The organism is Spirosoma oryzicola (genome assembly GCF_021233055.1).
In the GTDB taxonomy this organism is placed as follows: Bacteria; Bacteroidota; Bacteroidia; order Cytophagales; family Spirosomataceae; genus Spirosoma; species Spirosoma oryzicola.
On sequence record NZ_CP089538.1, the window covers coordinates 57,672 to 115,342 of the forward strand.

A 57,671-nucleotide genomic window follows, 5' to 3' on the forward strand; every position below is an offset into this window, starting at 1 on the left:
TCGAAGAGGTATTCGATCCGACCGGCGCAGGCGACACGTTTGCGGGTGGCTTCATCGGCTATCTGAGCAAAACTGACGACATCTCGTTCGACAACATGAAGCGGGGCATCATTTACGGTTCTGCTATGGCATCATTCTGCGTAGAGAAATTTGGTGCCGAACGGATTATGAACCTAACGCAGGAAGAAATTGAGGAGCGGGTCAATGAGTTCGTCAAATTGTCGGCTTTTGGACTAAATTAACTCGCTTAGGAGCCGGTAGTTATGTCAGAACAATAGTCAATTCTGTTCTGATGAAACTATCGGCTCTTTCTTTTAGGGAAAACAAAAAAAACTGATCATATTTGTTACTAATAACGACTTAAAGGAAATACCTGCCCGTCAAAATAGCGTACGTATAGGGTGTTATTGTGCTAAATACTAGTAAAACTATAAAAGTGGCTGAGTAATACATCGATCAACTATGGCTATCATTTACTTCGCGTATCTATTCTTTTTAAGCTATTTAGCACTTAGTGTATTATATCTGGCTGTGTTTGCCATAGCTGGTCGTCTTGGCCGGGCCGATGACAACTACTTACCTGGCCGGGCGCAGGTTCTCAAAAAAATAGGTGTCCTGATTCCCGCCTACAAGGAGGACGCTGTTATCGTAGATTCCGTTAAAGCTAACCTCGCTCAGGACTATCCTGCCAGCCGTTTCGATCTGATTGTTATCGCCGATTCGTTCCAGCCGCATACGCTGGCGACACTCGCTACACTACCAATTAAAGTAATCGAGGTATCGTTTGAGGTATCCACGGTCGCCAAGGCCATCAACGCGGCTCTTGCGCAGATACCCGATCACGAATACGATATCCTAGTCGTATCGGATGCTGACAACCACATGGCGGCTGATTTTCTGAGTCGCATCAATGCTGCGTTTGGGCAGGGATGGAAAGCCGTTCAGGGGCACCGGGTCGCGAAAAACACCGATACCAGTGTAGCTGTACTGGATGCCATTAGTGAAGAGATCAACAACCATATTTTCCGGAAAGGTAGCCGCGCATTAGGTCTGGCATCGTCAATTATTGGATCAGGAATGGCTTTTGACCCTGTTCTGATGAAAAGCTGCATGGCCAACCTGCACACGATGGGAGGGTATGACAAAGAACTGGAAATGAACATCGTACTGAGCGGTCATAAAATCGGTTATCTGGAAGATGCCTTCGTTTACGACGAAAAAGTAGCGCAGCAGGCCGTCTTCGAAAATCAGCGTACCCGGTGGATTGCGGCTCAGTGGCAATTCCTTAAATTTTATTTCAGACGTGGCATAACCGAGCTGTTGAACGGGCGCATGTCCAGTGCCTTCAAAGTTATTCAGGCGTTGGTCTTACCCAGAGTGATACTTCTTGGCGTACTGGCTTTGTGCTCCTTGATTGGCTTACTAATACCTGATCCTACCCTGCGTAGCCTTCCAATTGCTTCGCTGCTGGGTCTAATTGCTAGCCTTATCCTTTCTGTCCCCAATTATCTATGGAAGCGCGTCACCATGCGGGAGGTTATGCTTATTCCGGTGCTGATGTTGCGCTTTGCCCGTGCTATCTTCAATATGCGAAAAGCCTTTAAAAGCTTTATGCACACTCCTCACACGAGCGCCCCTGACAAATCAACTGATACTGTAAGAATACCCTGACCGTAGATTTATAGCCAAAATTGTTCCTTCGTTTTACTAATTCGTTGGCTGGGTAAATATGCTCTTTAGTTTAATAACTTATATTGTACGTTACTGATTATCAATGATTTGTTTTCTAATTTGCTCTATTTTGAAACAGCCTGTTTTTCAATAATCGAATACATAAAATTAGTATTCACACTATAAAGATAAAATAGCCACAGCTTTAAGTGTGACACAGTGAGCAGTTAATAGTCAAAAGTTTACGAGAATCTACTATAGAAGTAGATAAAGTACCAATTCTCAAACTTAACGATAGACAGAAGAATATTTTATAAACAACTGCTGTCATCCTTATTGGGCCAGAGAGTTAAGTAGTTGCTTTCTACAAACGTTCTTTATAATGAAATTTTCTTTATCCAGGCTATTCATCACCGTATCCTACTCTGTTAGCCTGACTTTATTAATTGCGCTTACATCGGCCGTTTGTTTAGGCCAAAAAGCGAGTGGTAGAAGGTTGATGATGTTTGGACAGTCAACCGGATTGGCTAACGACACTGTTTATCTGGATATTGATCAGGATATCGCCGTTCAACTGCTTCCTTTCGATGAGATGGTGAAAATAGCCATTGCCAACTCTCCGTTGATCAAGTACCAGAACGAAGTTGCGAACTCACTGAATTCGTCGTACCAATCGTCTAAAGTGCAAATACTCCAGAATCTGGGTGGGTATGCCAACTACTCCGGAGGGAATCAATCCATCATCTCATCGGGTACGGCGATAATAAACCGGGACCCTATTGGACAAATTGCGAATGGTTACCGGGTAGGGGTTGATCTGCGGATGTCACTTTATGACCTGTTTGGGCGTAAACACCAGCTCCGGCAGGCGTATTCGAATTACCGGGCGGCTGTTATTCAGAAAGAAACCATTGAGCAGCAGATAAAGCGGGAGCTGATCACACTGTATCAGGATATGAGTACGACGCAGCAGATTCTTAAGCTAAGACTCGTTGATGAGCAGGCTTCGCTGGCAGCCTACCGGATTGCCGAAATAGAAATTCAAAAAGGAAAAATAACGGCTGAACTGCTGGCAAGTGCCACGAGTCGCTACATAGAGACGAAGACCATATCGGAGCAGGTCAAAGGCGAATTTTTGAAGAACGTTCACATTTTCGAAACATTGATGGGGGTCCCCATTCAACGGTTGAAGCGTAATTAATAGAATTGTATGACAGTCGAGGTATTTTTACGGCTTCTAAAACAGCATGTACTCTGGTTTATCCTTATTCCCTGTGTAACGGCGGGAACGGCTTATTTCGTTACGCGGAATGAACCGAAGGTGTATAAATCGCAGGCAACGCTCTACACGGGCCTTGTTTCTCGGTATTCATTGCTGTCGGATAAACAGTCGGGCTTTGTTGATCGGTCGTCCAGCGCGATTGATAACATCCTGACTACGCTCAATTCGAAAGAAACGCTGTTACAGATCGGTGTGAACCTGCTCACCGACCATTTACGGCTTCAGCAACCTGACACGCTAGTGCTTTCTGAGCCTGGCTTTCTGGAACTTCGCCAGTCTATTCCGCCGAGCTGGCAGAACATGTTGCTGATGAACAGCGATTCTGTCAGCATGCATCGCTATATCGACAGCCTGGCCAGAACACCATCGGACAACCCGATCAAGTCGTTACTGATCAAATCGGATTCTCATTATTCCATCCAGCAGATCGGCGAGAAGCTGAAAGCGTCGGCCCGTAGAAATACGAACGACGTATTGACGATGGAGTACGAGGCCAACGATCCAGCGGTAGCCCAGCAAACGCTTGTGTACGCTATCAAAGCGCTCAACCTACGATACGCCAATCTGAAGACCTCGGAAACTAATTCCGTCGTCAATTATTACGAGGATAAGTTACAGAAAGCCAAAGAAACCCTTGATCGGGCGGAAGCTAACCTACGCGCGTTCAACACCGGACATAAGGTATTGAACTATGAAGAAGAGGCTAGTAACGTCGCTACTTCGCGGGAGGAGCTTATCAAAGAGTACAACGACGAGTTAATGCGCAAAGACGCGGCTAAAGCGGCTCTCGATGCGCTCAACCGTCGAATGGGTCAGCAGGGAACGATGAATGCTGCCAATGCCGATCTAAACGAAAAACAGAAAAAACTGACCAACGCTGAAAATAAGCTATCGAATGCCCGTGCTTACGGTCAGCCTAAGCATATAATTACACGATTGCAGGAAGAAGTTGCCAAAGCATCCGACGAACTGAAAGCCAGTGCTCAGAAGTACGACGCGGCCACCAACGCATCGGACGCCATTCCGGCGCAGACGATGGCGAGCGACCGATTGGCAAAATCATTGGAGTACGAAGAGTCAGTTGCTCGTTTGCAGGTTTACAAAAAACGGATGAACGAGTATCAGGCAAAGACCAATGAGTACACGCCTTTAGGCTCGCAGCTTCGCCAGTTACAGCGTGATCTGAGCGTTGCCGAAAAAGAGTACCTCGATCTGTTGCAGCAGGTAGAGCAATCCCAAACCCGCCGTCAGGACATTGCCATCGGCGGAACGCTGGAAATCATGGATGCTCCTGATTACCCGCTGGCTCCGCAGGTGTCCAAACGCATGCAGCTGATTGCCATTGGAGCGGGGGTTGGTATTTTTATCGCTTTGCTCCTGACAGCTCTGCGTTTCTGGCTCGACAACCGGATTCATTCACCCGAGCAGGCCGAGTCGCTGGTCGGTATGCCTGTAACGGCTTTGTTTCCCCACGTCAAGAAACCAAACGTTTTTTCCAAAGCGACGCTGGCTACCCGCAACATGCTGGAACAGCTTTTCAACGCGGTGAACATCGAAATTGCGCAGGCTACGGACAAACCATTCCCACCCATCATTACCCTTTTCAGTATCGGGTCGAAGCAGGGAAAAACCTGGGTAGCCAATGGGCTGAATCAATTGTACTCGGAAGCCGATCAGCAGGTAGCTTACTGCTACCCGCGCGTCACCGGAAAAGAGCAGAAGGAGCGCGTAAACGGCATTACGTTTTTCCCGTATACGATTCGCCCCGATTTTATGAACGTTACGGGCATCGACTACCTGGTTGACTACAGCCACGGCTTCGATGCTACTCAGTTTGATCGGATCGTCCTTGAATTGCCGCCATTAATCAATAATCAGATACCCGTTTACCTGCTTAAGAATAGCGTCTTATCGTTACTGGTTGTTGATGCGAATAGTGCCTGGGCACGCGCAGAGAAACAGTTGCTAAGCCTGTACGTTCGGGTGACAAACCAACCTATTCTGATGGTGCTAAACCGGGTAGAGGATAATTACCTTGACGTTCCCAACCGAGCTGATATCAGACAGCCTACTTCCGGTGCAGAACGGTCATTACTGTCTCAGCGTAATATTTCGTAGTGCTCCGACACGGTGTAAAAGCGTAGAAAAGAAAATACGCTGCTATTAGTGACGTATTTAAGGATTAGATAGCTATAGCTGCTGACTAGCATGGAAAACAAGAGTCGTTTCGCCCCGCAGTTTGTTCATCAACTCGTTGAAAATACGGCTGATACGTATCCCGATGCTGTTGCCTTAATTTTGGGCGATACAAGCGTAATGTATCAGCAGTTAAACGACCAGGCGGATGCTGTATGTGAGGCTATTCTAACGATAGATCCTGGTGCTGAGCTAATCGGCGTGAGTAGTACCCGAAGCCTGGAAATGGTAATCGGGGTACTCGCTGTGCTAAAAGCCGGAAAAGCTTATCTACCTCTTGATCCAGCTTATCCGGAACAGCGTTTGCAGCAAATCTGCTCGGATTCGGGGGTGAGAACCTGTATAACCTTACCACAGGATGCGCCACTCTTCGAACGCTTAGGACTTCGGGTTGTCTCGGATGCGGATAAGAGCACTACGGCTCTGTCGGCTAATCAGGCCAATAGTACGGCTTACGTTCTGTATACTTCAGGATCAACGGGCAAGCCTAAAGGCGTTTGTATGGGTCATGGGCCGCTCCTGAATCTGTTGGCTTGGCAGGCTGACAATTCAGAGGCTACCGTTGGTACACGGACGCTGCAATTAGCCCCCCTGAGTTTTGATGTTTCCTTTCAGGAAATCTTCGCTACGCTAAGTACTGCCGGAACGCTCATGTTGATCGATGAAGCGTTGCGACTGGATTTAAACGCACTGCTGGCATTTATTGACGAGCAATCGATAAACCGGTTGTTTCTGCCGTTTGTGGCGCTTCAATACCTGGCCGAAGTTGCCGTTACTACGCAGCGTTTTCCGAAATCATTGCGTGAAGTGATGACGGCAGGTGAACAGTTGAAGGTTACTCCCCAATTGATCGCTTTCTTTTCGGCACTGCCCGGTTGTGTGTTATTCAACCAGTACGGCCCAACTGAGTGCCACGTCGTAAGCCAGCTAAAACTAGCGGGTAATCCCAGCGAGTGGCCTTCGTTGCCGTCAATTGGTAAAGCTATCGATAACGTCGGTCTGTTCATTGCTGATGAACAACTGACACTACTACCCGACGGTGAGGCTGGCGAACTCCTGATTGCTGGCGACTGCTTGGCCGAAGGTTATCTGCATCAGGCGGAGTTGACGCAAGAAAAATTTGTCGAGCTGGCTATTCCGGAGCAGGGGACAATGCGTATCTACCGCACGGGAGATCTGGCCCGCTACCAACCCGACGGAACGATTGAATTTCTGGGCCGTCGGGACGATCAGGTGAAGATTCGTGGCCATCGCGTCGAGTTAGGTGAGCTGGAAGTTAGTATCAACCAGATTCATGGTGTCAAACAAGCAGTCGTTGTGGCTCGTGAAGCCGTAGGTGGTCAAAAGCAATTGATCGCTTATCTTGTTGCCAGCGCTGAGTCTGTTGATAAGTCGGTTATCCGAAAAGAGCTCGAGCAGCGGTTACCGGAGTACATGATGCCGTCGGCTTTTGTCTGGATGGCGGATTTTCCGAAAACCAGCAGCGGGAAAGTTGACAAGAAGCAACTGCCGATCCCTGAGCGCAAACGCCCTGAACTGGCGGTAGTGTACCGTAAGCCGAAAGCAGGGGTCGAACAGCAAATTGCCAGCATATGGGCCGACTTACTCCAACTGGATAAAGTCGGTCTGGACGATAATTTCTTTGAGCTAGGTGGCAATTCATTGTTGGCTCAGAAACTGGTTGCCGCTTTAAAGCAGGCACAACACACGTTGCCTATAACAAAGCTCTACCAGTACCCGACCGTTGCCGGAGTCACGCACTACCTGCAACCTCGATTTACGGGATCAGTTACCCGTTTAGGGGAAGAAAAAGCGGATCGGCCAGCTAATCAGGCTGATGTAGCTGTGATCGGTATGGCAGGTCGTTTTCCGGGTGCAACGACCATCAATGAGTTTTGGGAAATCTTGAAGCAAGGTCGCGAAACAACGCGATTCTTCACAGATGATGAACTGGATGCTACGATACCGGACAAGCTTAAGAACGATCCGTTGTATGTAAAAGCAAGGGGAGTTATTGACAACGCCGATCAGTTCGATCCACAGTTTTTTGGGTTGCCGCCTACGGTTGCTCAGCTAATGGACCCGCAACAGCGCATTTTTCTGGAGATTGCCTGGGAAGCGCTGGAACAAACCGGCTATTTGCCGCAACGTTACGGGGGGCGTGTTGGGGTATTTGCCGGATGCGGAAACAATACGTATTACCTGAACAACGTGCTGACCAACAAAGAACTGGTCGATCAAATCGGCGCGTTTCAGGTTATGACGCTGAATGAGAAAGATTACATAGCTTCTCGTACGGCTTACCAGTTGAATCTCAAAGGTCCAGCCGTTAGCGTGTATTCGGCTTGCTCTACGTCGCTACTCGCTATAACACAGGCCGTTCAAAGCATTCGTAGCGGGCAGTGCGACGTGGCGCTGGCAGGTGGCGCTACCGTGACCGCGCCAATCTACAGCGGCCATCTTTATCAGGAAGGGGCAATGCTTAGCAAGGATGGGCATTGCCGGTCATTTGATGCGCAGGGGCAGGGAACTGTTTTTAGTGATGGCGCGGGCGTCGTGTTGTTGAAGAACCTGGAAGCAGCACAGCGGGATGGCGACACCGTTTACGCCGTTATCAAAGGAGTTGGCGTCAACAACGACGGCGCTGGTAAAGGCAGTTTTACGGCTCCGAACGCGGAAGGTCAGGCTGGTGCCATTGCAATGGCTTTGACCGATGCCGCTGTTGATCCGGCTACCATTAGCTACGTAGAGGCACACGGAACCGCGACGCCCCTTGGTGATCCGATAGAAATTGATGGCTTGACGATTGCGTTTGGTGAGCAGCCAGAAACGCAGTATTGCGCGATTGGCTCACTCAAGAGCAACATGGGTCACTTGACACAGGCGGCTGGTGTTGCAGGATTGATCAAAGCCGCGCTGGCGCTGCACCATAAGCAAATTCCGGCTTCGCTTAATTTCTCCACGCCTAATCCGGCTATTAACTTTACGGATAGTCCTTTTTTCGTCAACACGAAACTAACGGACTGGACTTTAACGGGTGTTCGTCAGCACAAGCCGCGACGGGCTGGCGTAAGCTCGTTTGGGGTGGGTGGAACCAACGTACACATCGTTCTGGAAGAATTCACGCAGGCTGTACCAGCACCCGCTAGTACAGAGCGACCTGTAGAATTGATTACCTGGTCTGCTAAATCGCCGGTGAGTCGTGACGCTTACGGTAATCGTTTGGCCGGGGAAATTCATCAAAATTCTGAATTAGCATTAGCGGACGTAGCGTTTACGTTACAAACAACGCGACCCGACTTCAATCATCGGCGATTTGCGGTAGCCTCAACCAATACCGAATTAGTCGAAAAACTTTCTTCCACTACGGCCATCTCTTCAACGGCCAAAACGCTCAAAGAGACACCGGGCGAGGTGGTCTTTATGTTTCCAGGGCAGGGAGCGCAGTTTCTCAACATGGGTCGTATGCTGTACGAACATGAGCCTGTATTTCGCCGGGCGGTTGACGAATGTGCTGAGTTGTTGATTACACTTATTGAAGGCGATATTCGGCAGGTAATCTACCCGCAAACTGCGGATTTGGACGCCGAACATCGTCTGAGAAATACGCGCTATACGCAACCCGCCCTGTTCGTTACCGAATATGCGCTGGCTCGACTATGGATGAGTTGGGGTATTGAACCGACTGTATTTTGTGGGCATAGCATTGGCGAGTTTGTGGCCGCTCATCTGGCTGGCGTCTTTTCGCTGTCCGATGCACTGACACTGATTGCTACCCGTGGAAAAATGGTCAGCGAACAACCGCGTGGTAGTATGCTGTCTGTGCGCATGGATGTTGCAACGCTACAGGCCATGATGCCCGCGAGCCTTTCTGTGGCGGCTGTGAATAGTCCGAAACTATGCGTAGTAGCGGGCCCCGATGAACATATAGCCGATTTCGTTCGTCTGCTCGATGATCAGGAAATTATCAATCAACCGCTTGAAACAAGTCACGCGTTCCATTCGTCAATGATGGATCCGGTTGTTGACGAGTTCGAGAAGGTTGTAAAAACCGTTTCGCTGAATCGCCCTCAGAAGCCGCTCGTATCAACCGTCACGGGTACCTGGCTAACCGATGCGCAGGCTACCGACTCGGCTTATTGGGCGAACCACTTACGGGCGACAGTACGCTTCATGGACGCTGTGGCTACCCTGGTTGATCTGGAGAACCCGCTTTTGCTGGAGGTTGGTCCCGGCCACGTTACAGCTACTCTGGCGAGACAGCAAACCGGCAAAAAGTCGATTCCCGTATTGGCGGGTCTGGTCAATCAACCCGATACACTGGTCGCGTATCAGGCTGTTCTGACCACGCTTGGGCAGCTTTATCTAAACGGTTTGCAACCGGACTGGAATGCATTTTACGCAGGACAGCAGCGGAGAAAAGTAAACTTGCCCACCTACATTTTTGATCGAAAACGGTGCTGGGTTGACCCAGCGGTTGAGTTGATGTTGCCTGTAACGCAGCAACACACCCTTTCCGACGCATATCTACCTTATTCACACATGAATCAAATGGCTAAGAGAAAAGACACGTTGATTAGTAAGATCAACGAACTACTAGAAGACGCATCCGGTATTGATATGACCGGGGTGACGCCTGACATGAGTTTTCTTGAAATAGGTCTTGACTCATTACTACTCACGCAGGTTGCGATAACACTGAAGAAAGAGTTTGACCTACCCGTAACCTTTCGGCAGCTGACGAATGAGTATAGCACACCGGAACTGCTGGCTGCCTATCTCGATCAGGCGTTACCGGCTGAAGAAACGCCAACTCCCGTACCACAACCCGTAGCGGCTCCTGCTCAGCCGAGCTATACCCATACCACTCCCGTAACGGCTTCCGTTCAGATACCTCTTTCGGCCAACGATTCGGCACTGGGTCTCATCGCTCAACAGCTTCAGTTGCTGGCGAAACAAGTCGCGCTCATGCAGGGCGATTCACCAGTTCCTGCCATGTCACCGGCTCCGGTACCACAGCCAGTCGTAGCGACCAGTGCGCCAGCAAAAACCGCATCTCTACCCAAAGCTGCTCCGGCAAAACCAGTCCACGTTACTGCGGCTGAACTAACTCCCGAAGAGCAGATTGAGCATAAAAAACCGTTCGGCGCAACGGCTAAAATTGAACGTCAGATTGCTGAATTGACCGATGAACAGCATTTTTTTCTAGATCGACTGACCCGCCGGTACAATCAGAAGACGAAGCAGAGTAAAGCCTTCGCGCAGGAGCACCGTTCGCACATGGCAGACCCACGGGTCGTATCGGGCTTCCGGCCATTGACGAAGGAAATTGTGTATCCGTTGGTCGTGAATCGGTCCAAGGGAAGTCATTTGTGGGACATTGATGGCAATGAGTACATTGACGCCCTCAATGGGTTTGGCTCCAACATGTTTGGCTATCAGCCGGAGATGATCAAGCAAGCCCTGCACGACCAGATCGAAAACGGGTATGAGGTAGGCCCTCAGCACGAACTTGCCGGCGAGGTGAGCCAACTGATTTGCGACCTGACGGGTGCGGATCGGGCTGCTTTGTGCAACACAGGTTCGGAAGCGGTACTAGGGACGATGCGCATTGCGCGCACGGTTACGGGTCGGTCCTTGATCGTTGCGTTTTCGGGATCGTACCACGGTATCGTTGATGAGGTGCTGGTGCGCGGTAGCAAAAAGCTGAAGTCGTTTCCGGCAGCGCCGGGTATTATGCCCGAATCCGTTCAGAATATGCTGATCCTGGATTACGGTACGGAAGAAAGCTTGCAGATTATTCGGGAACGCGCTCACGAATTAGCCGCTGTATTGGTGGAGCCTGTGCAGAGCCGTCGGCCTGAGTTTGTACCCATTGACTTTCTCAAGCAAGTACGTAAAATCACGGCGGCATCGGGAACCGCGCTGATCTTTGATGAAGTAATTACAGGTTTTAGAACGCACCCTGGCGGAGCGCAGGCGCTGTTTGGTATCAAAGCTGACCTGGCTTCGTATGGTAAAGTTGTAGGGGCTGGTTTGCCAATCGGCGTTATCGCGGGTAAGCGAACGTTTATGGATGCGCTTGATGGTGGTTTCTGGCAGTACGGGGACAATTCAGCGCCTGAAGCGGGCGTCACTTATTTCGCGGGAACATTTGTGCGTCACCCACTCGCTTTGGCAGCCGCTAACGCATCGTTGCAATACATGAAAAAGAAGGGGCCATCCTTGCAGGAAGGGCTTACGTTAAAAACAAAGCGGTTAGCCGATGCTTTAAACGGTATTATTGACCGGCAAAGAATTCCACTGGTCGTCGTTCAGTTTGGATCACTGTGGAAAATAAAGTTTAAAGAAGAGGTAGCTTACGGTGAACTGCTTTTCACGCTTATGCGCGAAAAAGGAATCCATATCTGGGACGGATTCCCTTGTTTTCTGACAGAAGCTCATACGGATAAAGAGATAGATACAATCGTTGATCGGTTTTCGAAAAGCGTAAACGAATTGATTGAGGCCGGTTTTCTGGACGCTAAATTGACGCTTACCAGTCGGGTGCAGATGGCCAGTGTAGAAGTTGCTGGCGAAGGCGCTTTTCCTCCCGTTCAGGGAGCACGGTTGGGGCGGGATAAGACCGGAAACCCGGCCTGGTTTGTGCCTAATCCCGAACAACCTGGTAAATATTTACAAGTCAAATTAACCGAGATTTAAATGGTGAGAAGTGATACACAGACCGATATAACGTTTGTTGAAGTTGACTTTGATCCATTTGCCGGTCCTGAGCTGCTACGGTTAGCACCGATTACTGAATCGCAGGAGGAAATCTGGGCCTCCTGTCAGTTGGGCGGTGACGACGCTAATAGAGCCTACAATGAGTCGGTCTCACTTAAGCTACAGGGTTCGTTAGATAAGTCAGCTTTAGAGCGCGCTTTGCTGGCCGTTGTCCAGCAGCACGAAGCGTTACGTTCTGCTTTTAGCGCTGATGGCAGACAGATTTGCGTCTTTCAGGTGTCGCCCATCAAAGCGGACTACATTGATTGTTCAAAGCAGAAGGAGGAAGAGAAAAAGGCAATTGTTTCGTCCTACTTACTACAGGATGCTTTACACGTTTTCGATCTGCTGAATGGCCCTCTGATTAAGGCGGGACTGATTAAATTATCGGATTCAGAACATCAGCTTGTCTTGACAGCGCATCATCTTGTTTGTGATGGCTGGTCGATGGGCATCATTCTACAGGACCTGAGCGCGTTGTATTCCGCTTACGCTCAGAATGTAGCGCCTAAGCTGCCAGAACCTGCATCGTACAGCCGGTACGCAGTTGAGCAGGAGGCATTTGAAAAGAGTAGTCGGTATCGTCAGATCGAGACGTTCTGGATAGACCAGTACAGCCAGACGGTTCCCGTAGTAGACCTACCCACTGATTTTCCAAGACCAGCTTTACGGACGTACAAAAGCAGTCGCCGTGATTATCCGCTGGACGATGGCCTAGTGCTTGCTGTCAAACAAATGGGTATAAAAGCGGGCAGCAGCTTTGTTACTACGTTGGTGGCGGCCTTTGAAGCACTGCTGCACCGCCTGACCGGTCAGCAGGATATTACACTGGGGCTGCCGGCAGCAGGGCAATCGGCTACGGGTAATCTGCGTCTGGTTGGTCACTGCGTAAATCTACTGCCGCTGCGAAGTACCATCCAGGCTGGTCAACGTTTCGATGATTTTCTGCGTCAGCGGAAAGAGGAGGTACTCAACGCTTACGAGCATCAGCAGTTAACGTTCGGTAGCTTACTGAAAAAACTACCGATCAGTCGCGACGCATCACGGGTGCCCTTAGTGCCGGTTATTTTCAACGTAGATATCGGTCTGGACAGCGGGGTTGATTTTTACGGTCTTGAACATCAACTAATTAGCAATGCGCGCGAATTTGAAACGGTTGATTTGTCGGTCAACGTAAGTGGCTCGTCTGCAACGTCATTGACTATAGAATGCTCATACAACACGCAGTTATTCCAGAAAAGTACAATCGACTGGATGATGGCGGAGTTTGTGAGCCTGCTGAAAGCGGTAGTAGCGGACCCATCGATTTGCATTGAACAAATTCCACTAACCAATCAAAGCGACCTGCTGCGGAAACTGGCTAATTGGAACAATACTACCGCTGAGTACCCACGAAACACACCCTTACACGAGCTACTAGCGAAGACTGCGGCTGCCTTTCCTCAAAAAACAGCACTTATCGCAAACGGACATTCGCTGGATTATCAGACGCTGCATCAAAAAGCAGATCAGGCGGCTCGGGCAATGCAGGCGGGCGGACTAAACGTTGGTGATGTCGTGGGCGTAGTGCTGGACCGCTCCCCGGAACTGGTTATTGCTTTGCTAGCCATTCTCAAGGCGGGAGCCGCTTACGTACCTATCGACCCGACCTATCCGCAGGATCGTATTGCTTTTATGCTGAGCGATTCGTCGGCGGGGCTGTTGATTACCTCAAAGAAATACGCTGGACGACTTGAGCATCAGGCTAAAGAAGTACTGATCGACTCGTTGTTGGCTACTTCTGCCGCACCCTCTCACCCCGAAGTTTATACAACTGTTTCGGGTAAGGATCTGGCTTATATTTTATACACGTCTGGTTCGACAGGCCGTCCCAAAGGGGTATTAATTGAACACGAGAATCTGGTTAACCTGCTATACAGTATGATCACGCTGCCTGGTATCACCAGCGATGATGTGCTCCTGGGGGTTACTACAGTATCATTCGATATAGCTGGTCTGGAATTATACCTGCCTTTGTTGGTGGGAGCTACGCTTGTGCTGGCTGACTCTGAGACGGCTAAAGATGGGCGAGCGCTGTTGGACAAACTTGACGAGCCTGTGCGAACGAACGCAGGCCGACCTGATCAGCCAATAACGATCATGCAGGCGACGCCAGTAACCTGGAAGATGATGCTGGCTGCAGGCTGGGAAAAGAAATTACCCTTAAAGGTTTTGTGCTGCGGTGAACCGTTGTCGAAAGATCTGGCCCAAAAGCTTACGGCACGGTGCGATACGCTCTGGAATATGTACGGGCCGACAGAAACGACGATCTATTCGACCGGTAAACAGATTCTGGCTACCGACGAGATTATCACCATTGGCTGGCCGATTAACAACACGCAGGTTTATATTCTCGACGAGCAGCTAAAGCCGCAGCCGGAAGGAATCGTTGGTGAAATATACATCGCCGGTGATGGGGTAGCGCGCGGTTACCTCAACCGGCCTGAATTGACGGAAGAAAAATTCGTTCCGAATCCGTTTGCTGGCTCTAAGCCGGTAAAAATGTACCGCACTGGCGACCTCGGAAAATTCATGGCTAATGGTGAAATACATTGCCTGGGGCGCAGTGATCAACAGATCAAGATTAGAGGCTATCGGGTAGAGCCAGGCGAAGTAGAGCAGGCGTTGCAAGCATTAGATGGCGTTAAAGAAGCGTTAGTCGTTGCCCGTGAAGACCGCCCTGGCGATCAACGGCTGGCTGCTTATTTGGTACTGAAATCGCCAAGTACCGATGAAGCCTTCACGAACCAGGTATTGCTGTGGCGAACGAAGTTGCAGGAGGTTTTGCCTGATTATATGGTACCGTCGGATTTTGTTTATTTGACGGAGTTTCCCGTTACACCAAACGGAAAAATTGACCGAAAGGCACTTCCCAAGCCAAACAGTGCTTTACGGTCGGCGGGCAAAGGCATTACGGAGCCTGTAACAGACACCGAGAAGCTAATCACTGCCATATGGGCTGATACGCTTGGTCGGGAGAAGGTCGGTATTCATGACAATTTCTTTGAGTTGGGTGGTCACTCAATGATCGCGGTACAGGTGATGACACGGCTTGAAAAAGAAACAGGTCGGCGTTTGCCCTTGTCGACACTGATGACGTACCCGACCATCCATAAGCTTGCCCAGCTATTTCAGGAAAACAAGTCCGCTACCAAATGGAAATCCCTGGTCCCTATTAAACCGCAGGGCAGCAAAGTTCCGATCTACATTATTCACGGCATCGGACTAAACCTATTGAATTTCAGTAGCTTCCTGGCTAACATGGACCCCGAACAACCCATCTACGGCTTGCAGGCACGAGGGTTAGACGGTATCGACGAACCACTGGACACGATGGAATCGATTGCCGAATTTTATAATTCGGAAGTCCTGGAGCAGAATCCTACCGGCCCATACGCCATTGCTGGTTACTCGTTTGGAGGCTACGTGGCGCTTGAAATGGCCCGCCAGCTAAAAGCGATGGGTAAAGAAGTGAAGCTGTTGGCGATGCTTGATACAAACGCTCAGGAGTGGGAGGCAAACTACTCGTTGATAAACCGGTGGACCCGTAAGATACGGCGGCAGTTTCCCAAGGTAGTGTGGTTTACCAAATCATTGCTGGTACAGCCCATTCCTACTATTCGCTACCAGCAGCAGTATATTGAGCGGCAGATCAACTCGTTGCTAAAAGTTGTTGGCTTGCGGGAGGAGCCAGAGCCCGAAAAAGGATTCGATCTGCTAAGCCTCATTGTCGAGAAGCACGAGATTGCGTATCAGAACTACAAAATGAAGCCTTACGACGGAGTTGTTGACCTTTTCAAAGCGAAGACCCGGCTTTATTTTGTTGACGATAACAAATTCCTGGGCTGGAAGAAATACGCCTTAAAAGGCGTTCGCGTGCACGAAGTACCAGGTGATCATCAAATGATGCTGTTGCCGCCCAACGACAAGGTATTCGCCCAGGTATTGCAAAAGGCGCTGGATAATGATTAGGTCGGATAAGTAAGTCGGTAGTAAGACTGCCTTCGTGGCTAATGAAGCGAGCGAAGTAATAAAATTCGCTTCTTAAATGTAATTCGAGCCGATTGGCTATAGTATCAGCACCTTGAAACTGATACTATAGCCAACCGGCTCGAGTCTATGAGGAAAACTACACGCTGATTTTTTCCTGTAAATTAATGAGTTGTCCTAGCACCTTGGTATAGACCAACGCTGGGACAGCCATGCCAGGACGATATGTTTTCAGGGATTGGTAATTATCGTTCGCGAAGTCGTTCCAGTTTGAAGCATTCAGATGAACCCGTCCCAGCGAAATACACGGTTCGTGAATTTGCGTGGTATGCCACCATTTTGTGGGGAACAAAATAGTCTCTCCTTCTTCAACGGTCACTCGTATGGGTTTAGCTTGCCGAAAAAGAGGAAATTTATCGTGGTCTGGATTGAAAACGTTGACCTGAGAAATTTTAGGATTGTCTTCTCTTGGGTACATAAAAGCGGTTTGCTCGGGAGGGAAAAGGATGAATTCCTTTGAGCCGTGCAACTGAGTAATTTGCGTATGCAGAAATAATGCATCTACATGCAAAAAAGGAAAATGGCCGCCATTTCCGCCAAAAAAGAGTTCATAAACCTCCGTACCCCGCAGCATAAATTTGGGTAGTAAAGGATTTTTTATCCGGTCCGATTTAGCGTAAATTACTTCGGGCTTTAAATCGTCGAGCAGTTCGGGAGCGCGTTGCTCAATATTGAAATTAAAGGGATAAGGCGCTGGCTTCTCCGGGGTCGATTGCAGCATCAAATCAATATACTCGGGTAAAGTATAGGTCTTGCCCTTAATTTCTTTGGTTATATGTCCGTAATTATCCTTAAAAAATTGCGGGTTAAATTTATTCCTTGCTTTCCAGTCTTTAGTGGCATTTGTTAAGACAACCGGAATCGCAGGCTCAATGTATTCTTTTATAAGCTCTGCTCTTGAAATATTACTGCGCTTATCAACTTCCGTAATAAGACTTTTTGTAGACTGATTGACTTTTAGTTGAACATTCATACTGTTTCCAGAAAGAAATTAGTGTTGCATTATAAATATACTTTCAGTACTATGAGACCAAATTACAGAATTTACACGTACTATTTCACATAAAAAATGACTAGATTATTACGTGAAATAAATTGTCGCCAGTGAGTGTGAAAAAGATGAGACAGCTGCTCTATTTTTAACAGTGCTTGTTTATTTATGAAAGTAGTGTATTGGTTAATTTTGTCTGTCTGTAACTAATTAGCTTCTTAAAGAATAAACTAACTAGTTAGCGATTGACGGTACGTTTTTATTTCATCAAAAGAGATTTTATACGATAGCGTTAAGGCTGCGTACGTCAATCCACCAATAATTATTTCTACGATTGTATTGGTAAGATCTTGGGTATTTACAAAGAGCTTAAAAATATAAATGACCAATACCATAATCAGACAGAAGATGGTCGGTTTTGCAATACTTCGGAGGAAGCTCCCAAAAAAATCGCCGATCAGGTGTTGAACTAGTAAGAAGTTAGCGATCAGATTAAACAAGGTGGCTAATAAAAAGGCAACAGCAATACCCATAACGCCCCAATAAGTACCCAGCCAGTATACCAAAGGTATTTTTACGACCAGGGTTGCGAGATTAAGATAGAAGAGTAAGTTTGGTTTTCCTTTCGTGAAAGCTAGTGTAAACAAAGGATGGCTCAGGCACGAGAGAATAGCAACAAAGACGAAAACCTGAATCAAATCAACTGTTTTATCCCAACCAGGACCATAAATCAGCGGTACCACGCTATCTGCTGTAATGAATAGTCCAGCAAGTAACGGCATGTTGCAATAGCTAATAAAATCAAGAATTTTCAAGTACGATTTTTTTAAACCAGACGTGTCATCCTTCATTTTAGCCAATATCGGGTAAGCAACTTGTAGGATTATCGGATTCAATTTACCAGTAGGATATACCGCTAGTTGGTAAGCAATTGTGTAGTATCCCAACATTTTGACACCCAACATGCCGCCAATAAAAATATTGTCAGAATTGGCCTGAGTGAAACCGAGTAATCCATCCGCCAGATTATAAATCCCGAATTTTAAGTGTTCCTGTATGTTATTGAAGTCTAATGATAACGTTGGAATAAAATACTTAATACCAAACGCTATTTGCAGTACAACCTTGACAAGCTGCATAGCAAGAGAGCCAAGAATGAGCGATAATTCCTCATAGTCACTGTAGGCTAGTATTACCGTTACTGCTGATCCAATAACAGTGCCGACGATATCGATTATAGCGACCGATTTGAATTTTAATTCTTTCTCTAAGATGAATAGATAAAGTTGTCCGAAATAAACAATTATAAAGTAGCATGAAGAAAATTGAAGAACCCGTTCTAGTTTTGGTTCATGATAAAAGGAAACAATAAAAGGAGAGGTAAATTGAATAACGATAAATATAGAAATACCAACGAATAAGTTCAAGAAATACAAAGTTGATAATACTTTCTGATCGCTTTCCTGCTTGTAGATAATTGAATTGGAAAAACCAAGATTAGAAAATATCTGAAAGAAACTAATGATCAACGTACTGATGCTGACAATCCCAAAAGCAGAAGGATCTAATAAACGGGCTAGTAATGCTACCTGTAAAAATTGAAAGACGGTCGATATGGTCGTGGCGATTGTAATCCACTTTCCACCGTTCATTGCCTTGCTCGTGTTACTCATGCGGTATTCTACTGACTAGTCTGGGTAGGGTACGGTATAATTGATCCTACCGGTTTCTGATAATTTTTTTTACTGTTCGTGCTTTGCCCTGTCGTATGTCAAGCAGATATACACCGTAGGGCAATGAAGCCAGATCTACTTTCTCGGTGAATGTACGGCCTGACTTGGGAAAATTTACTCGCGTACGTTGTCGGCCGGCGCTGTCGAAGACCGTTATATCTACGTCAGCTGTTGAGCCATTCTCAATAACTAAGTTGACAAAGGAAGTAGTGGGGTTTGGATAAACCTGTACATTTCCTAAATCTCCTGATTCCTTCGCATCCGAAGAGGTCACAACAAATACGGGCGTTTCGCTCACCTGCACCGTAACAGTACCTGTCGTACTAAGTAATGAGGTTTGACTCATCACATCACTTCCTATTTTAGGCGTGTAGAGTTGTGCTGTATCACCCTTGTTCACCGATAACTGGTAGATGCCGGTTCGACCTCGTTCGTCGGGAATGACCAGCATGTACGCTGAACGGCCATCCAGTTCATAGCGATCGACCAGAGGGTCAGTACTGATTGTTTCTTTATAGCGGTAATCGCCTAAAAGTCGGTGAGTCTGGTAGAGGTAGTCAGCGGCAGGCTTGCGCGTTTTATCGCTGTTTACCAGACCCATCGAGCTAAACTGAGTTGGGTTCTGAATATTGTCGTCGTAAAGCTGGTAGAAGAATAACCGGTCAATACCTACCCGTGTGTAAAGTAGCGCTGTGCGCAAAGTCCAGTCAGCATGCGTTTCCAGAACGCTTTTGTTGCCAATCGCAATTGCCTTGAATGGGCTGCCCTGATTGACATCATAACCGGCTTCGGTGATCCAGACGGGCATATCATGGGCTAGCTGATGCGATAAAGCGACAAAGGCTGCCGCCTGCTCACCAACGCCGGATAATTCGGGAGCCGCACCCCGGCTTCCACCACCGTTTTGCGATGATTTGGCATCGTTAGCATACAAGTGCTGATTGATGACATCCCAGCAAAGATTGATTCGACCGTCGGGTAGGTAGCCTCTGAACTCGCGACACCAGTCAACCATACCCCGGACATAGTCAGTGCTTGAGGCCGCCAGACCGCCAATGACCACAGTCATGGATGGATCGGCATTTTTTACGCCTACGCCCGAACCGAGTGTGTTTTTATGACCATCGTAAAAAGCGGATAAGTTAGCAGCGTATTCACGAGCCGATTGGTACGCTTTTCTACCCTTCCAGGTTTTGTCCCGTTCGTTTTCGCACTCGACGTAACGAATCAAGCCTAACCCTATTTTTACCTCATTGATGCCCGCCCAGGTTTTTACATTGCTTACCTTTACCAGCGAGGGGTCTACCTTTTTATTACTACCGTACCGAGCGGCAAATTGAAAACCTAACCGGGCCTGATCGATGTATGAATTGGGTGATAGCAAATCACTGCCATACGGGGCTGGTACGTTTTCGTAGTCGCGTTCTCCTTCGGGATACGTTGTTTCCAACCACTTTGGAATTGTCTTTAAGCAGGCTAACACCTCAATGCCTTCCGCCTGGCAGCGTTCGTAGATCGCGTCATAATTCCAGCTACCGCTACCGGATGGATTAAATGTGTAATTGCCTTTCTGCGATTCCAGCTTTTCCCAGTCGAGGTAATGGCGAACCGACGAAAAAGCGTTCATTGCCTCAACACGGCTATCTTCAACTTTCCAGGGAGAACTACCTTCTTCAAAATTCCACTCGAATACATTGACACCCAAGGATTGCCGAAAGGGTGTGGCGCGGACCGTAGGAGCGGTGATCTGACGTTGACTTGGTTGATAGACGCCATAGAGCTCCATTTCTGTTGGGTAAGAGCCTGACGTATTGATAACCAAATAGCGTGCGCCGGTAATTGGTGTTTTTAGGTTAAATTCGTCCAGTTGATCGGGGTTTGGACCTACCCAGGACTGGTACCGATCGCCAACAAAACGAGCGATAGGAATTCGCTCCCACTTATCCGTTATTATCGATAAGGTCATGGGCGCATCCGTGTTGGTACCCGCGCCGTCGTAGAAGCGAATGCTTTCGATGCTCATTGTTTCACCGTCAAGCAGCGGGTAATAAGCATCGTAATTAGACAATATTTTACTCCAGCCCGTGTTGACACTTTCGTCCGTAATTCCATCAAAAAGTCCTTCCAGACCGCTGCTTACGTTATTTACCTGATACCAGCGCTTAGGGTCCATCGGTATTTTGCTGGCCGAGTTCATGGTCATTGACGTTGCTGAGTGAGGAATTTTAGGTTCTCCCGACCGGGCAAAAATCAATAACGCAATACACGCAGCTGGTACTGTCAAAATACTTTTTCTCATTGGTACAGATAGGTTGATGCGGTAGGTCAGCCAATCAGTCATCTTAGTGTATAGCAAAGTGTGGTCTGATCAATAGAATCTATCGGAAAAGTCTGCTGATTATAGCAGTCGCGCGTGCGAAGCTCTTCAGATAGGTATAGAATATACTTAGGCGTCGAACTGACGAAGCAGCTGGAGTTCGGTTTATGAAAAAAGCTAACTATGTTGTGCCATCACAAGTGTTTATTCATGTATTACTTTTCACGGACTCGTATGACATCCATTTTTAGCGACGATTGGCGCATCAGTAGTGATGAAAAGGTGAAGTGACGTTTTTGTGGGCGATCCAACAGTCCGTTTCAGCTTGTTCTAGAATTAAGACTTTTGTTTTTGGCATGGGTCACCCTTTTAATGAAGAATTCATATAGAGTTAATTCATTGATTTAAAATGATTTGCGTTTAGATCTAATAGGGTAATTAAGTTATTAGTTGTGGAGTCTTTAGCTATGTATGAAAGCGACGACCGTTTGGTGTAACACTTTACAAACTGTTGATTGGTCTGGATGGGCAGTTTGTTCATTTTGCGACGAGGTTGCTGTATTCCGGCTGTTTCTGCCCGCTGATCTGCAAGTCAACCCTTACCTGCTCACTCTCTTACAACCCGACGAGTGGGAGCGTGCAGAACGGTTCCGTCGAATAAGCGATCGAAATCGATTCGTGTACGGGCGTGCGCTAACGAAGATTGTTATCGGAAAATTGGTGGACCGGAAACCGGCTACTATTCGGCTCGTAACCGGCATAAACAAAAAACCACTGATAGCGAGCTTCAGTGCGGTTCACTTTAATGTATCGCACGCTGGTGACTGGATTATGCTGGCTGTGAGCAAAGCCGAAGTTGGCGTTGATCTAGAAAAAGAAGAAGACAACTTTACGTTTCAAGATATCCTGTCAACCAGTTTTAGCGCAGAAGAACAAGCCTTTATCGGAGGTAGTAACAATCCGAAAAAGGAATTTTATCGTTTATGGACACGAAAAGAAGCGCTCGTGAAAGCTACCGCGAAGGGCATCGACGATGATTTCTATCGAATCCCTTCGTTGGATGGCGAGCACCAATCGAGCGTTGATCTACCTGGAAAGGACGGCTTCTGGACGGTCACCAGTTTTCGGGTCGACGATGATCATCAGGCTGCGGTTGCCTATCAACCAAGTGCCGGAAGTCCCAAATTTTATACGGTTGATAGTAACCTGTTTCTTCAGAATTAGTCCAATAAGTGGAGTCGCTAAAATTTGAGACCAGCGGTCACCAAGCAACAAGGTACAAGGGCTTTTCGCAAGGGTAGAGACAGCCAGATTGACCCAAACTAGTTTACTTTAACGATTAATGGGCATGGTAATTGCCAGAATTTCAGGCGGATTAGGAAATCAGTTATTTCAGTATGCGTTGGGCAGACGTCTCGCTCTTCAGAATAAAACATCGCTTTATTTTGACTTGAGCTATTACAAATACGAATACGAGACCGATACGCCCAGAAAGTTTAAGCTTTATCCCTTTGGCATTGACTATCGCCTGCTTGATACCTCACCGTATCTGTACATATCGAAGGCAACAAAGCTATTCCCAGACCGTACATTAAAGCCTTTCGTTGAATTTCATCTGGAAGAACAATTTCACGTTGATCCTGAACTAGTAAAGGCTAAATCAAAAGTTATTATACTGGATGGTTGCTGGCAGTCAGAGACTTACTTTGCTACCGCTGCTGATACAATCCGAAAGGAGCTGACATTCAAACGGCAAACCGGCTCTACATTCGGTAGGTATAAGGCAGCGATTGAACGGGAGGCTATTCCCATATCCCTTCATATTCGGCGTGGGGATTACATAACGCATCCTGAGTTTAGCCAGTCGTTCGGTTTTCTTGGCCTCGACTATTACCAAAGAGCTATTCCGCTTCTAATAGATCGGTTTCCCCAATGCAAGTTTTTTATTTTTAGTGACGATCCGGATTGGGTCCGGCAAAATCTTGCGATCAATGCCCCACACGAATTTGTTACAAATACGGGGCCGGAAGCTGACCTGGATGATTTGCAATTGATGGGGTTATGTCACCATCACATCATTGCCAACAGTTCGTTCAGCTGGTGGGGCGCCTGGTTAAATCCCAGAAAAGATAAAGTAGTTATTGCCCCGAAGCAGTGGTTTAAAAACAAGCCGACCTGGGATATAAAAGACCTTATACCGGCAAACTGGAGCCGTATTTAAGCGGAGACACAACTGCCTTTTTTAAGTAAAACTAGCGGGTAGCTGTCACAGAATCGGGTATGAAAGCAGCCGGGATCTGGTGGATCACCGCTTCAAATTCTTCTGCTCGCTTTTTCCACGAATTGTTTCTAGCCATTGCAATACGATGTTCAACTTTGTTGGCGCTAGTATCGGCTAGGGCTTTACGAAGCGCCTGCGAAAATTCGGTCTTGGTTGCTGCCAGTTCGACTACGCCGTCAAAGTCGTTGAGCAGCGAAAAAGGTGTTGATACCACAGGAAGGCCAGCCGCCAGGTACTCGTTAATTTTTAGCGGATAGATGGTATAAGTATGGTCGTTACAGACGAATGGAATCATTGCCGCGCTCATCCCTGCCAGCAAAGGGGGTAGGTCAGCAGGTTGCCGGGGCGGGGTAAAAACAACGTTTGGGTAATTGGATAAACGCTGGGTAATGGCTGGTTCATGCACTTCGCCGACAAATTGAAATGTTACGTCAGGCATCGTTTGAACGCAGAATTCCACCAGGTCAAGATCAATACGGTCGTCGGCTGTACCAAGATAGCCAACTACTTGTTTGGTTGTTGGCTGCGAATCAACCAGTTGTCGGGCTTGGTTGAACAGGTCAAAGTTGACACCATTTTTAACGCAGAATGTGTTAGGCTGCACTGAGGACTTCGACTGACGCAGTGTCTCAGAAGTCGTAACAACCGCATCGACTTGCCGGAGATACGCTGGTTCATAGCGGCTACCGTGCCGGTTCATCCACTTTATAATGGTTATCTCGTCAAAGCAGTAATAGACGGTGGCACATTCGTTCAATCGCTTAAGCATGGGTAACCCAAAGACCGGGTTTAGTCCATTGATGACCAAAGGCCGAGTCATGTTTAACTGACGCATTACGCGCTGAAGCCCCGCAACCAGCCGGTTAATATTCCATTCCACAAGCAGGTCGTGCGGTTTCGCTGACAGCCAGTTGATAGGTAACATCAGGGGCGGTGTCCAAACGTAAACTTCGCTGCCGTTCTCGCTTACCTTTTTCGTCAGTGGATTTGATAGCCGCATCAGCTCCCGAACAGGAACGTCTCGCTGTCCGGTTACGCCCATCACCCAATCTTTTACGGTATATTGATAATCGACGTATAGTATCCGGTGTCGGACTGCCATTTCTGTCATCAACTGCACAACCGCCTTTTGAAAGTCTCCTTCCCAGGGCGTCTGACCGACACAGATGATGCTATCAAAATTATTCATGCTTTGGTGATGAAGAACGGCCCGCTGTTTAGTCTTCCGAAGTCTTTGTGTCGTGTGGTGCTTGAGGAGTGAGGTAAGAAAACGCTCTGTCTAACTCTTTTCTCACCCGATTACCCAGCGCCTTCCAGATCGTACCATCTTTCATGAGCGTTCTGGGACCTGTCCAGACACGCGCCGAACTTGTTTTCATTTGAACAACCTTACCGTAAGGCATCATATCAAAGCAAAGCCGTCCGTCTTCACCCCAGGTTCGATTGTGCATCATGTAACCCGCTCTCAAACCGGCTTCCCGAAGGTAACCCATGCTGATGCCGTAAGCATTGAGGTAAGGTCTTTTAAAATGGCGAAACTCGGCAACGATGTCTTTTAACGTTTCGTGCAGGGTAAGTTGCCATCTGGGGAGTTCGGGATTGGCAATGAACGAGTAACGCCCGTAGACGCAGACAACGCCGGGCTGCTGAAGTTTTTTCATCATCTCATCAAGCCAATTGACGGGATACAAACAATCCGCGTCGGCAAGCAGCATGTATTTGCCAACGGCCATTTCCTGAGCCAGCTGCCGGGCCGGACCACATCCTTGAATTGGCTGAAAGAACTTCCTGACGTGCAGTTTATCGATTGTATCCTGAGTACGGTCCTTTGAATTGTTATTCACGACAACAATCTCAAACGGAATCGTTGTTTTCAGGCACGATAGCGAACTGATGCTACGAAGGATATTAACTTCCTCATTGTAAGCAATCACCATGATAGAAACCAGTGGTTTCGTACTGATTTGCTTATCTAACCGAGCGTTGATTTCATCAAAAATAGATTGAGGAACTTGATCGATGCTGGCGTAAGGATACTCGTGGCGCTGTAGCCATTTCGGGTTTGAAAACAAGTTCATTGCTAAATGAGAAGGTGTAAATAGTGAAACGATCGTTGATAGAGGGTATAGCGTTCTTGCTATGTAGACTTGCTTCTGATAGATAAAGCAAGTCCGGAAGAGAATTGCACGAATACTATTGTGAACGGTATCAGACCATGACTTTTTCGAGCGATTTCTCTGTCACGTTATCCCAGCGATGACAGGTTGTAAACAGGATACAAGCTATGTACAACATGGTAGAGGTAGGGAATTGGCTCAGTGTTGGGTTCGAATAACACATTAGCGTTATCCCAATAAAATTGGCCAAAAGAATAGTCATCAGCTTGAACAACCAAGGGTCTTTGATCTGCCAGACTTTGTAAGTGCCGTAGCCAATCATAGTAGCCAGCATAAGCAAATAAAGCGTTAGGCCCACAATACCGGTTTCAATCCAGATTTCAACGTACCAGCTATCGGGAGGAATTTGAGCCGCGAAGTGATTGGGTGAAAAGCGGGCTCCCGTATCGGCCGACGTACCAATTCCTGCGCCAAAGGGCAGGTGCTTGAGGTAGGCCCTGAGTTTCTGCTGATTTTCCAGACGTACCAGGAACGAAGCATCTTCGCTCGGATGTAAGGCCGTACGAATACGGTAAATGTGGTAGTTCGAATCGCCGATGTGCGTAAATAAAAGAATCGCCAGGAGGGGAGTAGCAACGAGAGCTCCCCGAACAATCATGCCCATATTACGGCGGAGTACTAAATAGGAAGGGAAACCAGCAACAAGCACGAAAAAGGCACTTCGCGTACCGGAAATGGCAAAAGCCCAGAAAAAAACCAAGGCAAGACCCAGATAAATGAGCTTATGCACCAGCCTTTTTTCATCCGCAAATTTTATAGCCGAAAAAAGCGTTGCACTCGCCATCTCAGCGCCAAACTGTGAGGCATCGGAATAAAACGAGAACGTTCGTAGTTGCCCCCAAAGAAGGTGGGTTTTCGCATTTCCTTCCGCCAGCCACCGTTGTTCGGCTTCTGCCAGGCCAATATATTGTTGTTTAAATCCCCAGAGTGCAGCCAGAAAAGACCAGATAAGCCACGTCTTGATTATCAAACGGATGTCTTCTTTTTTAATCGGCATGACCAGCATGATGGTGGCCATGTAGAACCAGTTCAGCGAGAATGCGCGTGCGTGATAAAACCAGGCCGGCCGGTAAGGCGCTTCAGGATTTAAAAGTTCTAGAATTGTGTACAGCAGCCAGAATACCAGGGCAAAGTAAACCGGGTACCGAAGCTGCTTCCAGTCCATACGTTTAGCATTCAGTAGCACGCTTAGTAGCGTTAACATCAGCGTGCTATCCATCGCTAAACCGAGGGGAGAATCGCTTTGAATGAAGCGGGTAAAACCCAACATAAAGCTTAGATTCAGATACACAAATAAGCCAACCTTCGGCTCTAGTAGTATACTGATAAGCAATAACAAACCTACGGGCAAACCCACCGTCATCAGCGCGCCCAATGGCCCGAAATTTCCAATGAGCCAACCCGCGGTCATTGCGATCAGAATCCCTAAAAGCGTAAAAAGCCAGCGGGTGTCGCGTAGTTGGTGGGTAAGAAGGAATGTTCGTTCAAACATGGTGTTGTCTCACTGTTAGGCTATTTCTGGAGCTGGCCAACGAAAGGCAGCGTTAAATCAATAATCAGACGTTTTACACATTCTCTTTCTGCCAAAGGCTGAAAAACGTTTTACAGAGAATGTACATATCCGTTTTAAAGGAAAATGTATTTGCGTATTCAATGTCCAGCTGGGTACGTTCCCAATCGGACATGGGCCCCTGACCTTTTGCCCGCTTTTTAACTTGCCACAGTCCGGTCAGTCCAGCGGGGCCGGCAAACCGTTGAGCAAATTCGTCGGAGGTCAGCTTTTCGGCTTCGTAGAGAGGCAGAGGCCGATTACCAACCAGCGACATATCGCCTAGCAGAATATTGAAAAGCTGTGGCAGTTCATCAATGCTACTGTTGCGAAGCAGGGAACCAAGTCGGGTAATTCGCGGATCATTTCGGAATTTCATGAACTTGGCGGCTTCTTCGTTTTCCCGCAGAAACACTTTCTCACAAACTATTTGATCCTGATCGAAAAGTGGCTGCTGGCAAGCTATACCCCCTTGTCGGCAAGCGTCGCAGCGGTATTCACTTCTAAGGTCAGCACCATCATCGGAGTGGTTCTGAGTAGCCGATTTTGCGTAAATATTCTGAGAGGCCAGATCCCGAATCTGTTGGTCAGCCTGCGTGCTCATTGTGCGAAACTTGAGCATGTTGAACACGTAAAAATTGGTCCCTGCCCGCTTCGATTTATAGACGATTGGTCCTTTAGAATCAAGTTTAATCAAGATTGCCACCAGTACAAGTAAGGGCGACAGGAGAAGCAGAATAGAGAAAGACACGGTAATGTCGATTGCCCGTTTCCACCAAGGCAGAACAAAGCGACTACTGGTTACCAAACGGCCATTGCTGGGAGCCGATAGTATTTGCTTGTTTAGTTCTAAGTAATAGCGTATCTGCGACTGCAATGCATAAGCGTCTTTATCAATCGACAGTATATCGGTAACACCAGCGTTGATGGCTGTTTTGAGCAGGGCAGGTTTGATGGAGTAGCTGGTCATCAAAACCGGAACGGACCGATAAGAAGTTCTACTTCTTACCATCGTTGCTACTGCCTGCCCATTATCTGTATCCGATATAATCAGATCGATTGACGGCTCATTCCGTAACCATTCCTGGGCATCCTGAGCGCTTTTGAACCGTACGACTGAACAGATTTCCTCGAGTAGTGATACAATTTGGCTAGCAAGCTGGTCATCTTCCTCAATTAGAAGGAGGTAAGGCAAGGGAGCTATATCCACAAAGTTCAGTTTGAGCAGGCTATCTATCATCGCGCTTTCGGGCTTTGGCATGTATTTTGTTGCCAACCTAAATGCTAACTCCAAGGTGAATGATGAGTTAGCTTCTGTTTACTTTCACCAGTAGTTGTTGACCATTGTTTGGCTTTTAGCGGAAATAGGTATTCTCAGACAACACATGCTCTTTGCTACTTATTACTCTTGACGATTCGTGAATTCATACGTAACCATTTGACTTTCATTGCTACGTGTGATAACGTTATCGCAGCAAGATCAAGAGATCAGTCTACAAGCGTTACTCAGCTGCAAGATGTATGCTTCTACGTCTTGGTGACTTTGTAAAGCTGGCACACGTTTTGCTGAGTAACTAGGTAAGCTACACCATAGAGGTTAAGCACTATGCGTTGCGAGGGAGCCCCTAAAAAGTAAAGAAAGAATTCGTGATTTAGGAAGCCAGAAGGGTTTGTCTTCGGACTGAAGACGCGCGGAGGCTGGCTCACGAATCTCATCCCGCGACGAACGGCGTAAAATAGCGTGGATTTTGGCTTTTACTTCCAAGGGATTAAAAGGCTTGGAAATATAACTGTCAACGCCCTGCTCTAAACATTCTATACGAGTGTTGCTGTCAGGAGCATTTGAAAGAACGATTATTGGCGTCTGGAAGATCAGCTTACTCATACGAATAAGTTTGGTCAACTCAAGACCACTAAAAATCGGTAAGTTAAGCTCAGTAAGTACACAGTCAAACCGCTGACCTTGGATTAATAGCCGAGCTGCATCCTGACCTGTGTTCGCTACAGTAATAGAAAAGTCTGTCTTCAAAGTCTGGACAAGAATATCAGCTACGTATGGATTTTCATCCACGATTAGCAAATGATATTTTGGATTCATTGTATTGGCCGTTAAGTTCCAAATGGGGTTAGATCTAAGTTTTAGACTACTTACATCACCTCAGGTTACCTACACATGAAAAAAAACCATAGTTAGCTTCGTTTGCTATTTACTGGTTTGCAGTCGCTGAATAACTCTTCTCTTCGTAATTTTATAGTTAACTGCTTGGTTTTTAGAATACTTTCTGGTTTTCCTCTTTAGTTTATACGCCTACCAATTATACAGAATCGAAGTTGTTTGCGAGTCACTTATAACCAGTAAAATTTTAACACAAAGCCATCTATCGACTCTCATCTATTTTTTATACAATTTTAATTTCGCTTACTACGCTATAAATAAAGCAGAGTTGTAACAAATAAAATACTGTTACAGATGCAGTGAATACATCAACGCTTCACCTTCTTCGGTCTGTGTGAATCGTGTCTAAGGCCGGTCTGGCAAAGTTCAGCTACACATCGTTCAACGATAGGGAGTGGTTCCCATAAAAAAAGGGACCTTTAAGGTCCCTCTCCAATTTAAAAGCCTTCTTTTTCGGCTTCTTTGTCTTTTTTCTTTTCTTCTTTCTTTTCCTCCTTCACTACCTTCTGGCCCGGCTGTGGTTTAGGCTTGGGAGCAGGTTTCGCTTTGGTCTTGTACTGATCCAGATATCGCTCGACGAAAGCCGTTTTCTCATCGGCGGTGGCAGGAACGATTTCAACCGTTGCTTTGGCGCTGTTTTTGGTACCTGCCATGAGCCGATCATTGATTTCTTGATCTGACGTAATGATGGCAAGCTGGCCGATTGCGGTAGGGGTGCTTCCTGGTTTGTAATCGTAAAAAACCCAAACGTCAGGCGAGGATTCCAGATAAATACTAGCCTCATCACCGTTGGCCGTTTTTCGGATTTCTACGAAACCGTCCATCTGGGCGTTGATATCTGTTGCCGACATGTTCGAGACGCCTAACTGACCCGTGCTATAGAATGCGCTGAACTTATCAGACCACCGCAGGTTTGCATTGGCAAGTACAAGCATCCCGGCTAGTTTGGGCGATGCCTGATTAAGTGGCACATGCTGGTTCTGGGCTTTCGTTCGGTACGCATCGACCGCCTGCTGGCCAATCAGCGGAAGTAACTTATCCGAAAGCCGGTTCAGATCGTCGTCAGCCGCTTCGTCGTTCTTTTCTTCCTGATTACTTTTAACCAACTTGTCGGCAATACTGCTGTTCAGCGGATCGGGTACTGGAAACGAAAAGGCTAACAGGGTGTTTAGCCGATATTGACTGCTATCGATGTTGATTCGTGCCGATCCTGATGCCAGCAGGTATTCGTTCGGACCGGCATTCAGCAGATTCATTTTGCCTTTAAACGTCATCACGCCACGGCTATCATTGAATGTAAAGGCGTTTTCAACATCATCTGAACTCGCTGCGCTGCTATCCGAGCGACTTGCGCTGTCGGCAGAAGCAATTGCTAAAGCTGGTTGTCCAGCTGGTGAGTCATTGCCTTTGGACGAAATTCGGTAAACCTTGTCTTTTTCGTCATAACTCATAATCCCTGTTGCCGAAAAAAGGTCCTCATCTTTCGGATCTTCTTTTGGTGACAGGAAGGTTGGGTAAAGACCGGCGTTACCAACTCGGAAGTGAATACCTGCTACCAGTTGTTGATTGCCTTCGTTTTTCAGGTTTTTATCGACTTTGATTTCAAGGCGCTCTCCAATTTTCTCCTTGAATGGAATCCAGCCACTGATCAGATCCTGACGCTTCTTGAGAGCGGGTTTTATAAAACCGTCCAAGGATAAGTCGCGTTCGGGAGCTTGCATGGCAATTGTCCCTTTGTAAAGCATTTTGGGCGCTAATTGCAGATTGTCGTCTTCGTCGACTTCGGCGCGGGCTACCGTAAAGTAGGTGGTTGCGGCCTTTTGCGAGGAGTTGCGTTTGCTTCGAGTGGGTTTCTTGGTATCGGCGGTCAGCGTTGGCGCTTCTTTCAACTCGAAGCTACCCATCTTGATGCTGGCGGTGTCGCCTTTTGCCGTTGCAAACTGGTACGTCGCATCACCAGCAAAACGGGTGCGGGACAACACCTGAATATTGCCGTTCTTGAGTCGGTGAAACAAACTAACCGTATCCAGTTCTAAGCGGGCATTCTTTAGCGCCAGCATTTCACCGTTACGCCGGATGGCCACGGAGCCTTTATCGGGATAGATTCGAGCGTCTGCCGATGTAATGTACGGTACACCGTTGATGTTGAGCATCATTTTCTCAACGTCATATACAGCCGCCGATCCGTTGAATGTTAAGCCTTCCTGCTCTTCTCCGGTAGCCGTGAAGGTAGACGTTTTTACGTCGCCTTTCATAGCAATTGTCTTCGCGTTTATATTCCACTGGGCGCGGTTGATATTGGTTTTGTAAGCGGCAAACGGAAACTCAACGCTCGACCCTGCCAGGGTATCATCAAGGGTCGTGCTCTTGTTAATGGCCAAACTTACAATTCCTTTCGTCTGGTTGAAATCAACGTTGATGTCGTTACCCAGGAGAATAGGCCGGTTGGCATCTTTATCCGACAGGATTTTGAACTGAGCCTTGTCGGCCACAAAACCTTCTTTGTTGAATTTGATACTCTTTGAAATGGCTTCGGAGTCTTTCCGGCGGAGCGTTCCGTTACCGAATAAGCCCGATGACCGTACCGCCAGACCACCTTCCAGGTTCGTCGTTGCTCCGTAGAAGTTAAAGTTATTCTTCTGCGTGGTGATCACCATACTATCGGCTTTGGGCCACCACTTCATGCTGAAATTATTCAATTGCACTTGCGGGAAATACCCCTTGCCGACAAGGCCTTCCTTAATCTCGCCTTTGTCGCCGGACGCGATCAGTGAATCGGTCATGAACAGCATTCCTTTCGTGTTCAGGCTGGCAGTAAGGTGGTTCAGGATACCTTCTGCCCGTAGCCCCGTTTTGTCCATGACCAGCTCGCCCGTAAACTTCACGTTCGATGGAGCCGTTCCTTTTTTGGTACTGTAAACAGGATAGCCAGTAGCCGGAGCTTTATGCACAAAGCCCAACGTATTGTCAGGCATGGTTTTCAACTCGGCTTTGAAGGGCGGAAAAATACCGTCAGAATGGAACGTACCTATAAACGAAATGTCTCCTTTGCCTAAGCTGTCGTTGTCAATGGCCGGTATTTTGAAATAAACTTTCTGGTTGTAGGTAATATCTCCGCGAACGGGCTGGTTAAAATAAACGGTCATCCCCTCCGGCATCACCAGCCGTTGGGTGGTCTTTTTCCCTGCAATACGGCCCGATTTGTTGTCGGCACTCCCGAAATATACCATCCCCGGATTCTCGTACTTGATGTCGCCCCCTACTTCGCCTTCCTTTCCCTGAGCCGCCAGCTTCTGCGACGAGAAGGTGATCGAATCGATTTTGTTGAGGTTCATAGCGAACTTGTCGTAATCGAACTTTAGATCCCGGCCCGCGTAGCGAAGGGTTCCCGCCTTGAATTGTCCATTCAGCGTAAAAGCCCGGCCTTTGCCAATCCGCAATGTTTTATCAGAAGGAATACCGAATATTTTAAGCGAGTCGGATAAGGTAAACCGCTCAACGCCCCGAATGGTCAAAAGCTTGTCGTCCAGGTTGATGGTTGCGTTTTTGGTACTGTCGTTTGACGCAAAAATTGATTGAACCTGGAAGTTGTCGTAATCGCGCTTGCCGGTATAAGCCAGCACGTACAGGTACCCTTTACGGCTCAGGCGCATCAGGCTTGTTCTCGGATCGCGATCAAGGTAACCTTCGAGCACCATACGGTTCAGCGATCCGCGTAGCGCAACCGGACTAACCTTGGCAAATCGAACAATGTCATCGTCGAGAAACGTTTGCTGCTTCTTGGTCGAAATATAATTGGCTACGATCTGCAACGGATGAAAGCCGTAATCGACTGTCAGGTCCGAATAACGCTGTGGCTGAAAATAATCGAACGACTCAAAGCGAACGGGTACTTCCCGTTTAGCACCGACCTGATAAAAATCAACTTTTCGGCGGGGTAAGTCCCAGCGTACCACTTCCGGCAAAATGTAAAACTTGTGGTACGAATCGGCGTAGGGAACGCGGGCGTAGTCGGTGCGCTGTTCACGATCAAGCCAGGCAATACGCTGATTTTTATCGTACCGGAATTTTACGGATGGATGCGTAATTGAATCGGTATCGACATAGCCAACGAAGGATGCCGAATTAGCCGAAATCAACGGTTTTGCACTGCCCGTTGTGCCACCGAATCCAGCTGTAGTGGTATCACTCGTGCTAAAGTCGAACCGTCGGCTAGTTGCCGTAAACGCTGGCTTGCCATTGTACTTGACGGTCAGCTGAGCGGGTTGGCTACTCGCCGATGCACCGACTAACTGCGTACCCGACAGCGCCAGCCCTCCGCGGTAATCTATATCGGTGCCTAAGTCCGGTAGTTTGGCGTCGTTTTGCCACGACATAAAACGCGGATAGGTAACCGGACCACCTTTCTTTTTGCTGACGTATTCAAAAACGCCTTTAACGGGCTTCGCCGAACCAGTCGGGTAGGTAAGAGTCACATCATCGGCGGCTAGCTTCGGACTCGTCGCCGACATGGAATAGTCGCTGAGTGTCACAAATATGTCCGGTCGTCCGGCGGTCTCCCACGTAAACTTACCGCCCTGACCGACCCAAACGCCGTCTTTGAGCATAAAATCGCCACTGGTGTTGGCCAACGTAGCCGAATCACCATTGGCAACAATCGCCAGCGACGCATCTTTCAGCGAAATAACCGCACCCGAAACGGGTGGGATAGGCCGACGCTGAGGAATAAACTGAACACCTATCGTTTTGGGCTGCGTAGAGTCCGACGAAGCGGGCGTGTCCCAGCCGTCGAAGCGCGAACGCTCCGCAGCGGCTTTGGCGGCTGCCAGCGAGTCGGCAGGCGTCGCTACACCCGTTGTGCTAACCGGTTGAGCTGCGTCTACGTAACGAATCTGGTAAGAACCGCCCTGTGCGTAAAGCTTGTTATAGTTACTGGCATAGAGTTCATGCCGGTCAATGAATCGTCGAACGGTTTCCATACTTCGGGCGAAGACCTTCGGATCGTTCGCTTCGAACAGCTTTTCGGCTACCGTCAAGATACCGTCAACGTTGGCTGACGAACCGCCCGACTGCTGGCTGTTGCTGGCCTGGTATAAGGCTTCGTAGAGTGGAGCAAAATGGGCGGCTGCCTGAAGCCGTTTCTGGTTCATTTTGCGACTCAATGCCATAACGCGCTCCTGCTGCTGAGCCGATAAGCGGTTTTCGGACCATAACGATTGTAGATTTGTCCCGGCCCGAACAGCTCCCGCTCCGCCCGTTGCCATCAGTTTCTGCACTTCTGCCATAAATTGATCTGGCTTATCCGAAAACCGGACAGCCTGACCAAAAGAAGGAGATACCGACAGGAAAAGCACAAGCAGAAGTATAGTCTGTAACGGGGCAACCCATGCGCAGGGTGATTTCCTGTCATAGTTTCTGCTAGGATACAGCTTGTATCGGGCGGTAAAGTAGATGCCGTTCATTCGTGATTTGTTGCGAAAAATGTCTGCGTAGCGTCTGGTGGCTACGCCCTGTTCTATGCTACTTTTTAAATCGGATCGAGGTCCATTCCCGAACCGACTTTGTTTTTTCGGCCCAAAGGCCAGCGTCAATTGCTTTTTGCTGAATATCGGGCGCGTCGTGTTCATAAAAACCGCTGACCAACAGATAGCCGCCTTCGTTCAGTAAGTGCGTGTAGAGTGGGATTTCTGCTAGTAATACGTTTCGGTTGATATTGGCCAGTATCACATCATACCGTCCCTGCTCATCCTTAATGTCGTCAATCGTTCCCTGAAATACCGAAATCTGGGGGCAGTCGTTGATGGCTGCGTTCTCAACCGCATTTTCGACCGCCCATTCTTCAATATCAAATGCCTGAACGGATCTAGCGCCCATCTTGGCGGCCAGAATGGCCAGGATGCCGGTGCCGCTGCCAACGTCAAGTACGGTCTTACCCGCAAAATCAAGGTCAAGCTGTTGCTCCAGCATCATCGCCGTCGTTTCGTGATGACCCGTGCCAAACGACATTTTAGGATTAATCACAATGTCGTAACGAAACCGGGCGTCCGGTTCATGGAAGGACGCCCGGACCCGGACACTGTCAGCCACTTCAATCGGCTCATACTCTCGTTCCCACTCGGCGTTCCAGTTTCGTTTTTCTAACGAATTGACTTCGTAGGCTATTGCGGTTTGATTCGTGTATTTAGCAACAAGTTCTTCCAGGGCTTTTTCGTCAAAATCCGTCTCAATAATATACGCATTTAGTCCTTCATCGGTCTCGACGAATGATTCAAAGCCAAGTTCGGCCAATTCAGCCGTGAGAATATCCGTGTAATCGGGGGTAACGTGCAGTTGAAGTTCAATGTAATTCATACCTCTAAGGTAATGAAAAAGGCAAGTCGTGTAAGCTGCTTCGCGCAGATGAATCCTAATTGGTGACGTTCTCAGCTAGCCGTATCAAAAGCATCCTGATTTTTGATTAGCTTCAGGAACACAAATATTCATCATCCATGACTCCGGAAACTGCCTTTTCGTACGCCAACCTGCTTGTGTTACCGCAGTGGCTTTTCATGATTGTGGCTCCGCGCTGGCGGGTTACCCAAATGCTGGTGCAGCTGTTACCGATCCCCATGATACTGGGTGGACTATACATGTATTACCTGCTGGTCGCTCCGGCAGCGTCGGGCGGGCCGGGTATCGATTTTGGGGCGTTTGGTTCGCTGGCCGGGATACAGGCGCTTTTTAAGGGGCCAAAAGAGATCGTGCTGGGTGGGTGGATTCATTACCTGGCCTTTGATCTGGTAGCGGGTAGCTACGTGCTCCGCGACGGACAAAGCCGGGAAATTGCGCATGGTTGGTTGATTCCCTGTTTGTTGTTGTGTTTTATGCTGGGGCCAAGCGGACTACTGCTCTACGGGCTGCTCCGGCTGTTTTTGTCAAACAAACCGGAAACAAAATTTTAATAATATTCTAAACATTTTTAATTGATTTTAGTTGCGCAAAACTCTATCTTCACCGTAGGATTACTATTCGAGCGAAAACACTCGCCTTTACCGTAACTCGTATCAATGAAGATAGGCCACATTCTTTTGTTTGTGAGTTTGCTAGCTGGTCTGGGCCGTCCAGTTGCTTTTGCTCAAACACTTACTCCTGAGCAGGCCCGCACCGATATCAATTACCTAAAGCGCAAGCTTGATCTACTGCATCCAGGCATGGGTTATTACACGCCTAAGCCGCGCATGGAGCAGCTATACGACTCGCTTTACAACCGGCTGACAGCACCCGTCGATTATTGGGCATTCTATCACCACGTAAGCCCTTTGGTTACGGCGCTTAAAGACGGACACACAAATCTGAATCACCGTAAAAATTACATCGGCAAAACAACGCGGTTTATTCCGTTCTATATCCGGCCCGTTGGCGAACAGTACTTCATCAGTCATAATGTGTCAGCCGATACCACGCTTGTGCGCGGTACAGAACTGGTGACGATTAATGGACGTACCATCGCCGATTTGCACCGGGAGTTGATGGAGGCCGATCACTCGGGATCCGATGGCGACAACCTGACCGGTCGGCGTCAGTGGAGTTTGGTCCAGTTTGCCGATTATTATGCAGCGTGGTACGGTTCTGCCGATTCGATCAAAATAACATACCGGCTTCCCAATGATACGCTGGTTCGGTACGCGCGTCTTGGCTGTTTAACCTTGAACCGGTTCCGGGCTACTGTTCAGCGTCGGTACCCGCAGGAAATCGACCGGCGGCCCAATTTGTCGGTACGAATTGTCGATACACTCACGCATACGGCTGTACTTCGGGTGTCAACGTTCATGGGCATCAAAAAGAACGGTCCTTTTCAGTGGGCATTTAACCGGCGACTCAAGCGGGCGTTTCGGGAAATTCGAGAAAAAAACGTCCAAAATTTAGTGGTTGATATGCAGGGCAACGGTGGGGGCATTGTGCTCAATTCCGCGCGGTTGCTCCGGTACTGGATGCCGAAGCCGTTCACGATTATGCAGCACGAAGAAATGAAGCGGGCGGCTCGTAACGAACTCGTTACCCGATGGAATCCTTTTTCGGCGCTCAATTTTAGCTTACAGTACAAGGCCGCCGGCGTCGATGGTTTCGCCAGTCGCTCGTCGCGTCGGCGTTACCGGCCCCGGACCAAAACAGCGTTTAAAGGTAATCTGTACTTTATGATGAACGGGGCATCGTTTTCTGCTGCTACGACCGTACTCGCTAAAACGTTAGACGCTGGTATGGGAACGTTCGTTGGGGAAGCGTGTGGAAGTGCTTACTGGGGCGATTTTGCCGGTCACTTCAAAACAATCACTCTACCCAACTCGCACTTACAGGTTCGGATTCCGCTGAAGAAGCTGACGCATGCCGTGGTAGCTGACCGGGCGAATGGCTTTACCGTCGAACCAGATTTCAAGGTTGCGCGTTCTTATGATGACCTGCTCTCCAACCGCGATTATGTACTGGATTACACGCTCCGGCTAATTCGGGAGGGAGTTGTGGCTCGGCAACCGATCCAGCCAATTAAAGCCCGACCGTTGCAGGCATCACGCTAAAGCTGTACTTTTATACGGTATTCGACTTTCGTTAAATCGAATGCCGCAAACCATTTCTGTGTGTATTGTATCGTTGACGTTGAAACCACTGGTGGGGTCAAAGGCCCTTCCCGGCTTACCGAAATCGCTATTTACCGCCACGACGGACAGCAAGTTGTCGATTCGTTTCACTCGCTGCTGAATCCCGAATGTCCAATTCCTCCTTTTATCCGCCACCTGACGGGTATCTCGGAAGAAATGGTTCAGGATGCTCCCCTGTTTGCCGATGTAGCCAACCGGGTCATTGATATTACGCAGGATGCTATTTTCGTCGCCCATAATGTCGGCTTCGACTTTAACTTCATCAAAAAAGAGTTGGAGTGGCTTGGCCATGATTACCTTCGACGGACGCTCTGTACCGTTCGGACGAGCCGAAAAGTCTTTCCTGGTTTTCCGTCATACAGCCTAGGCAAGCTTTGTAACTCGCTCAATATTCCGCTTAACAACCGTCACCGTGCTCAGGGCGATGCTGCGGCTACGGTTCAGCTTTTCGAATTGTTACTTCAGCACGATGCGCACGGACTTATCCCACGCATTGGAACGGCGAAAGTCAGCATAGACGACTGATCGCTTTATCCATTTCGCTGAATCTCTTATTGATTTCCAGGTTGGTTAGCCTGGAAATTTTTTTTGCTGACTTCTGTAACCTTTCCCATCGTGTGCGGTTTCCAGTCCCAAATGCTGTAAATCCATTCCTACCCGATTGAATGCACTAACGGATAACTCACTCATGCTCCAGGTAAAAGCGGGCGATCTGGATAAGATGGGCTTGCTTTTCGAGCGCTACCATCGACCGTTGTTCGGGTTTCTGTTTCGCATGACGGGACAAACCGAAGCCAGCGAGGATATGGTACAAACGGTGTTTTATCGAATGCTGAAATATCGTCATACGTTCACGGGAGAGGGCGAGTTCCGAACCTGGATGTATCACTTGGCCCGGAATGTACTGGCGGATCAAATTAAGCTAAACAAACGCGCGGCTAATCAGGCCGACATCAACGAGTTGGCCGACCGGATTGGGGGAGGAACCGGGGCTGACGATCATTTGCAGCAGGAACAGAACCAGGATATGCTGAGTAAAGCGATGGAAAAGCTAAGCGGAGAACAGCGCGAAATCTTGATTTTGAGCCGGTTTCAGGAGTTGAAGTACAGCGAGATTGCGCAGGTGCTCAATAGTACAGAAGGAGCGATAAAGGTACGGGTACACCGGGCGATCAACGAGTTAAGGCGAATTTATTTGTTACTAGAAACGGGTCGAAAAACACATGAACTGTGAACAGGCTAACGAGCAATTTACGGAATGGCTCAGCAACCAATTGCCGGATGCGGAGCGGCTCGAAATGGAAGCGCATCTGGCTACATGCCCTGACTGCCAGCGGGCAGCTCATGCAACGCAGCAACTCTGGAGCCAGATGGATTCGTTGGCAGTACCCGAGCCTAGCGAACGGATGCGCGTACGATTCGATGCCATGCTCGATACGTATAAGGATTCCGTCAGCAGTGAACAGGCTACTGGCTTAACCAGCTTTGTGGCGAAACTGCGTACGTTCTGGACGCCACAGATGGCGCTACGTTTAGCCTACAGCCTTGCCCTGATCGGATTTGGAATATTAGTCGGGTACTGGTCGCAGAACCGACCGGTGTTGGCCTATCAACAGCAAGTGGATTCCTTGTCTTCGCAAGTTCAGGAGATGCGCCAGATGATGTTGCTATCGCTTATTGACAATCCATCGGCTTCCGAACGGCTCCGGGCGGTTAGCTACACTGATGATCTTAATCAGGCCAACGAGCGGGTCGTGGAAGCCTTGTTAACCACACTGAACAAGGATCCAAACGTCAATGTCCGACTGGTGACGCTGGAAGCGTTGGCGAAACTAGCTGACGATCCTACCGTAAGGCAGGGCTTGGTGCAATCACTGACGCGGCAGGAGTCTCCATTGGTGCAGGCTGCGCTGGCCGATGTGATGGTGAAGTTACAGGAGAAACGGTCAATCAAGCCGCTTCAGCAACTACTACGGCAGGAACGTCTCAATGATCTGGTTAAAAGTAAAATCCAAGAGAGTCTAAAAGCTTTGTCCTAGAATCAGTCCGGTACACCCTAAATCAATCACAATTATGAAATCACTTTTGATCCCCTGTTTAACGGGGTTGGTGCTCGCTTGTGCCCAATCGCCGGTTCACGCTCAGGAGTTTAGAGAGCGTGTAACGAAAGAGTTTACGGCGCCAAACGGCGGTACGCTGGCTATTTATAACATCAATGGCTTCATTAAAGTGGAAGGCTATTCGGGTGACAAAGTTGTCCTGAGCGTTGATAAAACAATTACGGCGAAAGACAAAGACGTGTTGGAAACGGGAAAAAAAGAATTCAAGGTTGACTTCGAGCAGCGGGGTGATAGCATTATTGCTTACATCGCTGAGCCATTCGACTCCCGCCCGAATCGTAGCTGGAAGAATCAAAACCATGATCGACGCATCGAGTATGATTTTACGCTCAACTTTACCGTGAAAATTCCGTACAAGATGAATCTTCACGCGTCTACCGTCAACCGGGGTAACATTGATGTGAAGGACGTAAGCGGCTCGTTAAAAGTAACTAATGTGAACGGAGCCATTACGCTTGTCAACGCCAAAGGCGCTACGGATGCGCACACAATCAACGGCGATGTGGTGATCAACTACCTGGTGAGCCCTCCCGACAAATCATCGTATTACACACTGAACGGTGCTATTCGGGTTAGCTATCCGGCCAACTTATCGGCAGACCTGCAATTTAAAAGCTTTCAGGGTGAATTCTACACCGACTTTCCGAATGCAGAGGTTCTTCCTACGCAGGTTACCAAGAACCAGGAGCGTCGGGGAGAAGCAACGGTCTACAAACTCACGAAAAATACCGCCATACGAATCGGGGGCGGAGGGAAAACGTTCCGATTCGAAACCTTCAACGGTAACATTTACATCAAAAAGCAATCCTGATACTCATGGCTAGTAACCGATCAATAATTGCCAGCTTGTTTGTGCCATTTCTGTTCATGGCTTACCCATTAGTCGCACAGAACGATTTCAAAGAACAAATTACGGTTTCGTTGAGCGATCCGGCCAAGCCCGGTTTCCTAACTATTGGTTTAGTGAATGGGTCAATCCGAGTCACGGGTTACAGCGGAAAAGATATCGTTATCAACGCTGTAGCCGCTGCTCGTAAATCAGACAAAGAAGAAAAAGGAGATGCCAGCGCAAACGGTATGAAACGCATTGCTGCTGGTGCTAACATGGACATCAGCGCGGAGGAAAAAGACAACCACGTTAAGGTCAGCTCCGATTCCTGGAAACGTCCGATTGACTTAACCATCAAAGTACCGCAGCGGTGTTCGTTAAAGCTCAGTACGGTTAACCAAGGCGAAATCACGGTTGAGAACGTCAATGGCGCTCTCGAAGTAACGAATGTCAACGGAGCAATCCAGTTGAGCGGTATAGCGGGTTCGGCGGTAGCTAATACGGTGAACGGTAGTCTAATCGCTTCGTTCAAAGCCGTTGATGCAAACGTGCCGATGGCTTTTTCGACGCTGAACGGAAATGTTGACGTAACGTTTCCGGCTAACGCTAAAGCGTCGGTTAAGCTGAAATCAGACCGGGGCGATGTCTACAGCGATTTCGATATCGACGTTGACAAAGGCCCAGTCAAAACGACTCGGACGGAAAAAAACGGTATGTATCGGGTGACAGTGGAAGATTGGGTGCGGGGTAAAATCAACGGTGGTGGCCCCGAAATGATGATGAAAAATATGAACGGGAATATCTATATCCGTAAGGCTAAATAACAGTGTTTTCCGGCTCCTGTCGCTGTTAGCAAAGGAACCGGAAAACAATTCAGTACGTAGCACTGGGTATAGGAAATAAGAAATTGATGGCCTGGTACCAGTACGTTAACAGTGTGAGTTTATTGATTCCTGATAACAGGGATTAGCTTTTGCAACTCCTTGAACCGTTCTTCGTCGGGTTCAGGCTTACTGATAGGAAGTTTCTTCAATTCTTCGATTATCGCCCGTCCAACCAGCAGACGCATGTTCTTTTTGTCATCGGCGGGGATTACGTACCAGGGTGAATTATCGGAGGCTGTTTCGTTGATACACGTTTCATAAGCGTCCTGATAATCGTCCCAGAAGTTACGCTCTTTTACATCGCCTTCTTCGAACTTCCAGTTTTTAGATGCGTCTTCGATTCGGGCAATCAGCCGGTCCGCTTGTTCTTCCTTCGAGACGTGCAGATAAAACTTAATCGTTAAGAAACCGTTTCGGTGCAGGTATTTTTCCATGTCCCGAATAGCCTCAAAGCGCTGCTTGAAAAGTTTGTCCAGATCAGCCGTTGCTTTTTCGGGTAGCCGCTGACTATCGGTTAAAATTTCTGGATGCACCTTTGTTACCAACACTTCTTCGTAATACGAGCGGTTGAAAATGCCAATCGTGCCCCGTTCGGGTAGTTCGCGCCAGCTTCGCCACAGAAAATCGTGGTCAAGCTCCTGATCGGTCGGTCGTTTGAAGGAATAAACGCGTACTCCAGCCGGGTTGGTACCCGTAAATACGTGCTGAATCGTCCCATCTTTACCGGCTGCATCAAGCGCCTGAAAAACGACGACCATGCCGTAGCGGTTGTACGCATACATCCGCTCCTGCCACTTGTCGATTTCGGCGGCTTGTTGCTGTCGTAAGGTATCGTAGTGGTCGTTGTCCTCGTACAGATCATCAACCTTTGTGGGAGCTTTTTTAATCTTGAATGGCTTGTCGCCGTCGTAACGGAAGCTGTCGGTGTCGAAATCTTTCACAGGAAAAGGGCGTAAACTTTACGCGGATCGGTTGTGTTATCAATACAGCTAACAACCAAATTTTCATATAATGGTTGGCGGCTATTTCAACTGGTGTTGCATTGCCATCGGGTTATATATAAAACGCTGGCGGTGAACATTCTTGGTCAAGCACCTCAGACATGACGACAGAACAATCAACAAACTTTCAGAAAGCTACGTTTGGCACGGGCTGTTTCTGGTGTACGGAAGCGATGTACAACTCGCTGGACGGCGTGATTTCAGCCATTTCGGGCTACGAAGGCGGTCAGAACCCAAACCCTACTTATAAAGAAGTCTGCACGGGCACAACGGGGCACGCTGAGTGCGTTGAGGTGACATTCGATCCATCGAAGATTACCTATCAGGAACTGCTTGAAGCCTTCTTCCGCAGCCATGACCCAACGACGCTGAACCGTCAGGGCGCAGATGTCGGTACGCAATACCGCTCCGTGATTTTCTACCACAACGACGAGCAGAAGCGGTTAGCCGAAACGGCCAAAGAAGAACTGAACAAAGCGGGTGCTTACAACAACCCGATTGTGACGGAAATCAGTCCAGCCAGTACCTTCTACGAAGCCGAAGCATACCACCAGAACTACTTCGTTAATAATCCGGGTCAGGGCTATTGTGCTTTTGTCATCGCTCCCAAGCTTGACAAGTTTAAAAAAGTATTCAAAGAGAAATTGAAAACGGCTGAGCAGGCCATTGGTTAGGAACAGAAAGTAGTCACAAGAAGCCCCGAACGGGGCTTTTTTGTTGCTATTGGTATCGTTTCAGCGATACAGAAATTGTAGCTTACTTATAAAAAATAAGAGAAAAAGGTAATCTAGTTGCGAAACGAGTTTAATGCTGTAAGCTTCGGCCTATCCTGTTTATCTTTGTCTAGGTACTGACTGGCGTTAATGAAGAAAAAGAAAAGACATAGCGCGTTGATACACCGGCTGATTTGCCTGTTGATGGCGCTGCATGTCATTAATCTTAGCATTGACCCGCCCGACCAGTACGGAACCACTTCGCGGCCCTACGAGCAAGCCGAAGACTTGTCTGTCAACGACATTGAGAGTTTTGGCGAGCTTCTGTTGGAAGAATGCTTTGGCCTTGTTGACGCTGTTCCTGAGCACGATGAACCCGATGAAGAATCAAGTCTGACTAAACTAGGACAAGACTACGTTTTCGTCAAATCCTTTGTGTTTGCTCCGTTGGTATTGGTGGCTCGATTTCTTGTAGCCGAGTTTATTCCCTTCAACGTCATGCGTGTGCCTACCCACGTGCTGGACATTCTGTCTCCGCCCCCTCAGGTTACGCTTTAAGTTTCTTTCCCTACAATCGCTATCCCGGAAGTAATGCTGACCGGACGGCATCCGTCGTTTGGCAGGATAGCGTTACGTTGCTGTTTTTACCAGACAAACTATATACAGGCGCTGTCAAGCGTGTCTGGGCTTTCCTGCATACCGTTCTGAAGCCATCGACTTACCATGTCCGAACAGGATAGGCAGTCAGTCGTGCGTGCTCGCGTAATTATCAATACTACCTTCATGTTTAGCTTATTTATTAGAAGACCGCTTTTGTCAGCGGTGATATCCGTACTGATTACGTTACTGGGTTTATTGGCGCTCAGTGGCTTACCCGTTACTCAATTTCCTGATATCGTGCCGCCCTCGGTAACGGTAACCGCCACCTATACCGGGGCGAATGCCGAAGTGTGTACTAAAGCGGTAGCGACTCCGCTGGAACGAGCGATCAATGGTGTACCGGGCATGACTTACATGAACAGCGTTTCCAGTAACGACGGCACGACGTTAATCCAGGTTTTTTTCAACGTAGGAACCGATCCCGATCTGGCGGCTATGAACGTCCAGAACCGGGTAACGTCCGTTCTGGACGAATTGCCTGCAGAAGTGATTAAAGCCGGGGTAATTACCGAAAAAGAGGTAAACAGTATGCTGCTCTACCTCAATCTGGTGAGTACCGATCCCGATATGGACGAGAAGTTTATTTACAACTTCGCCGATATCAATATCCTGGCTGAACTAAAGCGAATCGAAGGCGTAGGCTTTGCCGATATCATGGGGGCTCGGGAGTATTCAATGCGCGTGTGGCTGAAGCCAGACCGGATGACAGCCTACAATATTTCGGCGGAGGAGATAGTCGAATCGATTCAAAAGCAAAATGTCGAAGCTGCTCCGGGTAAAGCGGGTGAAAGTGCCGACCGAAGTCCGCAGGTGCTTCAATATGTGATGCGCTATACCGGCAAGTTTAATCAGCCTCAGCAGTATCAGAATCTTGTTTTACGGGCTAATCCAGATGGATCAATACTGCGCTTGAAAGATGTAGCCGAGATCGAATTCGGATCAGCCGATTACAGCGTAACGTCAAAAACCGATGGGCGCCCGTCGGCTTCGATTATGCTTAAACAGCGGCCCGGCTCGAATGCGCGTGATATCATCAATAACGTAAAGAAACGCATGGCCGAGATTAAGGAAACTTCGTTTCCGCCCGGCATGACCTACAACTTTGCCTACGACGTATCGCGCTTTCTCGATGCATCGATTCACGAAGTTGTTCGTACGCTTCTGGAAGCCTTTGTGCTGGTGTTTATTGTCGTTTTTCTGTTTCTACAAGACTGGCGGTCTACTCTGATCTGTGCCTTGGTAGTGCCGGTAGCGCTGATTGGGGCCTTCGCCTTTATGAGTCTGATTGGTTTCTCGATCAACCTCTTGACCTTGTTTGCACTCGTGCTTGCCATCGGGGTTGTGGTCGATGATGGTATTGTGGTTGTCGAAGCTGTTCACGCCAAAATGAGCGAGGAGCACCTTCCGCCCCGTGAGGCTACGATGGAAGCCATGAAAGAAATCAGCAGTGCCCTGATTGCCATCACGCTGGTCATGTCGGCGGTCTTTGTACCGGTGGCTTTCTTGGCGGGGCCTGTTGGGATTTTTTATCGCCAGTTCTCGCTTACCCTGGCGGTCGCTATTCTTATTTCGGGTCTGAATGCATTGACTCTGACACCCGCTCTGTGTGCACTGCTTTTACGACCGGCCCATGATCATGCTCCAACCGGCTTGCTGGGTCGGTTTTTTGCGGGCTTCAACCGGGGTTTCGACGCCCTGACCGGTCGCTACCAAAAGCTACTGAGAAGCGTTGTGCGTCGAGGAGTCGTAACGATTGCTATGCTGGTGTTATTCGCGGGTGGTACCTGGGGAGTTAGCTCTTTGCTGCCCAGCGGCTTTATCCCGACCGAAGATCAGGGCATGATCTACGCCAACGTAACTACGCCTGCCGGAGCAACGGTGCAACGAACCGAAAATGTGCTGGATAAAATTCAGCAGGTAGCCTCAAAGATGGACGCCGTTGAAAACGTATCGACCCTGTCCGGATTTAGCCTGATGACCGATGGAGCGGGCGCTTCGTATGGAATGGGAATGATCAATCTTAAAGACTGGAAAGACCGGGGACAGTCCGTCGATGATGTTATTGCCGCGCTGGAAGCCAAAACTCAACACATTCAGGATGCCAGCATTCAGTATTTTTCTCCGCCGACGGTACCTGGTTTTGGTAATTCCAGCGGTTTTGAGCTACGGATGCTGGATCGCACCGGATCGGGCGATTTGCAGAAGACAAAGAAAGTAGCCGACGGATTCATTGCGGCCCTGAAAAAGCGGCCCGAGATTGGCGATGCTTTCACCAGTTTCAATCCGGATTATCCGCAATACATGCTGCACGTCGATCAGGACAAGGCTGCGCAAAAAGGAGTATCGATTGACAATGCGATGAATACCCTACAAACGTTGATGGGAAGCCTGTACGCCACCAACTTTATTCGCTTCGGGCAAATGTACCGTGTCTTTGTGCAGGCGGCTCCTGAGTATCGCGCCAAACCCGAAGACGTTTTAAATCTTTACGTGAAGAACGACCAGGGTGAAATGGTGCCTTATGCCAACTTCGTTACCCTTGAGCGCGTGTACGGACCAGAGCAACTGACGCGCTACAATATGTATACATCGGCGCTCATCAACGGGGAAGCGGCAAAAGGGTACAGTAGTGGGGATGCCCTGCGCGCAGTCGAGGAAGTTGCCAGCACGACCCTGCCGCGTGGTTATTCGTTTGAATGGTCAGGTATGTCGCGCGAAGAAATTCTGTCGGGCGATCAGGCAATCTATATTTTTCTAATCTGTCTGGTCTTTGTCTACCTGTTGCTGGTTGCCCAGTACGAAAGCCTGTTTTTGCCCTTGCCCGTCCTGCTGTCTTTGCCTGCCGGTATATTCGGTTCGTTTCTGTGCCTTCAGCTTGCTGGCTTACAAAACAATATTTATGCGCAGGTAGCGCTGGTGATGTTAATCGGTCTGCTGGGAAAAAACGCGATTCTGATTGTTGAATTTGCCAATCAACGTCAGCAGGAAGGGTTATCCATTGTTAAAGCGGCAATAGAAGGTGCTGTTACCCGGCTAAGACCGATCCTTATGACATCGCTGGCATTTATTGCGGGCTTGATTCCTCTTTGTATGGCGTCGGGCGCTGGTGCGTTGGGAAACCGCTCTATCGGGACAGCCGCTGCCGGTGGAATGCTTATAGGAACCGTATTTGGCCTTATTCTAGTCCCTGGCTTGTACGTTTTGTTTGCTACGCTTGCCCTGCGGTTCCAAAGCAAAAAGCTTAAGCTGGACGACGATCTGATTTTGAACGCCTTAGCCAAGAAAACCAAAATCAGCGATTCCAACAATTAAAACGTATAACTTCTGGCTTACGGCTTGGCACTTACGTCTGTAAGCCAGAAGTTATACGATTATGTGTTTTGTAACTAGCTGTAATGTAGCATTTTATCGTTTAATTGTGCTTTGTTCGATGTGGTATATCCCGTTGTTTAGGTTGTCTTTCCTTATAGATAGTACCGTCTAGTAAATTTGAAATTGTCAATTACCATACTATAAGCCAAATAATTTACTCCTTGAGCGAGCAAATTCCTTATTATTTAAGGGTTTTAGCGAATATTGCTAGTTATCTATATAAATGTTTCTACTAATGATGTACGTACAATATCTGTTTAAACAATCTGGTGTTGTAACCGTTAGTTGACTTATAAAATTCTGTATTATCTTTGTTTCTACAATAATTCACACCGCCGTTAAAAAGCATCAACACATTTGCTATGAAAAAGGCCAAGGTAGCGGATGAGCAGTTAGTAAAAGCATTCCAGGGAGCAAACGAAGAGGACTCTTTCGAAGCGCTTTACAACCGCTATGTTACTAAAGTTTACCAAAAGTGCTTGTCCATTACCAAAGATTCTGAAGCTGCTCAGGACTACACACAGGATATTTTTCTGAAGGTATTCAATAAGTTAGATACGTTCCAGAACCGATCTACTTTTTCCACCTGGCTGTATTCGATTTCTCATCACTACTGTCTTGATCAATTGCGGTTGACCAAGCGGCTTAACATGGAATCCCTGTCGGACGAAATCATAAGCGGAGTGGCGGAACCCGAAGCTCCCGTTTCCGTTGAAAACCAACTACAGGTGTTGGAACGGGTTATGAACGACTTATCGCCCGACGAAGTAAAGCTGCTTCGGATGAAACACGAAGAAGGGCTAAGTGTCAAGGAGATCAGCTCGTATTACAACATTTCGGAAAGTGCGGTTAAAATGCGCCTGAAACGGACGCGCGACAAGCTACAGGAACTATACCTCAGCCATTATTAGCCAGGTGTTACCTTACCGTTCTAGGTTAAGGGTAGCAAGCCTACTGCTATGCGTGAGTTTGATCTATGTATTCCAATCGCTCAATTTTCTAGACACTTGTTCCGAAAGGTTGTTTAGTTGGTTATTGAGTTCATGTTATACATAAATCATAACTACCATGGCAGATGCACCCGTTCAATTTCAACCCGGCGATCAGGTAGCTTTACTTGAAGGCGGGCCGCCGATGACGGTAAAAGCAGTAAACGATGACGGTCGAACTGTTACGTGCGAAAGTAGCAGCGAAGACAAGCCTAGTCAACAGGATTATGATGCAACGAAGCTCACCAAGCTTACCAGCGGTCAGGAGTTAGGAGCAAAATCATAAGAACCACTGAAAACGTCAGTCTCATCAGGGCTGACGTTTTTTTGTACGTAAAATGGGGAATCACCACATGTTTGCTTTCATAAAAACGTCGGCTCATAGCATTGCCGACGTTTTTATTATTAAGCTGTGCATCTGTTGACTACAAGTGATTAGTGGCTAAAAAGAGTTTTGAAAATGTAAGCTGTAAAGCTATTTATAGAGTAATGAAATGCTTGTTTTCTAGCTATTCTATTGATTAAAGAGTAACAATTTGACACTGCCATTTTCTGACCGCTTACTCAAACGTATCTACACTTAATTAGGTAATAGAACACGTATAATTAAATAAAATATGTGTACAATATGCTGTGGGACAACTGTTTATTTCGTTAATAGATCCATTGAAAATACTGTAAATAAAGCGTTTAGCCAACCGATAAATAAGAGCTTAAATAAGCGAGTTTGTAAAGCAAAACGAATATAATTTAATTTGTCCCCAGTTTTACATAAACAGTTATACCACATGAAAAAATTTCACTTTTCGTTTTTGTTCGTAATAGCCCTGTTGTTGAGCACTCAATCATTTGCCCAATTAGCTATTGATAAAGGCACTAAATTTATAAACCTTGGTATCGGCGTAGGCGGTTACGGTTACTACTCTGGTGGTGGTGGTATTGGCCTAAATGCTGCTGCGGATTTTGGCGTGGCTCCAAATATTACCGTCGGTGGTGTAGTTGGTTATAGAAGTTATGGCAGTGTTGCATCTTACAACTATAACTCGTTTGATATTGGTGCCCGAGGCTCTTACCACTTTAATCAACTGCTCAACCTGACTACCGATAAAGCCGATTTATACGCAGGTTTAGGCCTTTCTTACTTCTCGTTTTCTTACGGTGGTTTTGCTGACAATTATGGAACCGTGTATGTACCTGTTCATGTGGGTGGCCGTTATTTCTTCAGCGAAAAATTAGGTGCTTTTGCAGAGTTAGGCTCCAGCTTAGCTACACTGAAACTAGGACTTACGCTTAAACTATAAGAATCAGGTATCATACAAAAAGCGGGCATCTAACAGTAGATGCCCGCTTTTTGTATGTAAACTAGGCTACTTGCTAGCTATTTCCTTTAGATTGCGGACGCCCATGTTCCATAGAATGAACGAATAAATATCGGCGGTTGTCTCGATATTCTTTTTCGTGTTACTAGCCCCGTGTCCTGAATTGGTATCGATACGAATCAGCACCGGGTTCTGGCCTTTATAAACCTCCTGCAACGTAGCCGCGTATTTAAACGAGTGCGCAGGAACAACCCGGTCATCGTGGTCGGCGGTGGTGATGAGCGTAGCCGGGTAGTTGACTCCCGCTTTCAAATTATGAATAGGCGAGTACGCGTATAATGCTTTAAATTCGTCGGCGTTGTCGCTGCTGCCATAGTCGGCAATCCAGTTCCAGCCAATCGTGAATTTGTGAAACCGAAGCATATCCATTACACCCACCTGCGGAATAGCAACCCGAAACAGGTCGGGCCGCTGATTGATCACTGCACCCACGAGTAACCCACCGTTTGAACCGCCCTGTACCGCAAGCTTCGCGGGACTGGTATATTTCTGCGCTATCAGGTATTCGGCAGCTGCAATGAAATCGTCAAAGACATTCTGCTTCTTGAGCTTCATACCCTGTTCGTGCCATTTCTCACCATATTCGCTGCCGCCCCGCAAGTTGGCCTGAGCATACACGCCACCCTGTTCCAGGAAAGGAATTCGTAACGGACTAAAGGCTGGCGGAAGGCTAATATTAAAACCGCCGTAGCCGTACAAAAGTGTCGGGTTGGTACCGTCGAGTTTCATTCCTTTTCGATAGGTCAGAAACATAGGCACTTTTGTGCCGTCTTTGCTGGTGTAAAAAACCTGCTTCGTTTCGTAATCGGTTGGTTTGAAGTCTACCTCCGGTGCCCGGAATACGGTGCTTTTGCGGGTAGCTATATCGTAACGATAGATCGTTGGGGGAAACGTAAATGATGTAAAGGTGTAGAAAACGAACTTATCGTCTTTCTCACCGCCGAATCCGCCTGCTGAACCAATGGCTGGCAGTTGAATGTCGCTTTCCCGCTTTCCGGCGTAATCAAATACCTCGATTTTAGACGTCACGTCTTTCGAGTATTCAACGAATAGTTTTCCTCCGGCTGCGCTAACACTACCTTCAGCAATTGGCTCCGGTTTTTCCGGAATCAGTGGCGAGAAAGCTTTTGTCTTTGTTGAAAAGGCTACGACCTTGCTATTGGGGGCTTTTTCGTTCGTTAAAATCAGTAGGCGGTCGCCGTCGTTGTCAATGACGCCATAGCTGAAATCGGTTATTTCTTCGACGACCGGTGTAAACGTCTTTTGACCGGATTTTGAATCGACAAAAAGCAACGCGTTACCATCTTTACCCTTGCCCCGATCGCTAATGCTCAGCAGCAGGAAGCGTTCGTCCTCCGTTGTGCTGGCAATGTGGAAGCGCTGCGGATGTTGCGGATCTTCGTAAACCAACCGGTCGGCTGATTGCGGTGTGTTTAGCTTATGGTAATAAACCTGGTGGTTTTCGTTTTTAGCCGCCAGCGCACTACCTTCTGGCTTTGGGTACCGACTGTAATAAAAGCCGTCGCCCTGCCAGGCTGCGCCCGATACTTTTACCCACTCGATCTTGTCGGAAAGATACTGTTTGGTAGCCAAATCCATTACCTGATACTCCTGCCAGTCGGAACCGCCCTTCGACAAACCAACCACAGCGTACTTACCATCTTTGGACAGCGAAAACGCACCCAACCGGGTTGTTCCGTCAGCCGATAGTTTGTTGGGATCGATTACCAATTCTGGTTTGCCGTCAAGCCCTTTCTGACGGTACAGCACCGATTGATTCTGTAATCCGTCGTTTTTTGAAAAATAGAACCATTCGCCTTTCCGGCTGGGCGCTGAGTATTTTGGGTAGTTGTAAATTTGCTCGAGTCGGTTCTGAAGTTGCTGCCGGTACGGAATTTGTCCCAAGTAGTCAAACGTGACTTTGTTTTCGGCTTTGACCCATTCGGCGGTTTCCGCAGAGCGGTCGTCTTCCAGCCAGCGGTAAGGATCGGCAACCGTCGTACCGTGATAGGTATCGGTCTGGTCAACTTTTTTCGGTTTAGGGTAGGCTAAAGACCCGCTAGTGGTATTGCCTTCCGATTGAGCCAAAGCCGCAGAAGAACTGAGCATAAGCGATAAATAAACAAGGTTGAGAGAACGCATAAAATGAGGAGCCGTTGATGAGAGGCAACGTACTACGAAGAACGGTTTAGAAAACTGAAATTACAAGTTAGCTTTTACAATCGGCTTCCTACCGTTTTGATCATTGGCATACGTATTGATCCTACCGAATCGATTGATACATAGAAAAATGTACCTTCATTTATAGGTAAGAATGCGATTGATTCCTCAAAACGTACTTATTCTTTCACTAATTTTGACTAGTCTATCGGTGACCTGGTTGCCGTAAGGCTTTTGTTAGCGAGGAAAAGCCGGTTGCTTTTGGCGCTACCTCAGTTTTCGTAGTAGCTTAGACTAACTTTCATGTCCACATTTACTAAATGGGTCCTGTTGTTGATAGGACTACCTTTTTTTGCGGTTGCTCAGCTTCAAATTACACACCCAATGTCGCGTCTGGTCGTTCAGCGCGGGGCCGACGGCAACGGGCGGCTTTACCTGTCAGGACGGTTACCAAGCGCCGTAGATCGGGTAGAGGCCCAGCTTGTACCCGCCAACGCCGGGCAGGGAACAGCAACCGACTGGCAGGTCGTACAAAACAATCCGACTAACAATATTTTTCTGGGTTACGTAACCGGTTCCGGTGGCTGGTACGTACTGAATGTCCGGACCATCGTTGGCGGTACGGTAACGTCACAAGCGTCTGTACAGCCTGTTGGTATTGGCGAGGTGTTTGTCACCGCCGGTCAGTCAAACTCGCGGGGATTGGGTATTGGTGACAACGATCTCGGTACGGCAACCGACCGCGTAAATGCTATTGATTCGATTAACCATTCGTATCCGCCCGGAGCAAAATCGCTGGTGTCATCTGGCGATCCGATGCCTGTGCCTGTATACAAGCCCCTGACGGCTGGTCGAAGAGTCTTTCCAATGGCCGAAAGTTCCTGGGGCTGGGGTGAATTAGGTGACTACATTGTTAATCGTTACAATGTACCAGTTGCCTTTTATGTAGCGGGCTGGGATGGATCGACCGCCGAAAACTGGTATAATACCGCCAATGGCATTCCAACCTGTAATCGCTACTATTGCGTAGAGAACTGGGCTAATTTGCAGCCTTACACAAACCTGAAAAATGTACTCCACTACTACAATTCAATTGCTGGTATTCGAGCTGTCCTTTGGCATCAGGGTGAGGCTGAATATAGCTTTCCCGATGGTACATCAAGTATTCCGTATTACTACGATCGACTAGTCGGGATCATTCAAAAATCTAGACAGGATTTTGGCGGGCGGTCAATGCCGTGGATGGTAGCCCGTGCTTCGTTCGATGGTACTGAGTTTCGTCCAGCCGTGATCAATGAGCAGCAGCGAGTCATTGATACGCAGGGGCTAAATGTCTATCAAGGGCCTTACAACGATACGATTGTCAACCGAAAATCTGGAGGGAACGATGTTCACTTTGGCAATCGCTATCGTCCTTCCCCACATCCCCGCTACTATCTGAATCCATCGTCGATTCCAGCCGATATGGGCCTTTCTCGGTTTGCGCGTAACTGGAATAACAGTCTCAATAATAATTTCTTTCAAAACGCCCAACCCATCACGCCTACCCAGTTTGCTGTTACAGGAACAATAGCCGACTATGTCCGGCCTGGAGATAACTTATCCGTGGCGTTTGCTACAACGGGGGCATTCGGGGGGGACAATCAATGGCAGGTGCAGTTGCTTGACTCCCTTGGTCACTACGTATCGGTATTGGGTAGCGGAGCCGCAAGTCCAATCACGGTAAAACTGCCTGACAACCTTCAACTAGGAAGCCATCTTCAGGTACGGGTCGTTTCTACATCGCCATTCCTGCCCGCTGTTCCATCCAATTTTTTTCAGATTAGTCTAACCGCAAATCAGGCGGATGTTAGCCTGGCCATGAGTGTTAATCAGCGCTTGACAGACCTAAACAGCCCCGTTACGATTAATCTTGCCGTACAAAATAGTGGTCCGGGAAAGGCGGAGAATGTTGTCGTCAGGAACCGGCTGCCTGATAATTTAGCTGTTGTTTCAACGTCGGGCTTGTCACTCAACGGTAGTGTGCTGACCAGTAACGCGCTGAACCTTGATCCCGGTACAACACAGCTAATCAGTTTTGTGGCTCAACCAACCGCCGGTGGTGTGTACACAAATGCCGCCGAGATTGCGCAGGCTACATCACCCGATCCTGATAGCCAGCCTAACTCGGGTACGGGCGACGGGCAAGATGATATGGCCGTGATTGATTTTCGGACAAAACAGACGGGGTCTGCGCAGTTTACGTCGCCGAATCCAAATCAGGTGCCTTTACCAGCGGTTCAAAGTAATCAGCCAGCTCCCGACCCTGCCAAAGCGGATATTAGCTTGCAACTGTCGGTCAGCAACCGGGCGCCGTCGGTCAACGACATCATTACGTATGCAATAACTTTGTCGAATGCTGGGGGCTTGACGGCGACTGGCCTGGGGGTAACGGCTTATTTGCCCACTGGTCAAGAGTTTGTACCGGGGGATGATCTGGCTGCGGGCAATGGTGGATTTACCGGAGGTATCAGTAGCCTATCCCCGAACAGCAGTTATACGTTCCGCTTTAAAGCAAGAATTACTGGTGCGAGTACGGGCGTTTGTTCGGCACAGCTTACGGCTTCAAACCAGCCCGATCCCGATTCAACGCCAAATAACGGAATAACGAATGGCGAAGATGATACTGCTCAGATCGATATTCGGGTAAGATAAAAAACAAAACATGATGAGGATTTAGCCGTGTATGTCTTTGTGCTAGAGAGGCATGGCAAATAGAGCATAGAAACGAAAACGCCGTTTGCCCATCAATCGGAGATGATGAATCCGTGGATTAGTTGGGGCGTAGTTGGAGTAGCGGTTATGGTTACGCTCTCGTCGTTTCTTGGTGTTTTCGAGGATCGGGTGGATTACAATACCCAGATCAAGCCGTTGCTCAATAAGCACTGCATAGCCTGTCATGGCGGAGTAAAAAAAGCATCTGGCTTCTCTTTGTTGTTTGAACACGAAGCGCTCGCTCCGGCTAAATCGGGCAAACCAGGAATTATCCCTGGTGACGCCGATGCCAGCGAAATGATCCGGCGGCTGACGCTGGATGATCCTGACGAGCGCATGCCGCTAGAGCATCCAGCGTTAAAACCCGATGAGATCGAACTGCTGCGCAAATGGATTGATCAGGGCGCTGAGTGGGGTGATCATTGGGCGTACCAAACCGTCGAGAAGCCTGACGTTCCCAAAATCGGTACGTTTCTAAGCCGCCTAGGTATTACGGAGAACGATGAAACAAAGTGGGCCAAGAACGAAATCGACCATTTTGTTCTTCAAAAACTAAAGCCTGAGGGGTTAAAACCATCGCCGGAAGCCGACCGTGCTACGCTGATTCGTCGCGTGTCACTTGACCTGACCGGATTGCCGCCAACCGAAAAAGAAGTCACGAATTTTATGAATGATCGATCACCGGATGCGTATGCGAAGGTCGTTGATCGGTTGTTGGCCTCACCAGCTTATGGGGAACGTTGGACAGGGATGTGGCTTGATCTGGCGCGTTACGCAGATACGAAAGGGTACGAGCGTGATCCGGGGCGAAAAATCTGGCGCTACCGTGACTGGCTCATCAAAGCGTTCAACGATGATAAACCGTTTGATCAGTTTACCATTGAGCAGCTAGCGGGCGATCTGCTTCCAGCGCCGACCGACGCGCAGCTTATCGCGACGGGCTTTCATCGGAACACGATGAACAACGATGAAGGGGGGACGCAGGACGAGGAATTTCGTACGGCAGCCGTGCTTGATCGAGTCAATACGACCTGGGACGTGTGGCAGGGCACTACCTTTTCGTGCGTACAGTGTCACAGTCATCCGTACGATCCGTTCGTTAACGAAGAGTATTACAAGTACCTCGCTTTTTTCAACAACACCCGCGACGAAGACGTAACCAGCGATACCCCGACGTTACGATTTTACTCTTCTACGGATTCGCTTAAATTAGTCAGCTTACAGCAGTTTATTGCCAGAAGCGTTGCTGATCGGCGGCAGGCCACTGCCCAGGCGGAGTACTTTACGAAACTAGCCCGAACGGTTGAACCGAAAATCAATTCGCATGACTTCGATCAGTTTGTCAATGCCTCGCTACTAGACGCTAAATATTTTGGTTTTCAGGACAAAGGCTCGGCCCGAATCAAGAACGTAACGTTGACGGGGCGCCCCCGGCTGTTGATCGCCTGGGGGACAAACGCGCCGAACGCAACAGTCACGTTTTATAGTGATAGCCTAAAAGGAACGGTGCTGGCCACCGTTCCCGTACCGAAAACGGGTAGTGCCGGCAACGATACCGTTCAACTGATACCCTTACCAGCCGTTCAGGGAAAACATCATCTTTTCATGGCGCTCAGTAGCCCGAAAGCGCCCAAAGAATGGGTACAGATAAAGTGGGTTTCCTTGCAGCCCTCGCTTCCCGGTCAGCCGCTACGTGCCATTGGAGATCAGGATAAACTGCTGCTCGAGCTTTTGAACGCCAGTCCCGAACAAACGCCTATTATGCTCGACGGTTCGAGTGATCTGGCGCGGGAAACGCACCTTTTTGAACGCGGCAACTGGCTGGTAAAAGGAAAACGTGTAACACCCGACGTGCCGAAGGCTTTCCCCGCGATGGAGTCAACCTTACCGAAAAACCGCTTGGGATTGGCGCAGTGGATGGTTAGTCGGCAGCATCCGCTGACGGCGCGGGTAGCGGTCAACCGGTTCTGGGAGCAGCTTTTTGGAACAGGAATTGTTGAAACGGTAGAAGATATGGGCACGCAGGGCATTCCGCCAACCCACCGCGAACTGCTGGATTACCTGGCTGTCGAATTTATGGAAACCGACAAGTGGAGCGTGAAAAAGCTGCTGCGAAAAATGGTCATGTCAGCTACGTATCAGCAACGATCCGAGGTCTCGGCGGAGCTACTTGCTAACGATCCGTTCAACAAACTACTGGCTCGCGGGCCTCGCGTTCGGCTGTCGGCGGAGGCTGTACACGATCAGGCGCTGGCGGTCAGTGGCTTGCTGAGTGCTAAAATGTATGGGCCGAGTGTTATGCCGGTTCAACCTGACGGTATCTGGCAATCACCGTATGATGGCGAATCATGGAAGCAAAGTACCGGCGACGATTTGCACCGCAGGGCTTTATACACCTACTGGAAACGGACTGCTCCTTATCCATCGATGATAACGTTTGACAGTCCTAGTCGTGAATTTTGCCAGTTACGCCGACTCCGAACCAATACACCATTACAGGCTCTCGTCACGCTCAATGATCCCGTGTATATAGAAGCTGCTCAAAAGCTAGCCGAATACATGCAGCGGAAGGGTCGTCTACCCGAAGCACAGATACAGGCTGGCTTTCGGCGGGTAACAGTGCATACGCTGACGCCTAAAAAACTGGCGGTGTTGACGCAGCTTTACCGAAGTACCGAACAGCATTACCGGCAAAATCCCGACGAAGCCCGCAAGTTGATGGCTAGACAGGATGCTACTCCGCAACTGGCAGCGCTAACCGTAACGGCCAATACGCTATTGAATCTGGACGAAGTAATTACGAAAGAGTAGGAGAACAAAAATACGCTATGGATAAGCTCCGCAACGAACTTCAGCAGACAGCATCCGAACGGGAGACCCGGCGACATTTTCTGCACACCTGCTCGACCGGGCTGGGCGTAATGGCTCTTGGCTCGCTGTTGGGTGGTTGTGG

The 57,671-nt window shown here is 48.3% G+C and carries 36 protein-coding genes (2 of these 36 cut by a window edge); 24 read left to right on the forward strand and 12 right to left on the reverse strand.

Annotation, left to right across the window (positions count from 1 at the left end; genetic code table 11):
- The 6 genes from LQ777_RS00255 to LQ777_RS00280 form a co-directional block, all read left to right on the forward strand.
- On the forward strand, nt 1–242 hold the 3' portion of the coding sequence (locus tag LQ777_RS00255; protein ID WP_232560520.1) for a PfkB family carbohydrate kinase. 676 nt of this gene lie to the left of the window's left edge; the window shows 242 of its 918 coding nt (coding positions 677–918); the start codon falls outside the window, past its left edge; it ends in the stop codon at nt 240–242.
- A 220-nt stretch (nt 243–462) separates the two neighbouring features.
- Complete coding sequence (locus LQ777_RS00260) at nt 463–1,671, forward strand: glycosyltransferase family 2 protein (RefSeq protein ID WP_232560521.1); 1,209 nt, start codon at nt 463–465, stop codon at nt 1,669–1,671.
- 382 nt (nt 1,672–2,053) lie between these two features.
- Nucleotides 2,054–2,872: a TolC family protein gene (locus LQ777_RS00265; RefSeq protein ID WP_232560522.1), complete on the forward strand. Its 819-nt coding sequence runs from the start codon at nt 2,054–2,056 to the stop codon at nt 2,870–2,872.
- 9 nt (nt 2,873–2,881) lie between these two features.
- Nucleotides 2,882–5,071, forward strand: a complete 2,190-nt coding sequence (locus LQ777_RS00270; protein ID WP_232560523.1) for a GumC family protein — start codon at nt 2,882–2,884, stop codon at nt 5,069–5,071.
- Between the two features lie 90 nt (nt 5,072–5,161).
- Nucleotides 5,162–11,851, forward strand: a complete 6,690-nt coding sequence (locus LQ777_RS00275) for a polyketide synthase (RefSeq protein ID WP_232560524.1) — start codon at nt 5,162–5,164, stop codon at nt 11,849–11,851.
- Nucleotides 11,852–15,922 (forward strand): non-ribosomal peptide synthetase, encoded by a 4,071-nt coding sequence (locus LQ777_RS00280; protein ID WP_232560525.1) that lies wholly within the window; start codon nt 11,852–11,854, stop codon nt 15,920–15,922.
- A 157-nt stretch (nt 15,923–16,079) separates the two neighbouring features.
- Here LQ777_RS00280 and LQ777_RS00285 read toward each other — a convergent pair whose 3' ends face one another.
- The 3 genes from LQ777_RS00285 to LQ777_RS00295 form a co-directional block, all read right to left on the reverse strand.
- Nucleotides 16,080–16,973 carry a cupin-like domain-containing protein gene (locus LQ777_RS00285; protein ID WP_232560526.1) on the reverse strand — a complete coding sequence of 298 codons (894 nt, stop codon included), beginning with the start codon at nt 16,971–16,973 and terminating at the stop codon, nt 16,080–16,082.
- A 248-nt stretch (nt 16,974–17,221) separates the two neighbouring features.
- Nucleotides 17,222–18,664: an MOP flippase family protein gene (locus LQ777_RS00290; RefSeq protein ID WP_255720818.1), complete on the reverse strand. Its 1,443-nt coding sequence runs from the start codon at nt 18,662–18,664 to the stop codon at nt 17,222–17,224.
- 46 nt (nt 18,665–18,710) lie between these two features.
- Nucleotides 18,711–21,023, reverse strand: a complete 2,313-nt coding sequence (locus tag LQ777_RS00295) for a T9SS type A sorting domain-containing protein (protein ID WP_232560528.1) — start codon at nt 21,021–21,023, stop codon at nt 18,711–18,713.
- A 489-nt stretch (nt 21,024–21,512) separates the two neighbouring features.
- Here LQ777_RS00295 and LQ777_RS00300 point away from each other — a divergent pair, with 489 nt between their 5' ends.
- Together LQ777_RS00300 and LQ777_RS00305 are read left to right on the forward strand one after the other, a co-directional pair.
- On the forward strand, nt 21,513–22,265 hold the full coding sequence (locus LQ777_RS00300) for a 4'-phosphopantetheinyl transferase family protein (protein ID WP_232560529.1): 753 nt from the start codon (nt 21,513–21,515) through the stop codon (nt 22,263–22,265).
- Nucleotides 22,266–22,389: 124 nt separating this feature from the next.
- Nucleotides 22,390–23,262: an alpha-1,2-fucosyltransferase gene (locus tag LQ777_RS00305; protein ID WP_232560530.1), complete on the forward strand. Its 873-nt coding sequence runs from the start codon at nt 22,390–22,392 to the stop codon at nt 23,260–23,262.
- A gap of 31 nt (nt 23,263–23,293) precedes the next feature.
- Here LQ777_RS00305 and LQ777_RS00310 read toward each other — a convergent pair whose 3' ends face one another.
- From LQ777_RS00310 to prmA, 7 genes are all read right to left on the reverse strand, one after another.
- Nucleotides 23,294–24,511, reverse strand: a complete 1,218-nt coding sequence (locus LQ777_RS00310) for a glycosyltransferase (protein WP_232560531.1) — start codon at nt 24,509–24,511, stop codon at nt 23,294–23,296.
- Between the two features lie 28 nt (nt 24,512–24,539).
- Nucleotides 24,540–25,400, reverse strand: coding sequence for a glycosyltransferase family 2 protein (locus tag LQ777_RS00315; protein ID WP_232560532.1), 861 nt, complete (start codon nt 25,398–25,400; stop codon nt 24,540–24,542).
- A gap of 130 nt (nt 25,401–25,530) precedes the next feature.
- Nucleotides 25,531–26,991, reverse strand: a complete 1,461-nt coding sequence (locus LQ777_RS00320) for an O-antigen ligase family protein (protein ID WP_232560533.1) — start codon at nt 26,989–26,991, stop codon at nt 25,531–25,533.
- A gap of 73 nt (nt 26,992–27,064) precedes the next feature.
- Complete coding sequence (locus LQ777_RS00325; protein ID WP_280059684.1) at nt 27,065–28,309, reverse strand: sugar transferase; 1,245 nt, start codon at nt 28,307–28,309, stop codon at nt 27,065–27,067.
- Between the two features lie 336 nt (nt 28,310–28,645).
- A complete protein-coding gene (locus LQ777_RS00330; protein WP_232560534.1) occupies nt 28,646–29,146 on the reverse strand; it encodes a response regulator transcription factor in 501 nt (166 codons plus the stop codon).
- A gap of 515 nt (nt 29,147–29,661) precedes the next feature.
- Nucleotides 29,662–34,686 carry a hypothetical protein gene (locus LQ777_RS00335; RefSeq protein WP_232560535.1) on the reverse strand — a complete coding sequence of 1,675 codons (5,025 nt, stop codon included), beginning with the start codon at nt 34,684–34,686 and terminating at the stop codon, nt 29,662–29,664.
- A gap of 58 nt (nt 34,687–34,744) precedes the next feature.
- Nucleotides 34,745–35,575 (reverse strand): 50S ribosomal protein L11 methyltransferase, encoded by an 831-nt coding sequence (prmA, locus tag LQ777_RS00340; RefSeq protein ID WP_232560536.1) that lies wholly within the window; start codon nt 35,573–35,575, stop codon nt 34,745–34,747.
- Nucleotides 35,576–35,712: 137 nt separating this feature from the next.
- On the opposite strand from prmA, the gene LQ777_RS00345 reads away from it, so the two are divergent.
- The 7 genes from LQ777_RS00345 to LQ777_RS00375 all read left to right on the forward strand — a co-directional run bounded on the left by LQ777_RS00345 (nt 35,713) and on the right by LQ777_RS00375 (nt 41,630).
- Nucleotides 35,713–36,165, forward strand: a complete 453-nt coding sequence (locus LQ777_RS00345) for an ABA4-like family protein (RefSeq protein WP_232560537.1) — start codon at nt 35,713–35,715, stop codon at nt 36,163–36,165.
- 105 nt (nt 36,166–36,270) lie between these two features.
- The gene (locus tag LQ777_RS00350) at nt 36,271–37,776 is read left to right on the forward strand and encodes a S41 family peptidase (RefSeq protein WP_232560538.1); all 1,506 of its coding nucleotides are present in this window, start codon (nt 36,271–36,273) and stop codon (nt 37,774–37,776) included.
- A 60-nt stretch (nt 37,777–37,836) separates the two neighbouring features.
- Nucleotides 37,837–38,382 carry a 3'-5' exonuclease gene (locus LQ777_RS00355; protein ID WP_232560539.1) on the forward strand — a complete coding sequence of 182 codons (546 nt, stop codon included), beginning with the start codon at nt 37,837–37,839 and terminating at the stop codon, nt 38,380–38,382.
- A gap of 163 nt (nt 38,383–38,545) precedes the next feature.
- Entirely contained in the window at nt 38,546–39,091 is a 546-nt protein-coding gene (locus LQ777_RS00360) for an RNA polymerase sigma factor (RefSeq protein ID WP_232562775.1), read from the forward strand.
- Entirely contained in the window at nt 39,081–39,896 is an 816-nt protein-coding gene (locus LQ777_RS00365) for a HEAT repeat domain-containing protein (protein ID WP_232560540.1), read from the forward strand. The genes LQ777_RS00360 and LQ777_RS00365 overlap by 11 nt, the downstream gene beginning before the upstream one ends.
- A 34-nt stretch (nt 39,897–39,930) precedes the next feature.
- Complete coding sequence (locus LQ777_RS00370) at nt 39,931–40,788, forward strand: DUF4097 family beta strand repeat-containing protein (RefSeq protein ID WP_232560541.1); 858 nt, start codon at nt 39,931–39,933, stop codon at nt 40,786–40,788.
- Between the two features lie 5 nt (nt 40,789–40,793).
- On the forward strand, nt 40,794–41,630 hold the full coding sequence (locus tag LQ777_RS00375; protein ID WP_232560542.1) for a DUF4097 family beta strand repeat-containing protein: 837 nt from the start codon (nt 40,794–40,796) through the stop codon (nt 41,628–41,630).
- Between the two features lie 119 nt (nt 41,631–41,749).
- On the opposite strand, the gene LQ777_RS00380 is transcribed toward LQ777_RS00375, so the two are convergent.
- On the reverse strand, nt 41,750–42,631 hold the full coding sequence (locus LQ777_RS00380; RefSeq protein WP_232560543.1) for a PPK2 family polyphosphate kinase: 882 nt from the start codon (nt 42,629–42,631) through the stop codon (nt 41,750–41,752).
- A gap of 161 nt (nt 42,632–42,792) precedes the next feature.
- Here LQ777_RS00380 and msrA point away from each other — a divergent pair, with 161 nt between their 5' ends.
- The 6 genes from msrA (at nt 42,793) to LQ777_RS00410 (ending at nt 49,726) form a co-directional block, all read left to right on the forward strand.
- Entirely contained in the window at nt 42,793–43,365 is a 573-nt protein-coding gene (msrA, locus tag LQ777_RS00385) for a peptide-methionine (S)-S-oxide reductase MsrA (protein ID WP_232560544.1), read from the forward strand.
- A gap of 189 nt (nt 43,366–43,554) precedes the next feature.
- Nucleotides 43,555–43,962 carry a hypothetical protein gene (locus LQ777_RS00390; RefSeq protein ID WP_232560545.1) on the forward strand — a complete coding sequence of 136 codons (408 nt, stop codon included), beginning with the start codon at nt 43,555–43,557 and terminating at the stop codon, nt 43,960–43,962.
- A 225-nt stretch (nt 43,963–44,187) separates the two neighbouring features.
- Nucleotides 44,188–47,376, forward strand: coding sequence for an efflux RND transporter permease subunit (locus LQ777_RS00395; protein WP_232560546.1), 3,189 nt, complete (start codon nt 44,188–44,190; stop codon nt 47,374–47,376).
- A gap of 422 nt (nt 47,377–47,798) precedes the next feature.
- Entirely contained in the window at nt 47,799–48,347 is a 549-nt protein-coding gene (locus LQ777_RS00400) for an RNA polymerase sigma factor (protein ID WP_232560547.1), read from the forward strand.
- Nucleotides 48,348–48,504: 157 nt separating this feature from the next.
- Entirely contained in the window at nt 48,505–48,711 is a 207-nt protein-coding gene (locus LQ777_RS00405) for a YodC family protein (protein ID WP_232560548.1), read from the forward strand.
- 502 nt (nt 48,712–49,213) lie between these two features.
- Entirely contained in the window at nt 49,214–49,726 is a 513-nt protein-coding gene (locus LQ777_RS00410) for a hypothetical protein (protein WP_232560549.1), read from the forward strand.
- A gap of 66 nt (nt 49,727–49,792) precedes the next feature.
- On the opposite strand, the gene LQ777_RS00415 is transcribed toward LQ777_RS00410, so the two are convergent.
- A complete protein-coding gene (locus tag LQ777_RS00415) occupies nt 49,793–51,913 on the reverse strand; it encodes a prolyl oligopeptidase family serine peptidase (protein WP_232560550.1) in 2,121 nt (706 codons plus the stop codon).
- A gap of 354 nt (nt 51,914–52,267) precedes the next feature.
- On the opposite strand from LQ777_RS00415, the gene LQ777_RS00420 reads away from it, so the two are divergent.
- The 3 genes from LQ777_RS00420 to LQ777_RS00430 form a co-directional block, all read left to right on the forward strand.
- The gene (locus tag LQ777_RS00420) at nt 52,268–54,658 is read left to right on the forward strand and encodes a sialate O-acetylesterase (protein ID WP_232560551.1); all 2,391 of its coding nucleotides are present in this window, start codon (nt 52,268–52,270) and stop codon (nt 54,656–54,658) included.
- Between the two features lie 102 nt (nt 54,659–54,760).
- Complete coding sequence (locus tag LQ777_RS00425) at nt 54,761–57,529, forward strand: DUF1553 domain-containing protein (RefSeq protein ID WP_232560552.1); 2,769 nt, start codon at nt 54,761–54,763, stop codon at nt 57,527–57,529.
- A gap of 17 nt (nt 57,530–57,546) precedes the next feature.
- Nucleotides 57,547–57,671: the start of a DUF1501 domain-containing protein gene (locus LQ777_RS00430; RefSeq protein ID WP_232560553.1), read on the forward strand. The gene runs 1,378 nt beyond the window's last position; the window shows 125 of its 1,503 coding nt (coding positions 1–125); its start codon is at nt 57,547–57,549; its stop codon lies beyond the right edge, outside the window.

What these genes read in the sequence shown, in the direction of transcription:
- LQ777_RS00260 (WP_232560521.1), top strand. Translation starts at nt 463, where the DNA reads ATGGCTATCATTTACTTCGCGTATCTATTCTTTTTAAGCTATTTAGCA.
- LQ777_RS00265 (WP_232560522.1), top strand. Translation starts at nt 2,054, where the DNA reads ATGAAATTTTCTTTATCCAGGCTATTCATCACCGTATCCTACTCTGTT.
- LQ777_RS00270 (WP_232560523.1), top strand. Translation starts at nt 2,882, where the DNA reads ATGACAGTCGAGGTATTTTTACGGCTTCTAAAACAGCATGTACTCTGG.
- LQ777_RS00275 (WP_232560524.1), top strand. Translation starts at nt 5,162, where the DNA reads ATGGAAAACAAGAGTCGTTTCGCCCCGCAGTTTGTTCATCAACTCGTT.
- LQ777_RS00280 (WP_232560525.1), top strand. Translation starts at nt 11,852, where the DNA reads ATGGTGAGAAGTGATACACAGACCGATATAACGTTTGTTGAAGTTGAC.
- LQ777_RS00285 (WP_232560526.1), bottom strand. Translation starts at nt 16,973, where the DNA reads ATGAATGTTCAACTAAAAGTCAATCAGTCTACAAAAAGTCTTATTACG.
- LQ777_RS00290 (WP_255720818.1), bottom strand. Translation starts at nt 18,664, where the DNA reads ATGAGTAACACGAGCAAGGCAATGAACGGTGGAAAGTGGATTACAATC.
- LQ777_RS00295 (WP_232560528.1), bottom strand. Translation starts at nt 21,023, where the DNA reads ATGAGAAAAAGTATTTTGACAGTACCAGCTGCGTGTATTGCGTTATTG.
- LQ777_RS00300 (WP_232560529.1), top strand. Translation starts at nt 21,513, where the DNA reads ATGAAAGCGACGACCGTTTGGTGTAACACTTTACAAACTGTTGATTGG.
- LQ777_RS00305 (WP_232560530.1), top strand. Translation starts at nt 22,390, where the DNA reads ATGGTAATTGCCAGAATTTCAGGCGGATTAGGAAATCAGTTATTTCAG.
- LQ777_RS00310 (WP_232560531.1), bottom strand. Translation starts at nt 24,511, where the DNA reads ATGAATAATTTTGATAGCATCATCTGTGTCGGTCAGACGCCCTGGGAA.
- LQ777_RS00315 (WP_232560532.1), bottom strand. Translation starts at nt 25,400, where the DNA reads ATGAACTTGTTTTCAAACCCGAAATGGCTACAGCGCCACGAGTATCCT.
- LQ777_RS00320 (WP_232560533.1), bottom strand. Translation starts at nt 26,991, where the DNA reads ATGTTTGAACGAACATTCCTTCTTACCCACCAACTACGCGACACCCGC.
- LQ777_RS00325 (WP_280059684.1), bottom strand. Translation starts at nt 28,309, where the DNA reads ATGCCAAAGCCCGAAAGCGCGATGATAGATAGCCTGCTCAAACTGAAC.
- LQ777_RS00330 (WP_232560534.1), bottom strand. Translation starts at nt 29,146, where the DNA reads ATGAATCCAAAATATCATTTGCTAATCGTGGATGAAAATCCATACGTA.
- LQ777_RS00335 (WP_232560535.1), bottom strand. Translation starts at nt 34,686, where the DNA reads ATGAACGGCATCTACTTTACCGCCCGATACAAGCTGTATCCTAGCAGA.
- prmA (WP_232560536.1), bottom strand. Translation starts at nt 35,575, where the DNA reads ATGAATTACATTGAACTTCAACTGCACGTTACCCCCGATTACACGGAT.
- LQ777_RS00345 (WP_232560537.1), top strand. Translation starts at nt 35,713, where the DNA reads ATGACTCCGGAAACTGCCTTTTCGTACGCCAACCTGCTTGTGTTACCG.
- LQ777_RS00350 (WP_232560538.1), top strand. Translation starts at nt 36,271, where the DNA reads ATGAAGATAGGCCACATTCTTTTGTTTGTGAGTTTGCTAGCTGGTCTG.
- LQ777_RS00360 (WP_232562775.1), top strand. Translation starts at nt 38,546, where the DNA reads ATGCTCCAGGTAAAAGCGGGCGATCTGGATAAGATGGGCTTGCTTTTC.
- LQ777_RS00365 (WP_232560540.1), top strand. Translation starts at nt 39,081, where the DNA reads ATGAACTGTGAACAGGCTAACGAGCAATTTACGGAATGGCTCAGCAAC.
- LQ777_RS00370 (WP_232560541.1), top strand. Translation starts at nt 39,931, where the DNA reads ATGAAATCACTTTTGATCCCCTGTTTAACGGGGTTGGTGCTCGCTTGT.
- LQ777_RS00375 (WP_232560542.1), top strand. Translation starts at nt 40,794, where the DNA reads ATGGCTAGTAACCGATCAATAATTGCCAGCTTGTTTGTGCCATTTCTG.
- msrA (WP_232560544.1), top strand. Translation starts at nt 42,793, where the DNA reads ATGACGACAGAACAATCAACAAACTTTCAGAAAGCTACGTTTGGCACG.
- LQ777_RS00390 (WP_232560545.1), top strand. Translation starts at nt 43,555, where the DNA reads ATGAAGAAAAAGAAAAGACATAGCGCGTTGATACACCGGCTGATTTGC.
- LQ777_RS00395 (WP_232560546.1), top strand. Translation starts at nt 44,188, where the DNA reads ATGTTTAGCTTATTTATTAGAAGACCGCTTTTGTCAGCGGTGATATCC.
- LQ777_RS00400 (WP_232560547.1), top strand. Translation starts at nt 47,799, where the DNA reads ATGAAAAAGGCCAAGGTAGCGGATGAGCAGTTAGTAAAAGCATTCCAG.
- LQ777_RS00405 (WP_232560548.1), top strand. Translation starts at nt 48,505, where the DNA reads ATGGCAGATGCACCCGTTCAATTTCAACCCGGCGATCAGGTAGCTTTA.
- LQ777_RS00410 (WP_232560549.1), top strand. Translation starts at nt 49,214, where the DNA reads ATGAAAAAATTTCACTTTTCGTTTTTGTTCGTAATAGCCCTGTTGTTG.
- LQ777_RS00415 (WP_232560550.1), bottom strand. Translation starts at nt 51,913, where the DNA reads ATGCTCAGTTCTTCTGCGGCTTTGGCTCAATCGGAAGGCAATACCACT.
- LQ777_RS00420 (WP_232560551.1), top strand. Translation starts at nt 52,268, where the DNA reads ATGTCCACATTTACTAAATGGGTCCTGTTGTTGATAGGACTACCTTTT.
- LQ777_RS00425 (WP_232560552.1), top strand. Translation starts at nt 54,761, where the DNA reads ATGATGAATCCGTGGATTAGTTGGGGCGTAGTTGGAGTAGCGGTTATG.